We start from the raw sequence: 57,671 nt of genomic DNA, 5'->3' as shown, positions 1-57,671 counted from the left end.
CGAGGAATTCGGGCTTGAGCTGGTCGCCCGCAAGGATGTCGACGGGCTCGAGCCGCCAGTCGAGCCCCATCTCGAGGAGCGCGATCGCGATCTTGCGCGCATTGGGAGTCGGGCCGCCATAGAGGGCGATCATACCGCGCCCTCCCGTCCGGCCTCCCGCCCCAGCCAGCGCGCCAGCACCTCTTCGGTATCCTGGCCGACGGCGAGCGGGGCGGGGCGGCGCACCGAGCCGGGGGTCGCCGACAGCTTGGGAAAGACGCCCTGCATCGTGACGTCGCCGAGTTCGGCGTCGGGCAGGGTGACGAGTGCTTCGCGCGCCGCGAAATGCGGGTCGGCGAGCATGTCCTCGGCGTCGAATACGCGGCCCGCGGGCACCCCCGCCTCGATCATCTTCGCCTCGAGTTCGGCGATCGTCATCGTCCGCGTCCATTCGCCGATCAGCGCGTCGAGTTCATCCTGTCGCGCGCCGCGGGCGCGGTGGGTGGCGTAGCGTTCGTCGCTCGCGAGGTCGGGGCGACCCATCGCGGCGGCAAGGCGCGCGAACACTCCGTCCTGATTGGCGCCGATCAGATATTCGCCGTCGCGGCACGGATAGACGTTCGACGGCGCGATGCCGGGCAGGGTCGAGCCGGTGCGCCGGCGCTTGGTACCGCTCGCCGAATAATCGGCGACCGTCGACTCCATCACCTGAAGCACCGCCTCATAGAGCGCCGAATCGACGATCTGGCCTTCGCCGGTCTTGCTGCGGTGATGGAGCGCGGCGAGCGCGCCCATGCAGCCATAGGTCGCCGCGAGGGTGTCGCCGATCGAAACCCCCATGCGAGCCGGCGGCCGGTCGGGATAGCCGACGATGCCGCGCCAGCCGCCCATCGCCTCGCCGATGCCCCCGAAGCCCGCGCGCTGCGAATAGGGGCCGGTCTGCCCATAGCCTGACACCCGCACGACGATCAGCCCCGGATTGGTCCTGCGCAGATCGGCGGGGTCGAGATTCCATTTTTCGAGCGTGCCGGGCCGGAAATTCTCGATCAATATATCGGCTTTCGCGATCAGGTCGCGAGCGAGGGCCTGTCCCTCCTCAGCGCGCAGGTCGACCGCGACCGAATATTTGTTGCGGGCGATCACGCGCCACCAGCTTGGACGGTCGCCCTGGCCCCAGTGGCGCATCTGGTCGCCGGTGCCCGGCGGCTCGAGCTTGACGATCTCGGCGCCCATGTCGCCCAGGAGCTGGCCGCAGAAGGGACCGGCGATCAGCTGCCCCAGTTCCACGACCTTGATTCCCTGCAGCGCGCCCGCGTTGCCGTCCCCGTTCGTCATATCGCTCCCTTCGGGCGTCCATCTCGCCTAATATCGTCTTTATGCGGTCAAAAGCGCCACAAGATATGGCCATGATATACTTAGAATGCTATGTAATTTGCAACCTGCTAAATTGGCAACCGGAGCGGAAAGCGAAATGGCGACGGAAAAGCGTGTGGAAATGGTCGAGGTCGGGCCGCGCGACGGGCTGCAGAACGAAAAGGACGTCGTCGCGACCGCCGACAAGCTCGGCCTGGTCGAGCGCGCGATCGCCTGGGGCGCCCGGCGGATCGAGGTGACGAGCTTCGTCAATCCCAGGCGCGTGCCGCAACTCGCCGATGCCGAGGACCTGGTCGCGATGCTGCCCGAGCGCGACGACGTCACCTATATCGGCCTGGTCCTGAATGGCCGCGGTGCCGAGCGCGCGCTTGCGACCGGCCGGATCGACGAACTGGGGGCGGTGTGCGTGACGAGCGACACGTTCGGGATTCGCAACCAGGGGCAGAGCGCCGCCGAATCCCTGGACGTCGCCAAAGCGATCGTCGGGCTTGCCACCGCAGCCGGGCGCAGCGCGCAGATCACGATCGCGACGGCCTTTGGTTGTCCATTCGAGGGCGAGATAGCGATCGGCCATGTCGTCGAAATGACGAAGCGCGCCGCCGACGCGTCGCCGCGCGAGGTCGCGCTTGCCGATACGATCGGCGTCGGGGTGCCGGCGCAGGTCGCCGAAACGGTCGGACGCGTCGCCGAGGCGATCGCGCCGCTGCCGGTGCGGGTGCATTTCCACAACACGCGCGGCACCGGGCTGGCGAACGTCTGGGCGGCGGTGGGCGAGGGCGCCGCGGTGGTCGACGCCTCGCTCGGCGGGCTTGGCGGCTGTCCCTTTGCGCCGGGTGCCGCGGGCAATGTCGCGACCGAGGATGTCGCCTATATGCTGGACCGCAGCGGGATCGCGACCGGACTTGCGCTGCCGGCGCTGGTCGACGCGGCAAACTGGTTCACCGGTGTCATGGGCCGGCCGCTGCCGGCGCTCGTCAGCCGCGCGCCCCGGTTCCCCTCTTCCGCCGGCTGAGCGCCGCCTTTTGCTGCACCCGACAGTGCAGCATTTTTGCATCACATCCGCCGCAATCGTATGCAGACGCACCCGTGGTTCGATTGACAAAGAGAACGTTATCATTTAGGTGAACGTTCACATTCAATGAAAGCCGCGCGAAGAAACGAGCGGCGTCTTACAGGGGAGGACCAAGGGGTGCAGGCATCCAACAAGCTTTGGCTCGCCAGATTGCTGGTCGGCACGTCGGCATTGTCGCTGATGGGCATGGCATCGACCGCGATGGCGCAGGACGCAACCGGCGGCGATGTCGCCGAGGGCGACGCGATCGTCGTGACCGGCATCCGCGCGAGCTTGCAGGCCTCGTCGGACATCAAGCGCGACGGGCAGGGCGTGGTCGATGCGATCTCTGCCGAGGATATCGGTAAATTCCCCGACACCAACCTGGCCGAATCGCTGCAACGCATCACGGGCGTTTCGATCGCGCGCGATCGCGGCGAAGGCTCGTTCGTGACCGTTCGCGGTTTCGGCCCGAACTTCAACCTGGTCACGTTGAACGGCCGCCAGATGCCGACCTCGTCGCTGGGCGACGGGGCGAGCCCGCCGTCCTCGCGTTCGTTCGACTTCGCCAACCTGGCATCCGAAGGCGTGGCGGCGGTCGAGGTCTACAAGACCGGTCGCGCGTCGATCCCGTCGGGCGGCATCGGGTCGGCGATCAACATCCGCACCCCGCGCCCGTTCGACAAGCCCGGCCTGAACGGCAGCTTCGCGGTCAAGGGCGTCTATGACAGCTCGCGCAATCAGGGCAATCCGATCACGCCCGAGATTTCGGGGATCATCAGCGACACCTTTGCCGACGACCGCATCGGCATCCTGATCGTCGGATCGTACCAGCGCCGCAAGGCGAGCGACAACAGCTTCAACAGCGACTGGCGCGACGGCTATCTGGGGAACGAGAATAACTGGGGCTCGCTGGCGCAGCCGGGCGATCCGCGATACGACAATATCACCAATCATCCGGACGACGGCGACGTCTATGAAGTGCCGCAGAACGGGTCGTACAACCTGAACGACATCGATCGCGAGCGCATCAATGGACAGGCGGTGCTGCAATTCCGTCCGATCGATTCGCTGACCGCGACGATCGATTATACCTTTTCGCAGAACACCGTCGAAGTGCGGAACAGCAACGTCGGTATCTGGTTCAACCACAACGACACGTCGAGCGCATGGACCGACGGCCCGGTCGCGGCGCCGCTCTTCTATTCGGAGCATTTCGGGGCCGGCGAACGCAAGGACCTGTCGTACAGCGGCGCGTTGACCGCGAACCGCAGCATCAACCGCTCGCTGGGTGCGAACCTGACGTGGGAGGCGCCGGGCGGCGTCACGATGGAACTCGACTATCACCATTCGTCGGCGACGTCGAAGCCGAGCAACAAATATGGGTCGAGCGTGTCGGTCGGCAATGCGATCTTCGGCGTGTCGGACCAGACGATCAATTTCGACAGCGAATTGCCGATCATCTCCTATGACATGTATCCGGGCATCGATCCGCTCGACGCTTCTCTGATCACGCCGACCGGCAACGCGTTCCGCAACGCCTATTTCCGCAACCAGATCGACCAGATCCAGCTGCGCGGCCATTATGGTCACGGCGGCAGCTTCCTCGACAGCATCGATTTCGGCGTGTCGTTCACCGACAATAATGTCCGGTCGGCCTATGGCTTCATCCAGAACGAGACGTGGAGCGGCGCCGGGCCGGCATCGGATATTCCCGACGATATCTTCACGCTCGTCACGCTGCCCGACAAGTTCAAGGGGCTGGGCGGGGCCGGCGATCCGGCGATGATCCAGAGCTTCTATACCTTCGATTTCGAACGGATGGTCGACCTGATCGACGGCCTGTACGGCACGTGCGACCGCGCCGCGAGCGCCGACAGCTGCCTGGCGGCCTTCACCACCGATCGCCGCCTGACCGAAAAGACGCTGGCGCCCTATATCCAGGTGAACAACGAGTTCGACCTCTTCGGCAACCCGGCGCACCTGACCGCGGGCCTGCGTTATGAAACGACGACGATCGATTCCTCGGCGCTGGTTCCGATCCCCGACGGCACCGCCTGGAGCGCGGCCAACGAATTCTATGTCCTCTTTTCCGACCAGAGCGATTTCACGCGCTTCAAGGGGCATTACGACAATTGGCTGCCGGCGATCGATTTCGACATCGAGCCGATCGAGAATGTGAAGCTGCGCGCATCGTACAGCCACACGATCACTCGTGCGACCTATGACAATCTGCAGGGCGGGCGCACGATCGATCCGGGCTTCCGCATCGGCGGCGGCACCGGCAACCAGGGCAATCCGGGGCTGCTTCCGTACAAGTCGAAGAACCTCGATTTCTCCGCCGAATGGTATTACGCGCCGGCGAGCTATGTGTCGGTCGGTTATTTCCGCAAGAATGTGTCGAACTTCATCGCGCAGACGCGGGTCGACTCCTATGCGTTCGGGCTGACGCATCCGGCGTTCGGCGCCCGGTACGACGCCGCGATCGCCGCCCTCGGCGCGGGAGCAAGCACGGCGGATATCCGGCAGTATATTTTTGACACTTTCCCCGAAACGACCAATCCGACGGGCACCGATCCCGCCGGTTACACCACCGGCGACATCTATGGCGTGGCCGGCGACGACTTGGTGAATTTCGAGATCACGACACCGATCAACAGCGACCAGACCGCGCTCCTGAAAGGCTGGGAGTTCGCGCTCCAGCACAGCTTCTGGGATACCGGGTTCGGCGTGATCCTGAACTATACGATCGTCGACGGCGATGCGGTGTTCGACAATACGCAGCCCGCGACGGTCGCGCAGTTCGCGCTGACCGGGCTGAGCGACAGCGCCAACGCCGTGGTCTATTACGACAAGGGGCCGATCCAGGCGCGCGTCGCATGGAACTGGCGCGACCAGTTCCTCGACGCGACCGGGCCGAACCCGGTCTATATCGAGGATTATTGGCAGATCGACGCCAGCGCGAGCTATGAGTTCATGCCCGGGCTGACCGGCTTCGTCGAAGCGATCAACCTGACCGGCGAGGGACGGCGCGGGCACAAGCGGTCCGACAACAACGTCACCTTCGCGTCGCCGGGCTTTGCGCGCTACGCGGCGGGCGTGCGGTTCAACTTCTGACCGACGGGCGGCTTCCTCCGCCGCCCTCCTGGCGAGAGAGCCGCACCGCTTGCCCGGTGCGGCTCTTTTGCGTGACGGGGCGCGGCGGCTCGCCTAGGATATCGTGATGACCCAATCGATCGGGAGCGTGGTGATCCTGGGCGGCGGCACCGCCGGCTGGCTGTCGGCATGCCGGATCGCGGCCGCGCGGCCCGACCTGTCCGTCACGCTGGTCGAGGCGCCCGATATTCCGACCGTCGGGGTGGGCGAGGGGACATGGCCGACGATGCGCGCGACGCTGGCTGCGATCGGTATCGACGAGGCCGAATTTCTTGCCGCGTGCGACGGGTCGTTCAAACAGGGATCGCGCTTCGACGGCTGGGTCGACGGCCGCGCCGACGATCGCTACCTGCATCCCTTTACCCCGCCGCCGCCCATGCCGGCGGACGCTCTGGTCGCCGCCTGGTCCGAGATGGGCGGCGGGGTCGATTTCGCGTCGGCGATGACGGCGCAGGCGGCGGCGTGCGCGCGCGACCTGGCGCCGCGGCAGCGGGCGATGCCGGGCTATCAGGGCGCCCTTAACTATGCCTATCACCTCGACGCCGGAAAATTCGCCGCGCTGCTGCGCCGCCATGCGGTGCAGCGTCTGGGTGTGCGGCACGTCGCCGACACGGTGACGGGGGTCCGCGCGGACGGGCAGGGCGACATAGCGGCGCTCGCGACGCGTGCGCATGGCGAGATCGCGGGGGACCTGTTCATCGATTGCAGCGGCCATGCGGCGATGCTGATCGGCGGCCATTGCGGCGCCGCGTGGATCGACCGCAGCGACGTGCTGCTCAACGATCGCGCGCTCGCGGTGCAGGTGCCGACCGCCGTGGGGGCGCCGATCGCATCGCAGACGATCGCGACCGCGCACCGGGCGGGCTGGATCTGGGACATCGCGCTGCCGAACCGCCGCGGTATCGGCTGCGTCTATGCCAGCCGCTTTCTGGCCGACGATGCGGCCGAGGCCGAGCTGCGCGCCTATATCGCGCGCGCGCTTCCCGATGCGCCCGATGCGCCGGTGCGGCGCCTGGCCTTTCCGACCGGGCATCGCGCGCGGTTCTGGCACGGCAATTGTGTCGCGATCGGGCTGTCGGCAGGGTTCATCGAACCGCTCGAAGCCTCTGCGATCGTGATGATCGAATTGTCGCTGACCGCCCTGATCGAGAATTTTCCAGCACGCCGCGACACGTTGCCCGTGCTCGCCGAGCGTTTCGACGCGCTGTTCCGCTATCGCTGGGACCGTATCGTCGACTTTCTGAAGCTGCATTACCTGCTCAGCCGCCGTGACGAACCCTATTGGCGCGCGCAGCGCGACCCGGCGCACGTCCCCGCACGGTTGGCCGGGCTGTTGACGCTGTGGCGCGACCAGGTGCCGTCGCGCTGGGACTTTCCGCAGGTCGACGAGATATTTTCGGCCGAAAGCCACCAATATATCCTTTACGGCATGGGCTATCCCGTACCCGAAGGATCGACCGCGACCGACCGTGCGCGCGGTGCGATCGCCGAAACCGCGCGCCGCGCCCGCGCGCTGGCGGCGGGACTGCCCGGCAATCGCGCCTATCTCGACGCCCTGCTCTCCGATGTCGGTGAAGCGGGCGCCCAAGTGGAAGGATTTTGATGAGCCAGCACGCGCCCCTCGACAAGAACAGCCACCGTGCCTTGCGGGTACGGACCGACGTCGGCGCCGAACTGGGCGACGCGGTAATGGCGACGCTGACCGTTCCGAACGAATTTCGCAGCGTCCAGGGCCATTTTCCGATCCTCTTTCGCCGCGAGCCGGGGCAGGAGGCGTTTATTGCCGTCGCGCTGTTCGGTTTTGAAAATGGCGAGAACCTGTTCCTCGACAGCGATCGCTGGGATGCGGGCTACCGCCCGCTGTCGCTCGCGATCCAACCCTTTCTCGTCGGGCGGCCGGCAAGCGGCGAGGGGACGGGCCATGTCCACATCGACCTCGACCATCCGCGCATCGCCCCGAGCGACGAAGGCGTGCGCCTGTTCGACGAGGACGGGATGGCCACGCCCTATCTGGACGCGGTGGCCGGGCGGCTCGGCGCGCTTGACGAGGGGTATCGCGCGAGCGGCGCCTTCTTCGCCGCGCTTGCCGACCATGACCTGCTCGAGCCTTTCACGCTCGAGGTGCCGCTGGAGGACGGGTCGAAGAACTCGCTTGTCGGTTTCCACATCGTCGACGAAGCCAGGTTGCGCGCGCTCGATGCCGCGGCGCTCGGGCGCCTGCACGCCGAGGGGCATCTGATGCCGATCTTCATGGCGCTGGCGTCGCTGTCGCAGATCGCGGAGCTGGTCGCACGCAAGAACCGCAGGATGCGCGATGGCTGATCGCGATCCCGCCATTTACGACCGCTTTGCCCGGGTGCGCGAGGTCGAGTGCGACGCGGGCGCGGGGCTCGACGCGCTGCTAACCGGCGCGCGCGAACCCTTTGTCGTGCGCGGGCTCGTCGCCGACTGGCCGCTCGTCGCGGCGGGACGCACGTCGGCGCGCGCGGCGCGCGCCTATCTGCTCGATCACGCGCGCGATCGACCGTTCACCGTATCGATCGCGCCGCCGGGACACGATGGCCGACTGTTCTACGATGCCGACATGGCGATGAACTTCCGCACCGGCACCGGCAGGCTGCCCGACATCTTTGCCGGGATCGATGCCGCCGAGGAGCAAGACGAGGCGCGGACCGTCTATCTCGCCTCGATCGACATCCCGGCGCATTTCGCCGGGCTCGATGCGGCCAATCCGGTCGACCTGGGCTGCCGCGAGCCGCTGAAGAGCATCTGGATCGGTACACGCACACGGATCGCGGCGCATAATGACTTCCCCGACAACCTGGCCTGCTGCGCGGCGGGCCGCCGGCGCTTTACGCTGTTCCCGCCCGATCAGTTCGGCAATCTTTATCTGGGACCGATCGACAATACGCCCGCCGGCCGCGCGGTGAGCATGGTCGACTTCGACGCGCCCGACCTTGCCGCGCATCCGCGCTTCGTCGAGGCGATGGCGCATGCGCAGGTCGCCGAGCTCGAACCCGGCGACGCGCTCTTCATCCCGTCGATGTGGTGGCACCATGTCGAGGGGCTCGACCCGTTCAACATCCTGGTCAACTATTGGTGGCGCGACACGCCCGCGTGGCTCGGCCAGCCGCAGGACGCGCTCAACCATGCGATGCTCGCGATCCGCGACCTGCCGGCCGAGGACAAGGCGATCTGGCGCCGGCTGTTCGACCATTATGTGTTCGACGCGGACGACGACGTCACCGCGCATATTCCCGAAAAGGCGCGCAGCGTCCTCGCGCCGCTGACCGCCGAAACCGCGGGGCGCCTGCGCGCCTTCCTGCTGAGGACATTGAGCCGATGAGCGACGACCGGAAACGCCAGCGTATCGTGATTGCCGGCGGCGGCACCGCCGGCTGGATGGCGGCTGCGGCGATCGCGCGGACGATGGGCGGGGCGGTCGACCTGACGCTCGTCGAGTCCGAGGCGATCGGCACTATCGGCGTCGGCGAGAGCACGATTCCGCCGCTGGTCAATTTCAACCGGCTGCTCGGGATCAACGAGGCCGATTTCATGCGCGCGACGCAGGCCACGTTCAAGCTCGGCATCCTGTTCGACGACTGGAAGGATGTCGGGTCGCGCTATTTCCACAGTTTCGGCCTGACCGGCAAGGATCACTGGTCGGCGGGGTTCCAGCATTTCTGGATGCACGGGCGCGCGAAGGGGCACGGGCAGCCCTATGACGATTATTGCCTCGAACTGGCGGCGGCGCTCGATGGCAAGTTCGCGCACCTGCCCGGCGACCGCATGAACTATGCTTACCAGCTCGATTCGGGCCTTTACGCCCGCTTCCTGCGCAAGATGGCGGAAGAAGACGGAACGAAGCGGGTCGAAGGCCGGATCGGCCGCGTCGAACTTAATACCGAGAGCGGCGATATCGCGGCGCTGGTGCTCGACGGCGACCGCCGGATCGAGGGCGATATCTTCCTCGACTGCACCGGCTTTCGCGCGCTGCTCATCGAAGGGGCGCTGCATGCGGGCTTCGACGACTGGACGCACTGGTTGCCGTGCGACAGCGCGATCGCGCTGCAGACGCCGAATGTCCGGCCGCCGGTGCCCTATACGCGCGCGATGGCGCACGACGCCGGCTGGCAATGGCGCATCCCCCTCCAGCATCGCAGCGGCAACGGTCTCGTCTATTGCAGCCGCTATCTCGATCGCGATGCCGCGCTCGACCGCTTGCTCGGCAATATCGAGGGCGAGCCGCTGACCGAGCCCAACTTCCTGCGCTTCACCAGCGGGGTGCGGCGGCGCCAATGGCATCGAAACTGCGTCGCGATCGGGCTTTCGGGCGGCTTCATGGAACCGCTCGAATCGACGAGCATCCACCTGATCCAGCGCGCGGTGCTGCGCTTCGTCCGCATGGTTCCCGCCGGCCGCCCGAGCATGCGCGACATCGCCGAATTCAACGACCAGCAGGGGCAGGACATGGACCAGATCCGCGACTTCCTGGTCCTGCATTACAAGGTCACGAACCGCCGCGACAGCGCCTTCTGGCGCTATTGCGCCGACATGCCGATCCCCGACAGCCTGGCGCAGAAGATCGAATTGTTCCGCGAGACTGGGCGCGTCTTTCGCCGCAACGAGGAATTGTTCGCGGAGAACAGCTGGGTGCAGGTGATGATGGGGCAGGGGGTCGAACCGCAAAGCTATCATCCGATCGCCACCAAGCTGCGCGACGACGAGCTGGAAAAGCTGCTCGCGACGATCCGCGCCCAGGTCGCCGATACGGTCGCGAAACTGCCCGAGCACCACGCTTATGTCGCGCGCTATTGCGGCGCCGAGGCGGCCGAAGCGGCATGATCGCGGCCCTCGGCCTGATGCTCGCCGCGGCGGTGATCGCCCCGGCGCCTGCCGACGACGCCGGCGATTGGCGGCTCGTCTGGTCGGACGAGTTCGATGGTCCGGCGATCGACCGCGCAAAATGGGATTTCGACGTCGATTGCTGGGGCGGCGGCAACGACGAACGCCAATGCTATACCGACGATCGGCGCAACGCCGCGGTCGAGGACGGCAGGCTGGTGATCACCGCGCGCAGGGAGCGGAGGACCGGTCCCGCCTATCCGGCGGCGCAGCGCGGCGACCCCGAAAAGGCGAAGGCGACCGCGACGAAGGACTTTACCTCGGCGCGTCTGGTGACGCGGGGCAAGGCGGCGTGGACCTATGGCAAGATCGAGGTGCGCGCCAAGCTGCCGCAAGGGCAGGGAACCTGGCCCGCGATCTGGATGCTGCCCGAAGAAGCGCATTACGGCGCGTGGGCAGCGTCGGGCGAGATCGACATTTTGGAGGCGGTGAATCTGGGCGTCGCGTGCAAGGACTGCGCGGGCGGGACCGAAAACCGTATTCTGGGTACGCTGCATTTCGGCGGCACCGCGCCGGCCAATCAGCACAAGGGCGCCGAAACCACGCTGCCCGCGCCGCTCGACGGCTGGCATGTTTTCGGCCTCGTCTGGCGCGAGGGGCGGTTCGACTGGACGATCGACGGCCGCGTTTATGCAAGCCAGGTTGCAGGCGACTGGACCACGGGCGCAACCGACGATCCGGCCGCGCCGTTCGACCGTCCGTTCCACCTGATCCTGAACCTGGCTATCGGGGGTGGACTGGCGGAGAGCCGGACCGCGGGCGGGGTCGATGAAACGGGCTATCCGAAGCGGATGGAGGTCGATTGGGTTCGCGTCTGGCAAAGCGAACCAAAGGACGCTAGCAGCACAGCCGAAGCGGGGGGCGAAAAAGACTGATGGGGCGTCGACGGCAGTCGGTAACGATCAAGCATGTGGCCGCGGATGCAGGCGTATCGCTGCAGACGGTGAGCCGCGTCATCAACAATGAACCCAATGTCCGGCCCGAAATGCAGAAACGGGTGCAGGCGTCGATTGACAAGCTGGGCTATGTCCCGTCGATCGCGGCGCAGCGGATGAGCGGATCGCGATCCTATCTGATCCTGGCGATCAACGACCGCGAGCGCACGATCGCCGACTGGCGCGGGCGGCAGGGGATCGACTGGGTCGACCAGATGCTGCTGGGCGGGATGCTCAAATGCGCCGAGCTTGGTTATCGCATGATTTTCGAGCTGGTCGATACGCATACCGATCATGTCGAGCGGGAATTGCGCGCGACGATCGCCGCGCTGCAGCCCGATGGGGTGGTGCTGACCCCGCCGCATTCGGACAATCCGTTGATCGTTGCGCTGCTCGACAAGGCGAAGATCCCGTTCGCGCGGATCGGTTCGGTGGGCGGCGAGGCCGGGATCGCGCTGACGATGGACGACGAAGGCTCGGCGCGGCTCGCGACCCGGCACCTGATCGACCTGGGCCATCGCCGGATCGGCTTCATCGCGGGGTCGCCCGAATATAATCTGAGCGGCTGGCGCGTCGACGGCTGGCGCGAAGAAATGGACAGCGCGGGGCTGAGCCGCGACGGCCTGCTGATATGGGGCGATTTCAGCTATGCCTCTGGCGAGGTCGCCGCGCGGTCATTGCTCGACCGCGCCGATCCGCCGACCGCGATCATCGTCAGCAACGACCAGATGACGCTCGCGACGATCGAGGTTGCGCGGGCCCGCAGGCTCGATATCCCGCGCGACCTCTCGATCATCAGTTTCGACAACACGCCGATCGTGCGCTTTACCCAGCCACCGCTGACCGCCGTCGACCAGCCGATCGCCGAGACCGTATCGCGCGCGGTCGAGCTGATCATCGCGGCTCAGCGCGGCGAGCCGAAGCCGGCGATCCCGACGGTCGTTCACGGCAGCCTGGTCGAGCGCGGTTCGACCGCACCTCCGCAGCGTCCGGCGTGAGCGAGGGGGACGCCCCGCGGCGCCAGTCGCTCGGCTTCCTGCTGCTCTATGCGCTTGCCGCCGCGGGCGGCGCGATCGCTTATGTCCCGTTCCTGACCATCCTGCTGCCCGCGCGCATGACCACGCTGACCGGCGCCGACGATGTCCAGTATCTGGGCTATGTCACCTTTTGCGGCGCGGTGGCGGCCAGCGTCGCGGGCATTGTTTTTGGCTGGCTGAGCGACCGCAGCCGCAATCGTCGCGGCTGGATCGCGACCGGGCTGGTCCTGACCATCGGGCTGCTGCTGGCGATGCCGCTTGCGCGCGACGTCTGGACGCTGATCGGGGTCATTATCCTGTGGCAGCTGGGGCTGAACATGATGCTCGGGCCGCTGTCGGCGTGGGCGGGCGATTGCGTGCCCGACGCGCAGAAGGGCTTGCTGGGCGGACTGCTCGCCTTTTCGCCCGCGCTCGGCGCATGGTCGGGGGCAATAGCGACGCTGCCCGGGCTGGTTTCGGTCGATGGGCGATTGGGGGTCGTCGCGCTGCTGGTCGCGGCCGCGGTCGTGCCCGTCCTGCTGGTGGGGCGGCCGCGACCTTTCCCCGAACTGACCGCACGATCGGGACGCAGCGACGCGGAGCCCGTCGTGCGTTCGAAGGGGCCGGCGGTACGGATGTGGCTTGCGCGGCTGTTGGTGCAGATCGCCGAGGCGGCGTTGTTCGCCTATCTCTATTTCTGGTTTCGTTCGATCGATCCGGCGATGCAGGATAACGAAAAGGCCAGGATTTTCAGCCTTGCGTTGACCCTCGCCGTGCCGATCGCGCTCGTCGCCGGGCGCTGGGCCGATCGCCACGACCGCCCCTTTCTGCCGCTGGTGGTCGCGGCGAGCGGATCGGCCGCCGGCCTGGTCGGCATGGCGCTGGCCGCCGATCCGGACAGCGCGAAACTGAGCTATCTGCTGTTCGGTATCGCGACTACCGTGTTTCTGGCGCTTCACTCGGGCCAGACGCTGCGCATCCTGCCACGTCCCGACCGCCGCGGCCGCGACCTGGGGGTCTTCAACCTGACCAACACGGTGCCGTCGCTGATCATGCCCTGGCTCACCATCTCGCTCGTCCCCGGTTTCGGGTTCGAGATGCTGTTCCTGTTGCTCGCCGCGCTGGCCGTCGCGGCGGTCGTGCTGCTCGCGACAATGCCGCGCCCGTCGGAAAATCCGGACGGCACCTCGTAGGGGCCTGAGCCTAGCTCTTGATTTCGTCGATGCGGTATGCGAAACGATTTTGATAACGTTCACATAGCGACCGGCAAGGGGATGGGAGAGACATGAGGCGATCGGCTTTTGCGATGGCGACGACGCTGTTGCTAGCGGGGACGGCGGTATCGGCGGCGGCTCCCGAGGGCGCGGCGACCGACGCGGCAACGGTTCACCCAGACCTGTGGCCGCCGGCAAAAAGCCCCGCGGCGATCACCGATGCGGCGACCGAGGCGCGGATCGACGCGCTGCTCGCGCGGATGACGATCGAGCAAAAGGTCGGTCAGCTGATTCAGGCCGACATCAGCACCATCACGCCCAAGGATCTCGAAACCTATCCGCTCGGCTCGATCCTCGCGGGGGGCAACAGCGGCCCCTATGGCAACGAAAGATCGAGCGCCGCCGACTGGGCGAAGCTGGTCGGCGAATTTCGCGCCGCGTCGCTGGAGCCGCAGGCGAACGGCGTCGCCATTCCGATCATTTTTGGCGTCGACGCGGTGCACGGACACAACAATGTCCCCGGTGCGACGCTGTTTCCGCACAATATCGGGCTGGGCGCGGCGCACGATCCGGAGCTGATCCAGCGCATCGGGGCGGTCACGGCCGCCGAGATCGCGGGAAGCGGCATCGAATGGACCTTTGCGCCGACGCTCGCGGTGCCGCAGGATCTGCGCTGGGGCCGCAGCTATGAAGGCTATTCGTCCGATCCGAAGCTCGTTGCCGCCTATGCGCGCGCGATGGTGCTGGGACTACAGGGTCCGCTCGCAGTCGCGCGCCCGGTCGGGGCGAACCATGTCGCGGCGACAGCGAAACATTATCTTGCCGACGGCGGCACGTTCGAGGGCAAGGACCAGGGCGATGCGAAGATCGGCGAGGACGAGCTGATCGCCAAGCATGCACAGGGCTATCCCGCCGCGATCGATGCCGGCGCGCTGACCGTGATGGCGAGTTTTTCGAGCTGGAACGGGGTCAAGAACCACGGCAACAAGGGACTGCTTACCGACGCGCTGAAAGGCAAGATGGGGTTCGAGGGTTTCGTCGTCGGCGACTGGAACGGACATGGACAGGTCGCGGGGTGCAGCGTGACCGACTGCGCGCAGGCGGTGAATGCGGGGCTGGACATGTATATGGCGCCCGACAGCTGGAAGGGGCTTTACGAAAGCACGGTGCGCGAGGCGAGGGACGGCACGATATCCGCCGAACGGCTCGACGATGCGGTGCGCCGTATCTTGCGGGTCAAATACAAGCTCGGCCTGTTCGACGTCGATCATGTCGACCGCGGCAATACCGCAGCAGTCGGCGCGGCCGAGCATCTCGACATCGCACGCGAAGCCGTTTCCAAATCGCTGGTATTACTGAAAAATGAAGGCAGTGCCCTTCCGATCAGGCCCGGCGCGAAATTGCTGGTCGCCGGGCCGGGGGCCGACAATATGGCGATGCAGTCGGGCGGCTGGACGATCAGCTGGCAAGGGACCGACGTGACCCACGCCGACTTCCCCAACGGCCAGACGATCTGGGAAGGTTTGAAGCAGGCCGTAGAGGCGGCGGGAGGCCGCGCGGCCCTGTCGGCCGACGGCAGCTTCACCGAACGGCCCGATGTGGCGATCGTCGTGTTCGGCGAAGAGCCCTATGCCGAGTTCCAGGGCGATGTGCCGACGCTCGATTACCAGCCGGCCGAGGCGAAGGACCTGGCAACGCTGAAAAAGCTGAAGGCCGCGGGCATTCCCGTCGTCGCCCTGTTCCTGTCGGGACGACCGATGTTCACCAGCCCTGAAATCAACGCCGCCGACGCGTTCGTCGCGGCGTGGCTGCCGGGGTCGCAGGGGGCGGGCGTCGCCGACGTGCTGGTCGCCCGAACCGATGGCCACAGCAAGCGCGGCTTCACCGGGACGCTCCCCTTCGCCTGGCCCGCCGACGCCCGTTCGCCGGTCGAAAAGCCGCTGTTCGAGGTCGGCTATGGCCTGACCTATGGGTCGGCGCGCCGCATCCCGAAATTGTCCGAGGACCCGGGCGTCGACGTCGCCGCGATGATGAATGTCGAGAATTTCTTCTCGGGCGGGCGAGCCCGTGCGCCCTGGACGCTGTCCATCGCCGACGCGGGCGGCTCGCGGCAGGTCGAATCGACGCCGCTCGACAGCAGCTACGGCCTGCTCCAGACGCGGTCGGTCGATGTCCAGGCGCAGGAAGATGGCAAGTCGTTCGTCTGGACGGGCCCTGCGACGGTCAACCTGTCGGGCCCGGTCGCCGACCTGACCCGCCAGCTCAACAACAGTTTCGCGCTGCGGCTGGACTGGCGGATCGATGCAAAGGGCGGCGCGCCGGTGACGCTGGCGTTCGGCGGCGTGGCGGTGAATATCGATGCGTTGCTGGCGTCGGCGCCCGAAGGGCAGGTCGGCACGATCAAGGTTCCGCTGCGCTGCTTTGCCGACGGCGGCGCCAATGTACAGCGCGTCGACTATCCGGTGTCGTTGACCGCCGACAAGGGGTTCGCCGCGACCCTGTTGGCCGCGAAGGTTGAGGCTGTCGGCGAGAATCTGTCCTGCCCGGCGAAGGTCGAATAGGCGAACGCAGCCCGCTCGCCGCGGTTCGGGGTTGCGCGCCGGGAGTGCGGGCGGCAAGACTTTCGGGATGAGACGAGAGATGCGCCGGTGATCGGCTCCGCAGAGGATCGCGAGCGCGCACGCGCGTTCGCCGGGGTCGAGTTGGGCGGTACGAAATGTATCTGCACGCTTGCCGCCGGCCCCGGCGATATCCGCGACCAGCGGACGATCGCCACGACTGCGCCGTCGGAGACGCTGCCCGCCATCCACGCGGTGCTTGAGGAATGGTCCGCAGGTCCGGGCTTCGGCGGCCTGGGCGTCGCGGCCTTCGGTCCATTGCAGATCGATCCGCGCGCCAGGGGCTATGGGCGTGTCGGCGCCACGAACAAGGCCGACTGGGAAGGCGCGGACCTGCTCGGCCCGATGCGCGCCTTTGGCGTACCGATCGGCTTCGATACCGACGTCAACGGCGCGGCGCTCGCGGAAATTCGCTGGGGCAGCGGGCGCGGGCTCGACGATTTCGCCTATGTCACCGTCGGCACCGGCGTCGGCGTCGGCCTGATCGTCCACGGACGCCCGACCCGCGGCTTGGGTCATAGCGAGATCGGCCATATACGCGTCCCGCGCCTGTCCGGCGATGACGCGGCGAGCGTGTGCCGCTTTCACGACGATTGCGTCGAGGGGCTGGCCTCGGGCACCGCGATCAAGGCGCGCATCGGCGCGCGCCAGTGGTCCGATGTGGCGGCCGACGATCCGGTTTGGGAACCGGTGGTCCACAGCCTGGCGGTCATGCTCCACGCGCTGGCGGTCACCGCCGGGCCGATGCGCGTTGCGATGGGCGGCGGAGTGCTCGCCGGGCAACCGCACCTGCTGCCGCGGATCAATTCGGCGCTCCGGGCGAGCCTGGCGGGTTACATGCCGTTGCCGAGCGATGGCGATTATGTCGTCTCGCCCGAACTCGGACCGCTTGCCGGGCCGCTGGGCGCAATCGCGTTGGCGATGGACGCGACAGCGGCGGCGACCGGACCCGGCTAGCGGGCGGCTTCGAGCGCGCGGAGCGGTCCCTTGGTTTCGCACATCGCCTGATACGCCTCCAGGATGTCCGCGACGAGCGACATGGCAAGTGTCGCGGGATCGCGAGTCGAGGGAATCAGCCCCACGGGTGCGCGCAGCGATGCAAGCGCCGCTGCGCCGACGCCCGCCGCGCGCAGCATGTCGAGCCGCGCTTCGTGCGACCGGCGGCTGCCCACCGCGCCGAGATAGAAGCAAGGCAGATCGAGCGCTGCGGGAAGCAACGCCTCTTCCCAGTCGCGATCATGGAACAGGAACACGAGGGCGGTCCACGCATCGGTCGGCAGGCGCGGCGGGGCCGAACGGGTCGCCAGGTGGCCGGCGTCGATTCCCCATCCGGCGAGCGCCTCGACATCGTGCGCGATCGGAGAAAAAGCGCGCGTTCCGGCGCCGAAGAACTGAGCCAGGCGCGCGGTTGCCATCAGGTCTTCGCCCTGGCCGACCAGCGTAATGCGCGGGCGGGGCGCGTAGGGGAGGCAGAAATCGTCCCCCCGCCATCCGGGGCCGCCGGGGATCGCAACGGCTTCCGCGCCCCGAGCGGTCAGCAGCAGCGCCGATTGCCGCCGCGCATCGAGCCGGGTCGCAACCTCGCGAACCGCCGAGACATCGCCAAGCGGCGTGAAGAGCAGGTCGATGCCGCCCCCGCACGGCAGGCGGATGTCGAGGTAGGGTGATCCCCTGCCGAAGCGGACGAGTCTTGCCGTGCCCTCTGCCAACGCCTTTCGCGCCTCGGCGACGACCGCGGCTTCGATACATCCGCCCGAGAAGGAACCGAGATAGCGTCCGTCGGCGGCAACCGCCATCTGGGCCCCGATGGCGCGCGGCGACGACCCTTCGATTCCGGTCAGCGTGACCAGGGCGACGGCGACCCCTTCGTCCGCCCGCGCTGTAGCGAAGGCCAGAATGTCGCCGGGAAAACTTGCCAAGGGCGCTATCATGCGGCCACTCTGCCGATCGCCGATCGCGGCATGGGGAAAGGACGAGCCATGATCGACGCCGACGAAATCGCGGTTATCCTGCTCGCGGCGGGCCGGTCGCAGCGGTTCGGCGAAATCGACAAGCTCTCGGTGCCGCTCGGCGGACGCCCGCTTGCCCTCCATGCGGCCGAGCGCGCGGTGGAGCTTGGCGCCGGCCGGCGGATCGCGGTGTGCAGCGGACAAGGGCCGGTTGCCGTGGACCTGGCGCGCCGCGGGTTCGACGTCGCGATCAATCCGCACCCGGAGCGCGGTCTCGCAAGCTCGTTGGCTATCGGTATCGGGCGGGCGGCGGAAAGCGACGCGCGGGCCGTGCTCGTCCTGCTGGCCGACATGCCTTTCGTCGGGACGGCGCATTTGCGCGCGTTGCTGGACCGCTTCGATGCGAAGCGGGCGCCTGTGGTCGCATCGTCGCGTGCGGGTGTCCCGATGCCGCCCGCCCTGTTCGGCCGCGCGCATTTCGCCGCGTTGCTGGCGAGCGGCGACGAGGGGGGCCGCGCGCTGATCCGGTCCGCGGCGCTTATTGCCGCCGAGCCCGATGAACTGGCCGATATCGACAGGCCCGCGGACCTGCCCTGAATACGGGTCACCGTCATGCAATCTCGGGCAAGTCGCCGAGCAGCTTGTCCAGCGTGACCGGATAGTCGCGCACACGCACCCCGGTCGCATTGTAGACCGCGTTGGCGACCGCCGCCGCAACCCCGCAGATGCCGAGTTCGCCAACGCCCTTCGCCTTCATCGGCGACGTCGTCGGATCGGTTTCGTCGAGGAAGATCACCTCCTGATGCGGAATGTCGGCGTGGACCGGCACTTCATACCCCGCAAGATCGTGGTTGACGAAGAAACCGAACCTTTTGTCGACCGCGAGCTCCTCCATCAGCGCCGCGCCCGCGCCCATCGTCATCGCGCCGATAACCTGGCTGCGCGCCGATTTGGGATTCAGGATGCGCCCGGCGGCGCAGACGGCGAGCATACGGCGGATGCGGATCTCGCCGGTCGCGGCGTCGACCGCGACCTCGCAGAAATGCGCGCCGAAGGTCGATTGCTGATATGTGTCGGCAAGGTCGCCATATTCCATCTTGTCCTCGGCGACGAGGCCGGCATCGCCCGCCGCTTCGCCGAGCGGTACGCGGCGGTCGCCGGAACGGATTTCGCCGTCGACGAACTCGGCGTCGGCCGCGTTGAGGCCGAGCTTTGCGGCCACGGCTTCGCGCAGCTTGGCACATGCGGCATAGACGCCCGCGGTCGAACTGTTCGCACCCCATTGGCCACCCGAGCCCGCCGAGACGGGGAAGCTGGAATCGCCGAGTTTGACGACGACCTTGTCCAGCGGCACTCCCATCATTTCGGCGGCGGTCTGCGCGATGATCGTGTAGCTGCCGGTGCCGATATCGGTCATGTCGGTTTCGACCGTCACCACGCCCGCCTTGTCGAGACGCACCCGCGCCGCCGAGGTTTCGTTGATGTTGTTGCGGAACGCCGCGGCGACACCCAGGCCGGTAAGCCAGCGCCCCTGGCGCGTCATGGCGGGCTGTGCACTGCGCTTCGCCCAGCCGAACTTGTCGGCCCCGGTCCTGAGGCATTCGTTGAGCTGGCGCTGCGAAAAGGGCCGGTCGGGCTTTTCGGGGTCGACCTGTGTGTCGTTGAGAATGCGAAAGTCGACCGGGTCCATGCCCAGCTTCTCGGCCATCTCGTCGATCGCGATCTCCAGCGCCATCAAACCCGGGGCCTCGCCCGGCGCGCGCATAGCATTGCCTTCGGGCAGGTCGAGCACCGCGAGCCGCATCCTGGTCATCCGGTTAGGGCCGGCATAAAGGAGGCGCGTCTGTCCCACCGCGGTTTCGGGGCCGCCGCCCGGCAGGTCGCCCGACCAGCTTTCGTGACCGATCGCGGTAATCCTGCCGTCCTTGGTCGCGCCGAGGCGAATGCGCTGAATGGTCGCGGGGCGGTGCGTCGTGTTGTTTGCGATGAAGGGGCGGGGCAGCGCGATCTTCACCGGTCGCCGCGCCGCTTTCGCGCCGAGCGCCGCCAGCACCGCATCGGCGCGGATGAACAGCTTGCCGCCGAAACCGCCGCCTATATAGGGCGAGACGAGGCGGATATTCTCTTTGGGAATGCCGAGCGTCTTCGCCATGTCGCCGACCGACCAGGCGACCATCTGGTTCGCGGTCCACAGGGTCAGCTTGTCGCCCTCCCACGCCGCGATCGAGGCGTGCGGCTCCATCATCGCGTGGCTGTGGTCGGGTGTCGAGTAGCGCGCATCGAGCGTCACCGGCGCCGAGGCGAAGGCCGTGTCGAAATCGCCGACCGCGGTATCCGGGACGGTCCCGAACGCAGGTTTGGGCGCGGTCGCCGCGTCCATCGCGGCAGCGAGGTCGAAGGCGCCCTTGCCGCGGGCATAGTCGGCGCGGACAAGCGCCGCGGCGGCGCGCGCCTGTTCGAACGTCTCGGCAACGACGAGCGCTATCGCCTGGTGATAATGTTCGATATCGGGTCCGCCGAGCAGCTTTGCGGTGTTGAAGTCGCCCTTTCCGAGCTGGCCGGCATTGGCCGCCGTGACGATGGCAAGGACACCGGGCGCCGCTTCGGCGTCGGCGATGTCGACCGACACGAGCCGCCCCTTGGCGATCGCCGATCCGACGATGAAGCCATAGGCCGCGTTGGCGGGAATATCCTGGTGCTCATAGGCATAGGGGGCGGTGCCCGTGGTCTTGAGCGGGCCGTCGATGCGGTTCGTCGGCTTGCCGATCACCCTGAGCTGGTCGATCGGATTGGTCGTTGCGGGCGTTTCGAACTTCATGGCTCACCCCTTCGCTTCGGCCAGCACCCCGGCGAGCGTTCGCTCGACCAGCGGCAGCTTGTAGGCGTTGTCGTGACTGGGCTTCGCGCCCGCGAGCAGGCCGCTTGCCACGGCTTTGGCACCGCGCGGCAGCTCGGCCTCTGCGGCTTCGACGCGCCAGGGCTTGTGAGCGACGCCGCCGAGCGCGACGCGTCCGCTTCCATCCTCTTGCACCACGGCCGCGACCGAGACGAGGGCGAAGGCATAGGAGGCGCGGTCGCGGACCTTGTGATAGATATGCGTTCCGCCGATCGGTTTCGGCAGCGTCACCGCGGTGATCAACTCGCCCGGCTGGAGCGCGGTTTCGATGTGCGGGGTGGTCCCGGGCGCAGGGTAGAAGTCGGCGATCGGGATCGCGCGTGACGTGCCGGCCGGGCCGACCGTTTCGACGCTGGCATCGAGCGCGCGCATCGCCACCGCCATGTCGCTGGGATGCGTCGCGATGCACGCATCGCTGGCGCCGAGCACGGCAAGCGTGCGGCTCACCCCGCCGATGGCCGCGCAGCCGCTTCCCGGTCGGCGTTTGTTGCACGGCTGGTTGGTGTCATAGAAATAGGGGCAGCGCGTGCGCTGGAGCAGGTTGCCGGCGGTGGTCGCCTTGTTGCGGAGCTGGCCCGACGCGCCGGCAACGAGCGCGCGGGTGAGCAGGCCGTAATCGCGGCGCACGCGCTGGTTGGCGGCCAGGTCGGTATTGCGCACCATTGCGCCGATGCGCAGGCCGCCGTCTTTCGTGGGCTCGATCGTGTCGAGCGCGAGGCGGCTGACGTCGATCAGGTGCGCGGGGGTTTCGATCTGCAGCTTCATCAGGTCGAGCAGGTTGGTCCCTCCCGCGATGAAGCGCGCGCCCGGGGCCTTGGCAAAGGCCGCGGTTGCGTCGGCGGGCGTCGCCGCGCGTTCGTAGGTAAAGGCCTTCATGCCTTCCTCCCCGCAACCTCGGTGATCGCCTCCAATATGTTCGAATAGGCGCCGCAGCGGCAGATATTGCCGCTCATCCGCTCGCGGATTTCCATGTTCGACGCCTCGGCAGGGGCCATCAGGTCGCCGGTCACATGGCTGGGAATCCCCGCTTCGATCTCGTCGAGCACCGCCACCGCCGAACAGATTTGTCCCGGGGTGCAATAGCCGCATTGATAGCCATCGTGGACGATGAAGGCCTGTTGCATCGGGTGAAGGTCGTCCGGGGTGCCGAGCCCCTCGATCGTCGTGATATCGTCGCCGTCGTGCATCACCGCGAGCGACAGGCAGCTGTTGATCCGCCGTCCATCCGCGATCACCGTGCAGGCGCCGCACTGGCCGTGATCGCAGCCCTTCTTGGTCCCCGTGAGCCCGAGATGATCGCGCAGCGCGTCGAGCAGGGTCGTGCGGGTATCGAGGTCGAGCTCGTGCGTGGTGCCGTTGACGGTCAGCGCGAAGCTGGCGTTCGACGGGGCGGGCTGCGTGGCGGCGACCTTTGCCCGCGCGGCAGGGATCGCGCCGACCGCGGCCGACGCGGCACCGGTTGCCAGCATACCGCGTCGCGACAATTCAAAATCTCCTGATGCCTGCATCGCCCGCTCCGATCATGATTGGCCTCGCCCGCACGGCGCGTGCGGTCTGGGCAGGGGTAGGACGCCCGTCTCGGTCGCCCCCGAAATATCCGGAATGCAGTCGGGACGATATCATTGGAACGGGCGCATCGCCAGCCCTTCGACATCCGGTCCGCGCGGTGCCGTCCGAAAGGTGGTTTCAGCCTAACAACCGCTGTCGGCGCGGCGGGTTCCGCAGAACGCGAACGCCGCGGGAAGGTACGGGCGAGGCGTCACCGGTCGGCGTCGTTCCAGCCGCCGCCCAGCGCGAGAAAAATCGATATCTGGTCGTCGACAAGCGTACCGTCCGCCGCCGCAAGCGCAGCTTCGGCTTCGGCGAGACCGGCTTGGGCATCGAGCAGGTCGAGGAAGTCGGAACGGCCGAACCGGAACAGCCGGGCCGCCTGCTCCGACGCGGTTGCGGCGCTGTCGCGAGCCTTTTCCAGCGCCAGGCTTCGCGCGCGATCGTGCGTGTAGGTGGTGAGCGCGGTTTCGGTTTCGCGCAGCGCTTGCAGCACCGTCGCATCGAAGGTCGCGGCGTCGGCTTCGGCCTGCGCGCCCGCTGCGGCGATCCTGGCTTTCACGACCGGACGATTGGGGAAGGACCAGCTGAGCAGCGGGCCGAGACCGAATGACAGGCTGTCGCCCGACCCGATCGATTTGAACGGCCCCGACAGTCCGAGCGATCCGCCGATGCTGACTTGCGGATAAAGGTCCGCGGTCTCCACGCCGATCAGGGCGGTATCCGATGCCAGCCTCCGTTCGGCGGCGCGGATGTCCGGACGTCGCCGGAGCAGCGCGGCGCCGTCGCCGGTCGGCAAAGGCACGGTCAGCGTCGGGATGTCGGTGCAGTCGGCGACATCGCGGGGATAGTCGGCCGGCGCGTCGCCCATCAGTGTTGCGATCAGGAACAGGTTGGCCTGCCGTCGTGCCTCGAACACGGGGAGCGAGGCATCGATCCGGTCGACCGCCGCCTGCGCGCGGGTCACGTCGAATGCGGTGCCGCGTCCGCCGCGCTGGAGCCGCCGGGTCGCGTCCAGCGTCTTGCGCTGTAGCGCCGCGACCGCACGGTTGGTCGCGAGGCCGTGATTGGCCGAGCACACCCCGGCGTAAGCGCGCGTGACCGCGGCGGCGACGGTGACGCGCAGGTCGTCGCGCGCCGCGCGCACCGCCTCCTCATTGGCGCGCGACGCCTCGATCGCGCGCGCGACCTTGCCCGACAGGTCGAGCGGCAGGCCCGCGCCGATCCCGACATCATAGCCGAGGATTCCGGGCAGGCTGTACCCCGTCGATGCCGGCCGGCTGAGGTCGGCGCCGCCGCTGACGCTGGTCGACAGCGTCCGTCCTGCGGCGGTTTGCGCGGTCAGCGCCGCGGCGCGGCGAAGGTTCGCGTCGGCCGCGCGCAGGTCGGCGTTGGCGGCCAGTGCCCGCTCGACCAGCCGGTCGAGCCTGGGATCGTCATAGAGGCGCCACCAGCGATCGGGGAGGGGGGCCTGCGAAATGGCGGTTCCCGTCGCGGCGCTGAACGGGCGTGCGGCGGCGGCCGACGTGGCGACCGCGGTTTCGGGCACGCGATAGTCGGGGCCTGCCACCGTACAGGCGGACAGCGCGAACGGCAGCGTCAGCAGGGCGGCGGGCCGCATCATCGTGCCTCGCCCGCCCGACGGGCCTGCGCCGGGGCGGCGGGCTGGTCGATGGTTACGGTCGCGGTCCGCCCGGCGATCAGTCGGATATCGCGTGGCGGATGGTCGAGCCGGACCCGCACCGGGATACGCTGCGCGAGACGCACCCAGCTGAAGGTCGCATCGACGCTGGGCAGCAAATTGCCCGAATTGCTGCGCGTCGTGTCGTTGATGCCCGCCGCGATGCTCTCGACATGCCCGTGAAGCGGCCGGCTCTCTCCCATCAAGCGGACCGTCACCGGCGCGCCGATGCGGATCTTCGGCAGCTTGGTTTCTTCGAAATATCCCTCGATGCGCAGGCTGTCGGTATCGAGCAGCGCCAGCGCCTGTTGCCCCGCCGCGACATAATCGCCGGGGTGGAGGTCGAGATTGGTGACGACGCCGTTGACCGAGGCACGGACGTCCGTCCGCCTGAGATTCAGCATCGCGCCCTCGCGTGCGGCGCGCGCTTGTTGCAGCGCGGCTTCGCCGGTCTGGACGCGGGCGAGATTCTGTTCGTGGGTTTCGCGCGCCACCAGGTCGCCCAGCGCGACGTCGCGTGCCGCTTCGCGCCGCGCCTGTGCCAGCGTCGCTCGGGCGCTCGCGATCGCGGCATCGGCCTGGTCGACCGCCAGCTTGTAGCGCGGCCGGTCGATCACGAACAAGAGGTCGCCCGCTTTCACCGCCTGGTTGTCGCGCACTTCCACCTCGGTGATCAGGCCGCCGATATCGGGGGTGACGCGCACGACATCGGCGCGCACGCGACCGTCGCGCGTCCACGGGCTGCGTTCATAATGGCGCCACATCGCGATGGCGACGACGAGGGCAAGCAGGACGATGACGATCGTCGCGGCGCTGCGCGACAGGGGGGCGAGCCATTGTTTCATGGATGAAATCCGAACCAGGTAGCGAGAAGGGACAGGGCGCCGAAAATCAGGACGAAGATTGCGAGATCGACGAGCGCCCGATAGGCGATGAAGCGATAAAAGCCGGCGAGCGCGAGCAGCCGTGTCGCGAGTCCGCTGAGCGCCAGCGCCGCGATGAACAGCAGCAGGAGCGTCGGCACGAACACGCCGCCGAGCGAAACTTCCCCGGTCATGCGGCGACTGCCTTATAGGGTGGGGCATCGGGAAACAGATTGCGCCTCAGGCTGACCAGCGCAAGCACGCCGGTGCGGCGCCCCATCGCCGATGGGGCGGTGACGAGCCGGGCGATCGCACCGTCGATCCGCGCCAGCATGGCGGGCTGAGGCATCGGGGGGGCGTCGGGGTTCATCGCGGCATAATAGGCGCCGATGTCCTGGAGCACCGGGGTGATGACCGTGCGCTCGCGCGGAAGATCGAGGCGCAACTGGCGCAACTCGCCGATCACGATGCCCGTGCGCAGGTCGCGCAGGGCATCGTAAAGCGGTTGTCCGGGATCGTCGCCGCGCGCGGCGAGCCTTGGCACCAGCAGGCCGATCCGGTCGAGCATGCGGCTGATCCATGCGCGCACATTGGGCGCGCTGTCGAGCGTTGCGCGGGTCGCAATGTCGGTCCAGCCGGCTTTCAACGTGCGGCGGATCGCGCCGTCGAGGCCCGCCGACTGGAGCAGGCGCGTCATCACGATCGCCAGCAGCACGCCCATCAGCATCGCAATATTCTCGTTCACGAAAGCGGTGAAATTGCCTTCATAGCTCGCCGAGAGCAGGATCGGGCTTGCCAGCCCGAGCATCGAGGCCAGCGCGATCGTCGCATAGCGCGGCGACGCCATCATCGCGCCGCCGAGCAGAAGCCCCGGCGCGAGTGCCGCGGCCAGCATCGGAAAGCCGTCGAGGCGCGGCAGGATAGCGAATCCGTATACCGTGCCCAGCCCGATCGCGATCACCGTGCCGATCAGGAAGAGGCGCAGCGGCGCAATGGGGTCGTCGGCCGACGAGAAGAGGGCGAGAAAGACCCCCGCGAGCATCACAGCGACAGCGCCATTCTGCCACCCGCTGCCAATCCACAGCGCGCAGCCGACGATCACCGTCAGCGCGGCGCCGAACGCGGAGCGCAGCGCGCCGCCGTGGTCGCGGTGCAGCGGCCGGTCCTGGCGCGCCGCGAGAAGTTCGGCAACGTGCGGCGAGACCGGGCGTATCGTCGGACTTTCCATCTGGTCGCGCAGGTCGCGGCAATCGCCATGCGCCGCGATCAACGCGGACAGGCGAGCGAGCAGGCTGAGCCGAAGCGCGTTGGTCCAGCCCATGCCTTCGACCGCGTCGGGTTCGAGCGCCGCCGCGCGGGCGCGCAGATATTCCAGCCGGTCGCGGCGATCGGCGCGGTCCGCGCCGGGGTCGGCCAGCCAGTCGCGGCAATCTGCGATCAGCGCCGCCACATCGGACGGAAGACCGCCGCTCTGGCGCTGCAATTCCGCGATGCGATCCTCGACCGCGACGGTGAGCGGGAGGATCAGCGAAAGCTGGTCCTGCAGGGCGCGAACCGTGCGCACGCGAGGAGCCACGCGCGCAGTCTCGAACGGCAGGTGAATCGAAAGCTGGTGCATTTCGGTGATATCGAGGACGAGACGCCGCCGCTCGGCATCGAGGCCGGGCACCGGCTGGCCCGAGATCGAATCGCGCGACCAGCGCTCGGCATCGCCCAGCGTCGCATCGACCCGGCGCAGCAGCATGTCGGTGACCGACCCGGGAAACAGGACGCCGTGAACCAGGCTACCGCACATGATGCCCAGCGTGATTTCCTGAACCCGGGCTATCGCCTGGTCGAAGATCGCGCCGGGAACCCCGACGCTCGGCAGGCCGATGATGCACGCGCTGTACCCCGCGAGCACGAACATATAGGCGCGGGGGGTGCGGTCGAGGAGCGAGATATAGACGCACAGCGCCAGCCAGAGCGCGATAGCGAGCGACAGAAGTTCGGGCGCATTGACCAGATTGGGGACCAGGATCAGCGCCGCCGCCGCGCCCAGGATCGTCCCGATCACCCGGAAGACCGCCTTGGACAGCACCGCTCCGGCGATCGGCTGCGCAATGATGAAGGAGGTCGTGACCGCCCAATAGGGACGCGGCAGGCCGATCGAGAGCGCAACGTAGAGCGCCAGCATCGCGGCAATATAGCATTTGACCGCGAACAGCGCCGCCGGGCCGCCAAAGCGTTCCATCGCCGTCACAGGATTCGCTCGCGCAGCCGGGCGTCGATCAGGTCGAACACGCGCACCATCGTTTCGAGTTCGGCATCGTCGACATCTTGCAGGACCTGTTCGCGCAGTCCGGCGAGCACCGACTCGATTTCGGCGACGAGGCCATGTCCTTGCGGCGTGATACGCATGATATTGGCGCGGGCATCGTTCGGATTGGGCGAGCGTTCGATCAGCCCGCCGCGTTCGAGTTGTGCAAGGGTGCGGACCAGCGTCGCTTCGCGAATGCCGATCGCGCGGGCCAGGTCCGACTGGCGCGCGTCTTCGCCAAGGCGGTCGAGGTAGACGAGACACCATCCAGTCGAATTGGAGACGCCGAGCCGCGCCAGCGCCTGATCGCCCAGCGTTTGCCAACGCCGCGAGAGCCCGACCAGTTTCTGGGCGAGGCTGCGTTCCCATTCGTTTCGACTCATATTTGTTAGTTAGCACGCTAACAAAAAAATGCAAGGGTCTGCCGACAGGCGATTCCCGGCTTTCGCCGGGGATCGCCTTGCTCCCTGGCATTGGCGGCGCAAGCACCGAACGGATGTCGAGTCAGGATAGCGCGATCATGCGCTGCAGGTCGGTTTGTCGGCGTACCCCGGTCTTGTCGAAGATCCGCTGGAGGTGCGTGCGTGCAGTTGTCCGCGCGACGCCGAGACGGCACGCGGCGTCCTTGAGTTCGAGCCCTTCGACCAGACAATCGAGCAACCGGTTCTCGGCCGGGGTCAGGCCGAAGCATCGCGCCGCGCGTTCGGTCCGCTCGCCCGTTGCGGATGCGCGCGCGAGGATGAGGAAGTTCGGCGCGGGCAGGCCGTCGCCCATGCGGATTACGTCGGCTTCGAACGCCCCGTCCGCGAGCGAGAGCGGCGCCATCCCGGCCCGCCGGGCTGCGGCGATCGCGCGTTCGATCCGTATGACGTCGCGCTGGCACGCCGCCGCGAGACGGCCGAAGCTGCGCTCGATAGCCGCCGAGGCGTCGAGCGCCGCATTCGCCGCGCGGTTGGCGTCGAGCAGACGGCGCGCGCCATCGACCAGAATGATCACCGGTTCGGCCGCGCTGTCGTCGTCATCGGGTCGTGCCGGTGCGGCGCCGGCGATCATTGAGCGAAAATGGGTCATGACTTTCTCCCCTTTGCGGTTGGCAAGGGGCAAGACAGGAAGCGCGCGAGAATCCGGCCAGCGGCGGGGTAATATTTTTCGCTCTCCTGCAAAGCTATGACGCGCGCCGCCGCAGAACGCGCCAACGGGCCGATCAGGTGCGCGGTTGCAGGAGACGATGCCATGGAGCGAAATCGGTGCGACAGTGGCGCGGCAGGCGAGAATCGCGCGCTATGGCAAACTCGTGGCAGATGATAGAGTTGGCTCGATGCGGCAACCCAGTTCATCCGAATGGTCAGCAATCTGGAACCTCTTCGACCGACTGGTGTCGTTGCCGGCGGATGAGCAGGAGCCCGCGCTCGCACGCGCAGCGGCCGAGCCGTTCATCGCCGATCAGGTGCGCAGCCTGCTGAACGCCGCCGAGAGCGCCGGGCCGCTCGACGGGCAGGCGGTCGGCCCCGAACGGGCGACAGCGGAATATTCTTCGCTGGCGCCCGGGACGACGGTCGGCGTTTTTCGCGTCCTGCACCTGATCGGGCGTGGCGGGATGGGCGAGGTGTACCTTGCCGAACGGACAGGGGCAGGGTTCGATCAGCGCGTCGCGCTGAAGATGCTGCGGCCCGAGGCGGCCGCGCGCGCTTCGCTGTTCGAATCCGAACGCCAATTGCTCGCGACGCTCGAGCATCCGGGGATAGCGCGACTGATCGATGGCGGCATCGCCGACGACGGCCGCGCCTATATGGCGATGGAATATGTCGAAGGCGAGGATATCGGGCGCTGGTGTGCGCGAACGAAGGCGGATCTGGACGAGCGTCTGCGCCTGTTTCTCGAGCTGTGCGACGCGGTATCCTATGCGCATGCGCGGCTGGTCGTGCACCGGGACATCAAGGTCGCCAACATCCTGATCGACACCGATGGGCGGCCGCGATTGCTGGATTTCGGCATCGCGCGGATTGTCGACCAGGCGGCCGGCGACCACACGATGACGCTGGCAATGCTGACCCCCGATTATGCGGCGCCCGAGCAGCTGGAAAATGCACCCGTCACCGTCGCTACCGACGTGTATGCGCTCGGGGCCGTGCTCTATGAACTGTTGACAGGAACGGGGCCGTGGCGCGCCGGCGCGGGATCGGTGTCCTCGATCATTCGCCGCGCGCTGCACGACGACCCGGCGCCGCCGAGCAAGCTGGCGCGCGAACGCGAAGAGAGCCCCGTGCCCGTGTCGCGGATCGCGGGCGACCTCGATGCGATCGTGATGAAGGCGATGCGCCATGCGCAGGTCGACCGCTATGCGAGCGTGGCCGATCTCGCCGACGACATCCGCCGCCACCAGCGGCTGCGCCCCGTGCAGGCGCACGAGGGATCGGCCGCCTATCGCGTGCGGCGCTTTGTCCAGCGCAACAGGCTGGGCGTGGCCTCAGGGGTCGCGCTGCTGCTGGCGCTGCTCGCCGGTGCGGGCGGCATCGCCTGGCAGGCGCGGCAAGCGGCGATCGAGCGCGACATCGCGCGCGCCGAACTTCGCCGGTCCGAAGCCGCATTCAATGCGATCAGCTATTTGTTCCGCAACGCCAGCGAGACCGGCCAGATCGGGTCGGTAACGGCCCGCGACATGTTGAACGTGAGCGCCAGGCGGTTGATCGCGACGAGCGACCCCGACGATCCCGACACGGCGGATGCCGTCATCACGCTTGCCGATCTGTATACGCTGACCGAGGATGTCGCAGGCGCCGAAACCTTTCTGCGGCAGGCGATGGAAGCGGGAGTGGGGCGCAAGGACGCTGCGGCGACCGCGCGCATCCAGCACCGGCTGGGGCAGGCCTATGCCGCGATCGGCAAGCCCGACGAGGCGCGCGCGCTCCTCGACCGTGCCGACCGGGTCTTCAGCGCCGATCCCGAACGCTTCCGCACCGAAATGGCGGATTCGACAGGCGCGCGCGCCTATATGCTGCGCGTTGCAGGCAAACGCGACGAAGCGATCAAGCTGCTCGAAGATGGGATGCCGGCGGCCGAAGTGGCCTATGCCGACAATCCCCGCGAAATGCTGACGCGTTACGCGAACCTTGGCGCGCACTATATCGAATCGGGCCGCATCGACGATGCCGAACGGATTTTGGGCCGGGGCACGGCGCTGGCCCGGCGTCAGCGGATGGAGGCAAGTGCCCCGGGGCTGATGGTCCTGACGCATCGCGCGACGACGCGGGTGTTCCGCGGCGATCTGAAGGGCGGGCTTGCGGGGTACGAGCGCGTCGCGTCCTTGCGACGGGAACTCTATGGGGCGTCGGCGGGCCTTGGTTTCGCGCTGATGCAGGCGGGCGGGATTCAGCTGGCGCTGGGACAGGATGAAAAGGCCCTGGCGACGTTCGACGAAGCCTGGCCGATGATCGATAAATTTCTGGGCGTGGCGTCGCCCCCCGGGCTTGCGCTGCAAACCACGCGAGTCGAGGCGCTTGCCAGTCTGGGACGCGGCGCCGAGGCCCGGCGCAGCCTCGACAGGGCTGAAGCCGATTTTACGAAGCTCGGCATGAATCCGGCCCAGAACCCGGCCTTTCTTCGTGCGCGCGCCGCGGTACGGATTGCGGAGGGTCACTATGACGCGGCGCGCGCCGATCTCGATGCCACCGAGAAGATATTGACCGCGCTGGGGCCGGCGGCCGGCCCCTCGCTGTTGATCGTCGAGCGGCATCGCAACCGCCTGCGCTGAGGCACGCGTCGACCGGGCGAGCGACATGCGCGGCGAGCCGCTTAATTTCTCCTTCGAACCTATGACCCGCGCCGCAGCGCGTAGGTGCAGTCTCCGGTCCTGCTGTCGCGGGCGCCGGTCCTGAAACAGCGTCCCCTCATCCGCACGTTTCCCACCGGCACCAGGGGAAGCCTGCCGAAGACGGAGACAGGAAAATGCCAAAATTGGTGAAGAAGGCGGCAGGCCAGATCCTGACCGACGTATCGTTCAGCCGGGTGGCGGGGAAGGCCGTCGTGCTTGGCGCTCGCGAGGCGTTGCAAAAGAAATATGAAGCACTGGGCGGGGCGAAGACCTTCGGCAAGGCGCCGCCGCCGATAAGTGCGGGGCGCCGCTGGGACTTCGGCGATCAATGCCTCGTCTATAACCACCATGCAAAGGCGGCCTTCCACATCAAGGGCGCCATTTATGCGAAATGGAAGGCGTTTGGCGGGGAATGGCTGCCCGAGACCGACGAGACGGCGACGCCCGACGGGGTGGGGCGCTATAATCATTTCGACGGCGGCATATCGATCTATTGGTCCCCGCCGACCGGCGCCTGCGCGATCTGGGGCGATATCCGCAAACGCTGGGCCGAGCTGGGCTGGGAACGCGGCTACCTCGGCTATCCGACCAGCGATGAAGGCGACATCGACGAAGGCGGCCGCGCCAACAGCTTTCAGCATGGCTGGATCTATTGGTGGAAGGATATGGGCGCGATCGACCTGCGCGATATCGTCGTTACCTATGTCGGAATGCATGCCTATTCGGAATCCGACCAGGATCAGTCCTCGGGGTCGGACGAGCCGTATATGCTGCTGTCGGTCATCGCTCCAAAGAAGGACATCGCGACCTTTCGGTCCAGAACCTACGAAGGGGTCGATGATCGCACCGTGCGCGCCGATCGGGTCGAACTCTACCGCGGCCCCGCATACGGCCTGACGATCGGGGTTGTGGGAATGGAGCATGATTTCGGCAGCCCCGAAGGCAATCGCAAGGCGATCGAGCAGGTCGTGATGACGAACCATGAGGTCGGCAAGTTCCTGCTCCAGTTCATCCCGCTCGTCGGGCCGATCATCTCCAAGATCGCCGGTCCGGCGCTCGACAAGGTGATGCCCGGAGTCGCTTCGGGCATTGCCGCATTGCTCGATCTCCAGGACGATCTGATCGGGACCGATACGATCGCTTTGTCGACAAAGCGGCTGGTCACGCTGGCGACGCGCGGCAGCGTCTACAAGGCGGAGCAGATTCTGCCCTACAAGTTTGAAAGCGCGATGATGGCCGCAGGCGGGGCGCGCTACAAGGCGCTGTTCACGGTCGATCCGGGCTGATTGCGGCGCGCGGTCATTCGCCCGCCATTTCGCGATGGACCCAGGCGCGCGCCTGGGTCCATCGGCGCCGGACGGTGCGTTCGCTGATACCCATGACCACGGCGGTCTCGGCTTCACTGAGGCCGGCGAAGAAACGGCAGTCGATCAGCTTGGCGAGTTCGGCGTCGAGTGCCGCCAGCTCCTCCAGCGCCTCGCCGAGCGCGATCAGTTCGCGATCGTCTTCGGTAAAGACGATATCGCGCGCTTCGTCGATCGGCATCGCCCGTATCCCGTCGCCGCGCTTTGCCGCCTTACGCGCGAGCGCGGCGTTGACGAGGACGTGACGGATCGCCGTCGCCGCGGTCCCCAGAAAATGCTCGCGGCTTTCCCAATCCTCGCGCTTGTAGAGCTTGATATAGGCTTCGTGCAGCACGGCGGTCGTCTGCAATGTCATCGGCTGTCCGGCACGGAATCGTTCGCGCCGCGCGATGTCGCGCAAATCCTCGTACAGCGTTTCCATGATGGCATTGGTGCGTATCATCGCGCGCGTCACTCCGACGTTCGGGTCCCTCCTTACCGCAAATGCCGATAAGCGACCAGCATCATGGTGAAATTCGGGGCAGGCTCCTTCGATCCTATGATTTTCGGCGAGCCCGGCTGCCCTAGCCATTGCTCCTCTTCAGCGCGCCGCCCCCGGCGCATCGTTTCAGGAGAAGGACAATGGGTAACAAGAGCAAATTCCTCGTCGCGGCGGCGCCGCTTGCGCTTGCCGCGCTTGGCCTGGTGCCAACCGCTGCATCGGCGGCGCCGCAGCCGTGCGAATATGTCGCCGGCAGTTCCGGACCCGACAACTCTCCGGGCAACGATGACGATACGCCCCCGTCTATCGTGTGCGGCGAATCCTCATTCGGCGGAACCGGTTCGACCGTCGTCGGTCGCGGGGAAGTCAGCAATGGCAGCGTCGGGATCGGGCAATTCGTTATCGTCGAGCCCGACACCGATTTCAGCGACACCAACATCTCCAACGGCGCCGTGTTTCCCGACGCCAGCGTCGGGATCGGGTATCGCACGCGCGTCGACGGCGATCGGAACGTCGCGGTCGGCGCCAATTCCCGGATCGGCGGCGTTTTCGGACAGTTCAACAGCGTCAGCAGGGCGACCGCGATCGGATCGACTACCCTGGTGCTCGGCGCGGGCGGCGTCGCGGTTGGCGCGTCTTCACAGGCAATAGCCGACGGCTCGACGGTCGTTGGCACGCAATCGGCCGCCGCCGGCGAAGGAGCAACCGTGCTCGGCTATCAGTCGAGCACCGCCTCCGTCGGCGGTGTTGCCATTGGTCGGAACAGCCGTGTCAACGAGGCGCAGTTCGGCACGATCAGCACGGTCGAGGTTCCCGACCTGGTGGGCGGGGTTGCGGTTGGCGATCGCTCGCGCGTCTCCGGTAACAATGGCCTCGCGCTCGGGGCCTATTCCGTCGTTGGTATCCGTAACGCCTTCGAACCGGTGGCCAACGGCACTGCGGTCGGTGCGGCGTCGAATGTCGCGGCGGAAGGGGGCACGGCGCTCGGCGCGCGAACAAGTGTTACCGGCGCGAACGGCATCGCGATCGGCAACGGTGTCGGCGTAGCCAACAGCGGTGCGATCGCGATCGGCGCGAACAGCCAGGCAAGCACCGACAATGCCACCGCGCTTGGTACCGGTGCCGTCGCGAGCGGGGCGAATGCCGTCGCACTCGGCGCGAGGTCGGTCGCCGACCGCGACAACAGCGTTTCGGTCGGGGCAGCGGGCTCGGAGCGTCAGATCACCAACGTCGCTGCCGGCACGGCGGCGACCGATGCCGTCAATCTGCGCCAGCTCAACGCCGCCGTTGCTGGCGCGAACGGGAATGCCGCCGCAGCGCAGACCACCGCGAATGACGCGCTTGCTGATGCGGCGGCGGCGCAGGCGACGGCGACCACCGCCCGTGCCGAAGCGGCGTCGGCGCAAGATACCGCCGACACGGCACTCGCAGATGCCGCCGCCGCACAAGGCACGGCCGACACCGCGATCGCGCGCGGCACCGCTTTGGGGCAGGGCACCGCGGCGGCGCTCGGCGGCGGGGCGGCCTATGACGGCGCGACCGGCATGGTCACGCCGCCGAGCTATAACGTCCAGGGGGCCAGCTATGCCGACGTCGGCTCGGCGCTCGGCGCGCTCGACAATGGACTGTCGCAGCTCAATGGCCGCGTCGACTTGCTCGAACTCGCTAACGACCGAGGCTTTCGGCGCGCCAATGGCGGCATCGCGGCGGCTATGGCATTGGGCGGCACGATGATCGTGCCCGACAGCGACGTATCGATGTCGTTCAACCTGGCCACCTACCGCGGCGAACAGGGCTTTTCCGGCGCCGTCGTCGTCCGGGCGGCGCCGCGCGTCTATGTCAGCGGCGGCTTTGCGGGCTCGACCGTCAAGGGGTCGACCGGCGGGCGGGTCGGCTTAGCGTTCGGGTTCTGACGAGTTCGTTCCAATTTCTCTAACTTCCGTTGGGGGCGGGCATTCAGGTTAAAAGCTCGAATGCCCGCTCACCCAGTAATTTTGACATCGCGAATGTCGACCGCGCCGCCCCGCGCGATATCGTCTGAGCCAGCCGGCAAACACCGACGCCAACCCGGAACAGGCCATCAACGACTTGCCAATACGTCGTAGTGGCGCCCGATTCCGTGTCGGGTAAAATGCCTGAAGCCCGTCTCGCGCAGCCGCGCCTCGATGGCATCCGCATCGGTCCAGCGAGCATCGACCTCATAGAAAATCGCGGAGATACGGTGCCGATGTCCGGAGGCAAGCAGCGCCTCCACGACAGTCTCTTCATGGCCTTCGACATCGATTTTGACGATCATCGGCTCTTCGCCGTCCAGCAGCGTATCGACGCCCGCTATCCCGAGAATGCGGATATCCTCTCCCTCCGGCGCTTTGTCGCGCAGGCTCGCGATACCGCTATGCGCACTGTCGGTGGCGATACGCGCCGTCCCCGAATGACGCGATACAGCGGCATGTACTGGGCGGATCTTCGTATCTCCGCCGTTGAGTGCGATATTGTCCAGCAGCAGCGCGAACGTCGCCGCGACCGGCTCGAACGCGACCGCTCGTGCGCAATGCGGGTTGCGCGCAGCGAGCAGGCTGTAGAGGCCCTGGTTCGCTCCGATGTCGACAAAGGCGAACGGCCGGTCCTGCGCGGCGATATAATCCGACAACGCCCGGCCATAGGTTGCGTAGCAGCAATATTGGAAGGTCCGGTCGCTCCAGTTCGCGCGCATGCGCACCCCATAGCGCGAGGTGACGACGGGCTCTGATCGCGGCAGCGGCAGCGCGGCCAGCAGATGCACCCATGCCTTGTGCAGCGTCTTCCTGACGCCATAGTCGAAGAAGCTCATGAGTGGCGAGGGAGATATGGCGCTCATTGCCGGGCCATATAGTCGAGGATCGCCTCGGCGGCGCGTTCGGACGAGGGGCGGTCCTGCATGTCGAAACTGTAGCGGAACAAATCCTCCTGCCGCTTGCGCATCGCCGGCGACAGGCGCGGCACGTGTTGGAAGGCGGCCTCGAACTCGTTGAACCCGTCCAGTACCCGACCGCCCCGCCAATGCGCGAAATCGGGATTGCCCTGCCAGGCACGGCCGCGCGGATTGAGGAACAGGCACGGTCGCGGGCGGCGGATGAACTCGTAGACCTGGCTGCTCGCATCGCCGAGATAGATGTCGGCGGCATCGGTGTAGGTCATGTCGAGGCACGCCGGGCTGCCCGTATCGATCAGCATATGCTCCTGCTCGTAGTCGCCGGGTCGCGGGCGGCAACTCCAGCCGAGCGCGAAGGGCGTCAGCGAGGCTGTGATTCGCTTCCTGAACAGCATCACGTGCGGCGCGAAGATGAGGTTGTATCGCCCGTCCTTCGCGAACCAGTCGAGGATTTGCGGCCCCATGCGGTACCAGGACGACAGCGCGGGCGAAGGGTGCGGGTTGTAGAGTACCGTTGGCCGATCCTTCGCAAACAGCCGCGGATGCTTGGGGGGCGCGATGTCGAACTTCGGATAGCCGACGATTGCATGGCCGTCCTCCTTCAGCATCTCTGCCTGCGCCAGCCGGTCGCGGATCTTTTCGCCCGACAGCAGCACGAGATCGAATTTCCCGCTTGCCTTGTCGAAGCCGATCGCGCGGTCGCCAGCGCCATGACGGGTGTGGACGAGCTTTAGCGATTTGAGCCCGAACACCGATTTCAGCATCAGCGACGTCTTTTCGGGCACGACGAGCGCGTCGAGCGACCGGAAGCGGTCGAGGTTGCGGCGGAGGGTCGAGATGATGTCGGTGGGGATTGCGCGCCCGCTAACGCGGTTTGCGGCGCGCGCGAGTCCGGAAGGTGCGCGCAAACGCACGATGGCCGGAGCCGGGCCGGGTGTCGCGGCCGCCATTCTCCGGACCTCGCCTTCACAGCCATCGGACACGAAGATGCTGACCCTGGCGTTGGTCCCGCGGCGCAGCAGCGCCAGCGCGACGGGCAGCGCGTGCGCGACCTGATGGGCGCCATGATGGTTGAAGAGAAAGCCGATGTGCATCGCGCTCACCGCCGCCAGTCCAGCACTGTCCAGCTTCGCGTCGCCGCAATGCCGCGCAATTTTGCCGAAGGGTTCACCGCAATGGCCTCGTCGGCGAGCTCGAACATCGGCAGGTCGGACGCGTGGTCCGAATAGAAGCGGATATGCGCAGCCTCGCGCGTCAGGCCCGCCTGTGCCATGAATGCTTCGACCATCGCGCGCTTGTCGGTGCCGTAGCAATTGGCCGACGCGATTTCGGATGTGAGCTGCCCATCGCGCCAGCTCGACGCGGTCGCGACGACATCGGCGATACCGAGCCGCCGGGCCAGCGCAGCAGCATAGACATGCGGTGCTGCGGTTGCGAGAATGATCCGCCGACCCGCCTGCCGTTCGGACTCGATCAGCGCGACGCCTTCTGCATACAGACCGCGAGAGAGCAGATCTCGCGCGAACCGGTCGGCGAGCCGCGCGGCCTCCCGCTCCGGAAGGGTGCCGCCCAAAGCGACGCGGTGCATCGTCTGCTTCATCCGCCGGCGCGGGATCAGCTTGAGTGCATAGAGGATCGCGACGGGTAGCAGCAGCGGTAGCAGCAGCACGCGCCACGGCGCGCGGCTGCGCACGGCGAACCACAGGAAGGGCGTGTAGGTCGGCAGGACGGTGAGGGTGCGGTCGAGGTCGAAGATCGACAGCATCGTGCGTTGCCGTGCGGGTTCGTCGCGAGCCCCTTTCCATACCTGTCGCCGTGTCCGGGCCATTGTCCGCTCCTTGCGGAACCGGCAGTGGCAGGGCGGCCTGACGCAGCGATGGAGCCAGCATTTGATTTTAGACATGTTCGCCCGGCCGCTGGCGATCCGGCCTGTCAGCCGGTATTGAGGGCGTGATGCAAATCCTGGTGATCGAGGACGATGCCCGCGTCGCGGAGCATATCGGCAAGGGCCTGAGAGCTGCCGGGCATCTTTTCAGGCTTGAAAGCGACGGGCGCGAGGGGCTGTTGCGTGCGGCGTCCGAATCCTACGACCTGATCGTAGTCGACCGCATGCTGCCGAACGTCGACGGTTTGACGATCGTCCAGACGATCCGCGCGACCGGCGATACGACGCCGGTGCTGTTCCTGAGCGCGCTCGGAGAGGTCGACGAGCGCGTCATGGGCTTGCGCGCGGGCGGCGACGATTATCTGACCAAGCCGTTCGCGATGTCGGAACTGATCGCGCGCATCGACGTCCTGGGGCGCCGGGGACCCGCCATTGTTGCTGAAACGAGGCTGAAGGTCGGCGATCTCGAGGTCGACCTGCTCGGCCAGCAGGTACGGCGGCAAGGCCATGCGATCGACCTTACCGCGCGCGAGTTTCGTGTCCTCGCCTATCTCGCGCGTAACGAGGGCCGCGTTGTTACGCGCTCGATGCTGCTTGAACATGTCTGGGATTATCATTTCGACCCGCAGACCAACATCATCGACCAGCACGTCAGCCGCCTGCGTCAGAAGATCGATCGGGGGTACGAAGCGCCGTTGATCCACACCGTGCGCGGAACGGGCTATGTTATGCGGTCCGCCGCGTGACTGGCCGTCCCGGCGGAAAAATTTGGCATAGCCTGACCCTGCGGCTCGGGTTGATCTATGTCGCACTGTTCCTGACCTCGACCGCCATTTTGTTCGGCGCGGCCTATTGGATCGGCGTATATCAGCCGCTGTTGAAAGAGGCGGCGCTCGTGCGGCGCGAAGCGGGCGATCTGACCGCCATCGACCGTGCCGGCGGGCGCGATGCACTATTGCGCGCGCTCGAGGTGCGCCGCAGCACCGGTCCTCGCCGTGCCTTCGACGCACTGGTTGCGTCAAATGGCCGCACGGTGACCGCAACGCTGCCGAGTTGGCCCGCTACGCCGATCGGCGATTGGACGACACTGGAAGCCGATGTTTATCTGGCGGGGCAGGAACAGGATTATGAAGCGCTCGTCGTCGAACGCCGTCTGGGCGATGGCGCGCGCTTGCTCGTCGGACGCGATGTCGAGGATATCGACGATCGGGACGAGCTTTTCACCATCGGTTCGGCATGGCTGATCCTGATTGCGGCAGCGCTCGCCCTCACCGGAAGCTTCGCAATGAGCCGCGCGGTCGCGCGCCGGATCGAGGCCGTGACCCGCGCCGCGCGCCGGGTAATGGCGGGGAGCCTCGACGAGCGTATTCCGCTCCGCGGCACCGGTGACGACTTCGACGAGCTTGCCGGAACGCTCAACCAGATGCTGGGGCGGATCGAGGAGGCGGTCGAGGCGGTCCGCCGCGTGTCGGACAATGTCGCGCACGAACTGCGCACGCCGCTCGCGCGGCTGCATGCCGATCTCGACGATTTGCGTGTCGCGTCTGACGAGCGCGAGCGCCAGCAGCTCACCGAACAGGCGGTGGCCGAAGCGGAGCGGCTCCAGTCGATCTTCGATGCGCTGCTGCGCATCGCGCGTATCGAGAGCGGACGACATCTCGCCGGCTTCCGAACCGTCGACCTGTCGGCCCTGCTCGCCGACGCGATCGAATATCATATGCCCGGCGCCGAAGCGCGCGGCCAGCGCATTGCGAGCGAGATAGCTTCGGGCCTGACGCTCGAGGCGGATCCCAACCTGCTGTTCCAGGCCGTGTCGAACCTGCTCGACAATGCGGTAAAATATGGCGGCGAGGGCGGCACGGTGACGGTCCGTGCCGACAGAAGAGGACCGGAAATCACGGTGGAGATATCCGATACCGGCCCCGGCATCCCGCCCACTTACCGCGAAAAGGTGATCGAACGATTCTTCAGATTGTCCGACACCGCCTCCGAGCCGGGAAATGGTCTCGGCCTGTCGCTCGTCGACGCGATCGTTTCGCTGCACCGGGGAAAGCTCCGCATCATGGACGCGGCATCGGGCGCCAAAATTCAATTGATATTCGGCGCCCCGGCTCGCGAGAGCTGATTGCCGCTTGCCATGTCTTGTGACCTCAGGACGGCCGGTTCGATAGCGACCAGACGCTGTCGCGCGGCCCCGATCGGATTCGCCGTCTCGCCGGCCCGATCATACTCGCCAGACCGAAGGCGATGGCGATCGCGACGCCGTCGATCAGCGGCAGGACCGGCGGGTGCGACCCGAACGTCAACAGCGTCGCGGCGGGGATGCAGAGCATCGCGGCGATGCAGCCCGCGGTCAGTTCGATGCTAGCGCGCGGCGCGCCGCGGATCAGCGCCCAGGCGGTGAAGGCCAGGAAGACCAGATAATAGATCAGGCTGTGCATGCCTTCGCTCGCTCCGAGCCCTAGCGGCTTCGCGGCGGCGACCGTGACCGAAATCCCCGCCATGCAGCCGAGCGGCACCCCGACGGTCAGCGCGGCGAGGATGCGCGTCGCCTTCGTCTGTTCGGGCAGTCCCTGCTTGCGCTCACGCTTGCGCCGCGATTCGACCCACAGCAAATTGCCGGTGTAGAAAAGAAAGGCGCCGGCAAGGCCGAGCAGGAAATAGGACCAGCGGATCGGCTCGCCACCGAAATTGCCGAAATGCAGCGCGAAAAAGCTGGTGATCGTCGCCGACCAGCCGTCCTGCCGCCCCGGCATATAGTCGGTTTCCTTGAAATCGCCGCTGTGCGGGTCGAGTTCGGCAAGGCCGTAGGTCGGGCCGCGATGGCCATAGCGCGCGTCGCGCCCGGCGATCCGCAGCACTGGAGCGCCGTCGCGGCCCTGCGCATAGGCGATCTGAAGCAATGTGAAGCCCGGCGCCTGGTCGGCGACGCGCTTCACGACGTCGGCGGGGGCGAGGACGGGCGCGTGATTGGCGGGCGGCGGCGGCGCGCTGACCGGCGGGCGGCGCTCGCCGCCGCCGAAGGCCAGCGCCTGCGAATCATAGAATTGGTCGTGAAAGGCAAAGACGATCGCGGTCAGCGCCATGACCAGGTGAAAGGGGATGCTGAACAGCCCGAGGACATTGTGGACGTCGAGCCACATGCGCTTGACGTTCCGGCCGACGCGCAGCGCGAACAGGTCGCTGACCAGGCTCGGCAACAGCACGATCAGGCCAGAGACGATGGCAATCGTATAGAGGAGTGCGATCGCGCCCATGATCGGCATCGCGACCTCATGCTCAAAGGGCAGGCCGACCTGCTGGTGCAGCACGTCGACGAACTGCGCGACGGGCGAAGGCCCCTCGCGCTCGATTTGCAGGCTGCCGTTGGGGGCGAGCGAGGCATAGACGGTTTCGCGCGGCGCATGCTCGTCGGCGCCCGGCGCTTCGACCTCCCACGACATGCGCGCGGGGCGGTCGGGTCCGATGGCGACGTGGATTTCATAATCCTTGGCCGCCTCGGGATGCGCGGCGAGCGCCTTTGCGACGAGTGCGGGCGTGCGCTCCAGCGAGGGCGGCGGCGCGAGCGCCGTCGGCGCCGAGGCCCAGCGCTGGAGCGGTTCCTCGAACATGGTGATCGCGCCGGCGTAGAAGGCGATGAACAGCGCGAGGCCGGAGACGATCCCGACCCAGCCGTGAATCTCCTTGTACATCTTCACGATGTCGGTGCGGATCTTCATGGCGTCAGTCCTCCAAGCGCCCAGAGCGCCCCCCATAGCAGCATATTGGCGACCGCGAGCCAGCCCCAGGCGCGCGCCGGCGAACCGAACAGGAAGCAGAAGCTGAGGATCAGAGCCCAGACGGGGGCGATCATCCACATCGAGAATTGCCCCTTGGTCGAGAAGAAGGTTTCGCCAAGACCCGAGGTCAACTTGAACAGGCCCGAACAGCCGAGCGCAAGCAGGAAGCCGAGGATCAGTCCGGCGCTCGATTTTCCGAACCAGTCGCGGCTCGTCAGCGGCTTCGTCATGCCTTCCCTCCCGGTGCCCCGCGCCGCCACGCGATGCCGAGCGGCACCACCGACCAGACGAACATCGCGAGCGTCAGCGCGATGAAAACCGTCGTCGCCGGTCCCGCCCAGCGGCCGATCAACAACGCGCCGAGGACGAACAGCCCGCCGCCGCCCCACGCCAGCGCCCGCCGCGGCGGTATGGCGGTCAGCAGCTTCTGGTTGGGCGATGCGGCATAGAGCATCGTCGAGGCGAGCACGACGAGCGCGCCGCCGATCCAGGCGATCATTCGCTGTTCCCCCGTGCAAAGGCGAGTTCGACGATGGCGCCCATCGCGGCGAGCATCGTGCTGCCGTGCGACTGGCCCGCCAGCCGGTCATAGCGTGCGTCGGCGCCTGCGGCGCGCAGCGTTTCGGCCGCCGTCTCGCCGCCGGGGCCGGAAGCGGGGCCGCCTTCCCGCGACCCGCTGGCGATCAGGACGCGGATGCCGCGCCGGGCCGCTGGTTCGATTGCGGGCAGCGCCGCGCCGCCGCCATACCAGAGCGACGGGCTGATCGCCGCATAGGCGTCGAAATGCGCAAAGCGGTGCAGGTCGTACAGCGCCGCGAGCCCGCCGAAACTGTGTCCGGCGAGCGTTTCGCGGCGCGAATCGACGCGCCAGTGCGCCGCGACGGCTGGCCGCACCCGCGTCGCCACGAAAGTCAGAAAGGCATCGGCGCCACCGGTCGCGAAGCCGTGCGCCGGGGCGCCCGCGGGAATCGGATCGGCGCCCGCGTCGGGCGTATAGTCGCGCACCCGGCGCGCGAGCGGTCCGGCGGCGATGCCGGGGCTGACGCCGAAACCGCACACGACGATTTCGTCGGTGCGGCTGTCGATGCCATAGGATTCGACGTTGACGCCTGCGGTATAGGCAAGCGCGTCGCTGGCCGTGCCGACCGCGCGCACGTCCATTTCCTCGCGGCTGACGATCGAAATGGTCTGCGGGGCCTCGATGATCGGCGTTTCGGCCTTGGTAGCCGAATCGGCGGACGTCTGGCCGGTCGCGACGACGACGATGTCGGTCTTGCGCTGATCATCCCGCGGCAGCGCATCCTGCGCGAACGCCGGCGAGGCTGCGGTCGTTAAAAGGCCGATTAAGAGCGGGCGCGTGATGATCATGTCTTCCCCTTGTTCGTCTGATTCGCCTGGCTGCTAATGCAAATGAATCGTAATATTAACTGTGGCATTTTACGCGCATCTCCAGGCCGATCTCACCAAGACAGGGTCGGCCGCGAGGTATGGACAAGAATAAGGGCGGACCGCGATGGTCCGCCCAGTTCATAGCCGGCGATGTCAGGGTCGCGTTCGCCGACCAGCCCAGTCGAATTCTACTCGGCGGTTTCCCGCTGCCTGGCTGCACTCTTAAGCTGTCCTTTGGTCATGCCGGAGACGAGCACTTCCCCCGACCCGGCGAAGCTTGCCGCCGGAAGCGTCGCGACGCGGTCGCCGACCTCGACCGTCACCGCCTGCACGACCCCTTGGCCGGTCTGGCGCAGTTGCTGGACGTAACCGATCACCTTTCCGCGCGGATCGGTGACGGGCATGCCGGGAGCAACCGCGAACATGCCGTTACCGCTCGCGGCCCCGCTGCCCGCGGCGGCGAGCTGGCCGAGGCTGCCCTGGAAGCTGCCCGCGGCCGAGCCGGCGGTGCCGGCGCTGCCCGAGACGTCTGACAGCGTCGAACCGGCTCGGTCGCGGACAGTCCCGACCGCACCGCGTGTGGTGCCGGCGACGGTCGAAGCGGTACCCCGTGCAGTTCCCACCGTCCCGCGCGCGGTTTCGGCGATGAAATCGGTACCGACAGCCTGCGCATCGACGCTGCCGTTGCCGGAGGTGCCGCCCGATCCGTTGGCATCGCCGCCGATCGTGCGGCCGATCAGACTGCCATTGCCGCCGAGCGTGCCGTGGGCGTCGCCGCCGCCTGTGCCCTGGACGCGCCCCGAGCGGCGATCGATATTCGCTTCGCCGCGGCCCGATCCGGTCAGGCTGCCGTCTGTGCCGAGCGTGCTGCCGATCGGTCCGGCAGGATTGCCGAGGGTGCCGCCCAAGCTGCCGCCGAGGCTGCCACCCAGGCCGCCGCTGCCGCCAAGCAGTTGCGCCGAAGCCGGTGCCGAAAGGGCCATCGCCGCCGCGGCGAATGCGATAGCGGGAATGACGATAGGTTTTGCCATTGCTCTTCTCCTGGTCTTGCGGCCCGGGAGGGGGTGGGCCTGGGGAGAGAACGAGAGCGGTTTGGATTTTCTTCCCAAAAAAATTCGCGAAGAGGTTCAGCGGCCGCCGCACGTCCCGCAGATCAGGCCATGACCATAGATTTTGTCCCGGCCCTTCTTGCCGAGGTCGCGCGCCTCGATCACGAGCGCGGCGATGGCGGGAGCGATGCGATCGATTGCCGGGGCGGGATAAAGACGCGCCAGCCGGCCGGCGACGAGCGGCGCCGCGAACGACGTTCCGCGCAGGCGCTCGGCGCTATGGCTGCCCGTCGCGGCCAGCACCGCGTCGCCCGGCGCGGCAAAATCGACATGAAGCGCGCGGCCAGCCTCGGGCAAGCCGCGATTCCGGGTATCGACACCGGTGACGGCAAGCACGCCCCGGTAGGAGGCGGGGTAAGCGGGCGGCGCGGCGGGGCCATCGTTGCCCACCGCCGCGACGATCAGCATACCGCGCGCCTGCGCGCGCGATACGGCCATCGCAAGAAGCTTGTTGTCCGGTCCGACGAGGCTGACGGTCGTTACCGCGACGCGGTTTTGTACCAGCCAGCCTAGCGCACGCGCGATGGCGCTTGCGCTGCCGGCCGCAGGGTCGGTGCCATAGACGTCGGCGGCGAGCAGCCGTTGCCCAGGTGCCGCGCCGCGCACCGCCCCGGTCCCGATCAACAGCGACGCAACCGCGGTGCCGTGGCGGCTTGCCGCGGGCGCGCCGGCCGCAAATCCGCGCTGCTCGACGCGCCCCGCCACCGACGGATGCGCCGCGACCCCGCCATCGATCAGGCCGAGTGACGCCTTGCCGGGCGCGATCGACGTGGCGAGCGCCGTGCCCGGCAGCGGGCCGCCGGCACCGCTTGCAAAATAGATATTGTCGACGTCGACGGCGGCGCCGGGGAGCAGTTTGGCGAGCTGCTTTTGCGCGCGGGCGAGGCTGCGCCCGCCGGGAATGCGGAAGCGTATAACCTGGAGGTCGAGGCCCTCGATGCGATCGCGGTCGAGCAAGCGGAACCCCTTTTTTGCCGCCCGCTCGATCATCGCATCATCGACGCCGGTCGCGACGAGTATCCCGCGCACCGCCGGCTGCCCGGCGCGATCGAGCTCGACCCGGTCGCCGTGGTCGCGCAGCAAGCGCGTGATCCGGTCGAGGCGAAGCTGTTCCGGCAAATGTTCAACCGCGATCAGCGGTTCGATGCCGACGTCGGGCAGCGACGGAAGATTGCGCGTCGCGTCGGGCAGTCGAACCGACGGGACGCCGATCTGGGCCATGACGCCCGGGACGTCGCCGGCGACACAGGCGATCAGGATCAAGGCGGCAGCGTATCGCATCGCGTTTCCTCGTTCGGGTCGGGACGACACGGCCTGAGACCGTCATCTCGAATAATTTTAGCATGATGCGGAAGAAACGATAGAAGGCGGTCGTTTCTTCCTCGGACAAAGAGAAAAGGCGACGATGCGCTTTGAAGAGGAACTGATCGAGTTGCTGCCGCGGCTGCGCCGTTTCGCGCGGGGGCTGACCCGCGAGGTCAGCGATGCCGACGACCTGTGTCAGGCCGCGATCGAGCGCGCGCTCAAGTCGCGGGATCAATGGCAACGAGGAACAAGACTGGATAGCTGGATGTACCGTATCACCCGCAATCTCTGGATCGACAATCGCCGCGCCGCTCACCGGCGCGGCGCTCACACGCCGATCGACGATGCAATCCTTCAGGTCGCGGGCGAAGGCGCGGCAGAGGTCGAAGCCGGCGCGTTGCGCGACGATGTCGGCGGCGCGATGGCGCGCCTGCCGGACGAACAGCGCGAGGTCGTCATGCTCGTGCTCGTCGAAGGCTATGCCTATCGCGAGGCGGCGGACATATTGGGGGTACCGATCGGCACCGTTACCTCGCGCCTCGCGCGCGGACGCGACGCGCTGATGCACCTGCTGGGAGAGGCGGCATGAGCTTCGACCCGGCTATCATCGCGGCGTTCGTCGACGGCGAACTCGACGATCTGACGGAACGGCGGATCGAACGCGCGGCGGAAACCGATACGGCGCTCGCCGCCGAGATCGCACGGCATCGCGCGCTGAAGGCGCGGCTGACGGCGCATTTCGGGCCGATTGTCGCGGAGGCCGTTCCCGACCGACTAAAAGCATTGCTCTCCGCCGACGGCACCGTCGACACCAGTCTAGTCGACCGCCGTCAGGCGAGGCGCAGCCGGTTCAACCCGGCTCATTGGGCAGCTATCGCGGCGTCGCTGGTTCTCGGCATCACCCTCGGCTCGATGCCGTGGGCGCCCGCCGGACCGGTAGCGGTTGTCGATGGCGCACTGGTCGCGACAGGGCCGATTGCCAACGCGCTCGAAACCCGGCTCGCTTCGAACCAGCCGCGCGAGGCGGCGGTGCGGATCGGGATCAGCTTTCGCGACAAGGATGGCCGCTATTGCCGCAGCTTCGAAAGCGACGCGCTCGACGGCATCGGATGCCATGACGATGGTCGCTGGCTGCTTGAACGCACGGTTCGCGGACAGGCGCGCGGCGATTATCGGCAGGCGTCGTCCGGCGATCTGGCCGCCGCCGCCGCTGCGATGATGGCGGGCGATCCGCTCGACGCCGACGCAGAGCGCGCAGCGCGTGACGCGGGATGGAACCGTTGAGCGCATGGATTTGCTGGAAAGGCGATTCCGATCGTCAGGACTCGCTGATCAGAGCCAGAAGATGTCGGTCGCGACGAGGGTTCCGGCGGAGATGAAGATCCTCTCGTCCCTCCACCGCTTCCAACGATTGTAGAGCGTCTTTGCCGGACCATATTCCCGGCGTTTGGCCCTGTGCCTGGGCAGCAGCGAGAGGCGGCAGGGGCAGATGCCGTCCTGTAGTAGCCCATCCCAGCTGAGTGTGAACACACCCCACATTGCGCCGGACGGTCCGTGAGAGAATGGCGATCACGATAGCTTCGACGGATCGCTGTGCGACGACCTGCTTGACGGCGAAAATATTCCACGCGCTTGCCGAAAGCCGGTCGGGGCGAATTCATCGCCTCATCGCGGTGGCGGCGTGGGTGGCGGATGGAGATTGACAACAAAGTGGTAGGACAAAAATGAGGATAAAATCTTTGGAGTGTTGACAATATAGGTATGAAGATTATGCCTAGCCAAAATACCAAGCCAATTGGGGAGAGGCATAATGCGGGATTCGATCGGGCAGTGCCGCGAGGCGCGGGGGAATGGGCTGGCGATTGCGCTGGTTTCGGGGGTTGCGCTCTGCGCGCTGCTCACGCCTGCCGCCGCCTGGGCTGAGGCGCAGCAGGGCGAGGCAGTCGACGACAATGCGATCGTAGTGACCGGCATCCGCAGCTCGCTGCAGAGCGCACTGACCGAAAAGCGCAACGCCGACAATCTGATCGAAGTCATTCAGGCCGAAGACATCGGCAAATTGCCCGACCAGAATCTCGCCGAAGTGCTCGAAAATATCACCGGGGTACAGATCACGCGCGAAGCCGGGGTCGGCACCGGGGTCCAGATTCGCGGTACCAACGACAATCGCGTCGAAATCAACGGCGTTTCGACCGTCGGGTCGGGTTCGGGGCGGGGCGGCATCAGCTTCGAGGACGTCAGCGCCTCCATCATCGCGTCGGTCGAAGTGACCAAGGCGTCCGAAGCGAAGACGATCGAGGGATCGGTCGGCGGTACCATCAACCTGCGCACGATCCGCCCCCTCGACCTGAAGGACATGCTCCTCGCGGCGCGCATCCAGGGCGAGCATAGTGAGCTGTCGAAGAGCGTCCGGCCACGCATTTCCGCCACGTTCGGCGACAAATGGTCGACCGGCATCGGGGAGATCGGTCTGGTGGTGAGCGGTAGCTACACCCAGCAGGAGGCGACATCCTTCCGCCCGCGTGTCGACCGCGACGGCGGCCTCGTCGAAAATGTCAACGCAACCGTCGTCCGCAGCGGCGTCGCTGAAAATCAGCCGACGCGCCGCCCGGCCGCCCAGGACTTCGACTTCGTCGGCATCCAGTTCCTCAACCAGGAGCTCGAAAATTTCGAATATGAGACGAAGAATTTCGCCGGAACGCTCGAATGGGCGCCGAGTGATCATGTGAAATTCTATTTCGATACCATCTATAACGACCAGCAGCGGCGGCAGGACAGCTCGCGCGTTCAGGGGTCGGGGGTCAATGCGCTGCTCGACTACAGCGTTCCGACATCCTTCCAGACCGTCGATTTCGGTTCGCTCGACGGCGTGAAGCTCGGCAGTATCCGGGTCGCCGAGACGGGCACGATCGAGCCCAATATCGCGGTCGATCGCGACGACCCCAATCTGCGCTTCTCGAGCGACGTCGGGGCCCGCCTGACCAAGAGCGAAATCTACCGGCTCGGCACCGAGTTCGACGCCGGGCGGCTGACCGGACGTGTCGAGGCATCGCGTTCGATTTCGAATACACGAAATCCCGATCTCAGCACGACGCTGAATTTCCTCAACCCCAATGCTCCGGTCTTCACCGGGAACGACAATGCGGTTCCCTTCATCTACGACCTGTCGGGCGGATCGCTTGCCTTCGGGATCAATTTTGACTCGCCCTTTGCGCCGACGGTCGAACAATTGCTCGACCCCGCCAATGTCGTGTTGCAGCAGGTGTCGATCGGCAATGACAGCACGCGCAACAAGGAAGACGCGGCGCGCATCGATCTGTCGCTCGATGTCGCCGACCTGACGCCCTTCTTCACCTCATTCGACGTCGGCTATCGCTTCAACCGGTCGTCCAGCACCTTCAACGATGTCGGCTCGACGCTCACGCTCAGCAGCCTCAACGACAGTCCGCGCGGCACCTTGTTTGCCGATCTGCTGGTTCGCGGTCCGAACAATTTCGGCGACGCCGACGGCCGGACGCTTTTCTTCAAGGACTTTCTGCTTATCGACCCCAACCGCGCCTTCAGCGATCGCGAGGGTACACTCGACATCCTGCGCGCCGCCTTGCTGGCGGCGCCCGGCCAGCGCGCACTCAACGACGCATCGGCCAATTCGGCGGGCTATTTCTCGATCAACGAGACGACCAACGCGGTCTATGGTCAGGCCAATTTCGAGATCGGCCCGGTCCGCGGCAATTTCGGTCTTCGCTGGCTCGACACCAGCCTCGATTCGATCGGCAATTCGATCACCGGCGCCAATGTGACACAGGTCGTCACCCGGGGCGGCTACAGCAAGCTGTTGCCGCGGCTCAACCTCGTCGCCGATGTTGCGGACAATATCCTGCTGCGCGCCAGCTGGGGCCGCGACATCAACCGCCCCGATTTCGACCTGTTGTCGACCTCGGTATCGTTCGTGACGAGCGAAAACGCGGCGGTCTCGATCGGCAATCCGAACCTGCGCCCCGAAACCGTCACCTCCTACGATGCATCGATCGACTGGTATTTCGCGCGGTCGTCGGTGCTCAGCGTCGGCGTGTTCCACAAGAAGCGTACCGACCTTTTCGTCACGCAGCTCGAAGACGCGCCGCTCGATGCCAATGGCTATCGCGACATCACCGCGCCGTGCGAGGGCGGCGGCATCTATAACCCGATCGCGTTTCGCAACCAGCTCTCGCCGATCGGTGGATCGGGCATGTGTGTCCCGATCCTGACGACGATCAACGACAGCGGCAGCACAACCCAGACGGGCGTCGAGGTCGCGCTGCAATATGACCTGTCGCAGTTCGAAGATGCATTGGGCTTTGCCTCGGGCTTCGGCATCGTCGCCAACTACACCTATCAGAAATTCGGTGGTGGCCAGGCAGTGAACACGTCGGCGACGCGCGGCACCGATATCTTCAACGCGATCAACGGCATCTACGATGATGCCGATTTCGTGCCGGTGACCGCGAAGCAGGGTCTGCTCGACTTTTCCAAACACGCCTATAATCTGACGCTCTATTACGAGAAATACGGATTGTCGGCCCGCGCCCGCTACACATGGCGGAGCGCCTTCCGGACGCGGGACACGGTCGGCGGCGCGACGCTTGCGAGCACTTTCGGCTTTCCCGTCGTGACCGCGGCGCGGGGGCAGCTCAATGCGAGCATCTCCTACGACGTCAACGACTTCCTCAACATCGGGGTCGAGGGGGTCAATCTCTCCAAGTCGAAAATCTCGCAATATTGCGTCAACGACGGCGCGTTGCTGTGCTTCGAGGGGCTGCCCGATCGCCGGATTACCTTTGGCGCGTCGGTTCGTTTTTAGGGCGGCCGCGATGTCGGCGCAGGGCAAGATAAGAGGATGAGGCAGTGAAAATCGGTTCGGTTCTGATCCTCGCGCTTCTCGCTTCGGTCGCTGCGCCGGCGAACGCACGCGACCTGCTCGTGTCCGATCCCGCGCAGTTCCGTGCGGCGGTCAAGGCGGCGAAGCCAGGCGACGCCATCTTGCTCGCCGACGGTGAATGGCGCGACTTCCAGGCGCTGTTCGTCGGCACCGGCACCGCGGCGAAGCCGATCACCCTCGCGGCGCAGACCAAGGGCAAGGTCATTCTGACCGGTCAATCGAACCTGCGGCTGGCGGGGCGCCATCTCGTCGTGTCGGGGCTCGTCTTCAAGGACGGCGCCAGCCCGACCGCTGAGGTCATCTCCTTTCGGCGCAATTCGGCCGATCTGGCGCGCGATTCGCGCGTCACCGAGGTGGTGATCGATGGCTTCAGCAAGGCCGACCGCCGCGCGGAAGATATATGGGTTGCGCTCTATGGCACGGAAAACCGCGTCGATCATTCGCATTTCGAGGGCAAGACGAACAGCGGAGTGACGCTGGCGGTCATCCGCAAGGCGGGCGATCCGCTCGATAACCGGCACCGCATCGACCATAATTATTTCGGACCGCGCCCGCCGCTCGGATCGAATGGCGGCGAGACGATCCGCATCGGAACGAGCGAGGAATCGCTGTCGGACAGTCACACAGTCGTCGAGCGCAATATGTTCGATCGCTGTAGCGGCGAGGTCGAGATCGTCTCGGTCAAATCGGGCGGCAATATCATTCGCGAGAATCTTGTGCTCGCCTCGCAGGGCGCTTTCGTGCTCCGACACGGCAACGGCAATATCGTCGAACGCAACATCTTCTTCGGCCAGAGGGTTCCCGATACGGGCGGCGTGCGTGTGATCAATCGCGATCAGATCGTACGCGACAATTATCTGGAGGGGCTTGCCGGCACCTCGTTCAAGAGCGCGATCAGCGTGATGAACGGCGTCCCCAATTCGGTGATCAATCGCTATCACCAGGTCGTCAATGCGCGGATCGAGGGCAATAGCATCATCGACGCCGCGCGCATCACCTTCGCGGCCGGTGCCGATGCCGAACGCTCGGCCCCGCCCGTCGACAGCCGGTTCGATCGCAACCTGATCGTCGGGGCGAAGGGGACTGATCCCTTTCGGGCGGGAGGCGCAATCGGCGGCATTGCATTGGTCGACAATGTCGAGGCCACAGTAGCACGGCCGCTGCTTGGCGCAGGAGTCGAGCAGCGCGAGATCGCGCTCGAACGCGGCGCGAACGGTCTGCTGTATCCGACCGACCCGGCGCTCGCCGCCATTGGCGCACCGCGCGATCTTCGTCCGGTGACGCGCGACGAAGTGGGTGCCAGCTGGTATCGAAGCACAGCGCCCGAAGCTGCGTTCGGCGCCGGTGTCGCGCGCCCGGTTGCCGCGGGCGCCTCGCTCGCAGCCGCGGTTGCCGACGCACAGGCGGGCGACACGCTGACACTTGCGACAGGCACGTACGACGTTCCGGCTCCGCTTGCGGTGCGGCACCGGCTGACCATCGCCGGCGCGAAGGATGCAAAACCCGTGCTCCATATCGCCTCGCAGCTTGCGCGGGTAATCGGGGGAGGCGGTTTGCGGCTCGAAAATCTGGCGGTCGACGCGCATGCAGCGAAAGGCGGTGGGCCGTTGATAGCGGTCGAATCCGGCGTCGCTCCCAATTATGCGATCGCTTTCGATGGCGTGTCGGTGCGCGGACCGGGCAAGGGGCGCCTGGCCGGAGTCGCGATGGCGCCGGGCACCTTCGCCGACGATATCATGATCGCGAGAAGTACCTTCGCCGACATGGGCGTCGTGATCGACGGCACCGGTGAACAGGAGCCGAAAGGCTGGTATCCGATGGAGCGGCTGACGATCGAGGGCAGCAGCTTTGCCGCCGTCGCGATGATTGCCGACCTGCTGCGCAAAGGGAAGGACGAAAGCACCTTCGGCCCGTGGTTCGCAATGACCGGATCGAATGTGGCCGACAGCGGCGCCGACGGCATCTCGCTGCGCATCTCGGGCGCGCAGCATGTTCGCATCGCGGCCAATAATTTTGCGGGATCTGGCGCGGTCGCCGTTATCCATTCGGTCGGCACCCCCGACACGCGGATCAGCGGCAATGCCTTTGCCGAAACTCCCGCGCCGAGGGTCGAAGAACTGGTCTACGAAGGGCCGCTGCGCGCAGATTTGTCGAACAATGTCATGGAGGCACGGCCATGACGCGATCCTTCGCCCTGCTGCTCGCTGCTGCCATGCCCGCCGCGGCCGCCACTGCTGTTCCGCCGCTTCCTGCTGTGGACGCCGCCGCCTATCCGCCGCTGTTCGCCGCTGAAGTCGACGCAGCGAAACGCGATGTCGAGGCGTCGATCCGGGCGGGAGTCGACGTGCCCGTGCCGAAAGATCCGGGCGGCGGCTTCACGCACGAACAGCATAAACGCAATTACCGGATCATCTTCGAGGGCGGTCAGCTTTACCGGCTCACCGGCGACGTCCGCTACCGCGACCATGTCCGCGATATCCTGCTCGCCTATGCCAAACTTTACCCGACGCTTGGGCCCCACCCGGCGGCGGCGAATCAGGCGGCCGGACGACTGTTCTGGCAGAGCCTCAACGACAGCGTCTTCCTCGTCAATGCGGTGCAGGGCTATGCGCAGATCCGCGACGCGCTGACCCCCGCAGAGCGAGCGCGCATCGACGATGGCGCGATCCGTCCGATGGCGAAATTCCTGTCCGACGGGTCGCCCGAGGTGATTGGCCGCATCCATAATCATGCGACCTGGGCCTGTGCGGGAGTCGGGCTCGCGGGCTATTTGTTGGGCGACCGCGATCTGGTCGAGAAGGCTTTGCTGGGGCTCGACAAGAGCGGCAAGACCGGCTTCCTTCGCCAGCTCGATCTGCTCTTCTCGCCGGACGGCTATTACGCCGAAGGCCCCTATTATCAGCGCTATGCCTTGATGCCCTTCGTCGTTTTCGCCGCGGCGATCGACGCCAATGAACCGCAGCGCAAGATCTTCGACTATCGCGGCGGCATCGTCCTGAAAGCCGTGCGAACTGCCATCGACCTCACCCATGACGGCTACTTCCTTCCGATCAACGATGCGATGCCCGACAAGAGCTTGCGCACCGATGAGCTCTATCATGCGGTTGCAATCGCCTATGCCGCGACGCGCGATCCCGCCTTTCTGTCGATCGCTCAGTGGCAGGGGCGTACGGTGCTGACGCCCGCGGGAGAGGCACTGGCGGCGGACGTAGCGGCAGGCAAGGCCAGACCGTGGCCTTTTGCTTCGCGGCTACTTTCTGACGGGCCCGACGGCAAGGGCGGGGCGCTCGTTCTGTTGCGCGATCGCCCGACGGCGACCGGTCCGCTGCTCGTCGTCAAAAATACCGTCCAGGGCATGGGGCATGGACATTTCGACCGGCTGAACTGGCTCTATTATGACGAGACGGGCGCGGTCGTCACCGATTATGGCGCGGCGCGTTTTCTGAATGTCGAGGCGAAGCGCGGCGGGCGTTACCTCCCTGAAAACGACAGCTGGGCAAGTGCGACGGTGGCGCACAATACGCTCGTCGTAGATGAACAAAGCCATTTTGCGGGCGACTGGAAAGCGGGAGAGAAAGTTCCGACGCACCAGCTCGCAAGCGGCCTCGTCGGTCCGACGCGCTATTCGATCGCGGAGGTCGACGGCGCTTACAAGGCTGTCGCGATCCGCCGCGCGCTGTTGATGCTCGATATCGACGGCCTTGGTAACCCATTGATCCTCGATATCCTCCACGGAACTGGCGGCGGCAGGCATCGCTATGACCTGCCGCTGCACTTTTCCGGGCAGATTATCGACAGCGATATTGTCTTTGACCGCAAATTTATTGAGCGGCCGGTGCTGGGCACCGCAAACGGCTATCAGCATCTGTGGGTCGATGGCGTGGGCAGCGCGCCCGGCGAGGCAGCGCGGCTAACCTTCATGCAGGGCAACCGCTTCTACAGCTACCATATGGCGCCGCCCGCGGGCGCCCGCTTCATCCTCGCGGAAAGCGGCGCGAACGATCCCGAGTTCAACCTGCGCCGCGAGCCCGTTCTGATCCAGCGCATCGACGGTGTCGGCAGCGCGACCTTCGTCGGCCTGCTCGAACCGCATGGTTCCTATGACGCCTCGGCCGAGACGGTCGTTGGCAGCCGGGCGCGCGTCGTCGGGCTCGACCACCGCCGGCTGAGCGATGCCGACCTGGTTGTCATCGCGCTTGCCGGCGGCGACCGCCTGGCGGTCGCCGTCTCCGACAATGTCGCGGCGGATGCCCGGCACGGCGTCACGATCGACGGTGCGGCGTATTCGTGGACCGGCCCCGTCGGCCGGTTCGATCTTGCCAAGGGAGGCGCAAAATGAAGGGCGGCCTGCGCTGGTGCGTGATCGGCCTGATCGGCCTCGCCACCGTCATCAACTATATCGACCGCAACGCGCTCGCGGTGATGTGGCCCGAAGTGTCGAAAGACATCGGCGCCACCAAGGAAGATTATGCGCTGCTCGTGACGATCTTCATGATCGCCTATGCCTTCGGTCAGTCGCTGTTCGGGCGCGTGTTCGACGCGATCGGGACAAGGATGGGCTTCACCATTTCGATCCTCTTCTGGTCGCTGTCGATCGCGGCGCACGCGCTTGTCCGATCGATGCCGCTGCTCGGTGTACTGCGCGCGACTTTGGGGGTCAGCGAGGCGGGGAACTGGCCGGGCGCGGCCAAGGCCAATGCGCTCTGGTTTCCTTCGCGCGAACGCGCGCTCGCGCAGGGTATATTCAACGCCGGAGCATCGCTGGGAGGGATCGTCTCGGCCCCTCTCGTCGCATTGCTTTTCGTCCAGTTCGGCTGGCACGGCACCTTTTTTATCGTCGGTATACTGGGCTTTGTCTGGCTGGTTCCGTGGCTATGGTTCTACAAGGGCGACCCTGAAAAGCATCCGTGGCTCAGTGACGCGGAGCGTCAGCATATTCTGACCGGCCGTGCCCAAACCGGGCCGGGCGACGATCGCCGCGTGCCGCTCGGCGAACTTCTCCGCCATCGGCAGAGCTGGGGCGTGATCCTGTCGCGCTTCTTCCTCGATCCGGTGTGGTGGCTGTTCGTATCGTGGCTGCCGATCTACCTTGCGGAGACCTTTGGCTTCGACGTGAAACAGATCGGACTGTTCGCCTGGGTGCCCTTCGTCGGCGCGATGCTGGGCAGCTTGTTCGGTGGGTGGCTGGCGGGGCGGATCATCGCCGCCGGCGGGAGCGTCCACAAAGCGCGCACGCTGACGATCGGCATTGGCTGCGCGATCATGCTCCCCGCGCTGCTCGCGACGATCGGCGCCGACGATCCGCTCAGCGCCGTTCTGCTGATCGCGGGTATCCTGTTCGGTTTCCAGATGGCAATCGGCAATATCCAGACACTGCCGAGCGACTATTTCGGTGGCGGCGCGGTCGGCAGTCTTGCCGGGATCAGCGGCACCGCCGCGGTCGCCGGGACGCTGATCACCACCTGGCTCGTGCCGGTGCTCACGAAGAATGGCTATGCGCCGATCTTTGCGCTTTCGGCGGCGATCGTTCCGCTCTCCTTCCTCGCATTCCGACTGATCGGCGGCCGCGTCGAACCCGTCGCGACTGCGCCCCGCAACACCCAAGAATAAGGAAAAGAATTCGATGAATCTCCAAGGAAAAACTGCGCTCGTCACCGGCGGTGGCCGGGACATCGGCCGATCGGTATCGATCGCGCTCGCACGCGCCGGCGCGCGCGTCGCGATCAACTACAACAGCGGTCGCGAAGCGGCGGAAGCGACATTGCAGGCGATCCGCGATGCGGGCGGCGAAGCCTTTCTGGTGCAGGCCGATGTGACCGACGGCAGCGCTGTGCGCGCGATGCTCGACGAGGTCGGCGTCGCCTTCAGCGGCCGGCTCGACATTCTGGTCAACCTTGCCGGTGGAATGGTCGCCCGCAAGACGCTCGGCGAGATGGACGAAGCCTTCTTCGACCATGTCATGACACTCAACATCAAATCGGCCTTCCTCGTCCTCCAGGCGGCCCTACCTTTCCTTGGCGAGGGGGCGGCGGTCGTCAACGTCTCGAGCCAGGCGGGACGCGACGGGGGCGGCCCCGGAGCGTCGGTTTACGCCACTGCAAAGGGCGCATTGATGACCTACACGCGGTCGATGGCGAAAGAGCTCGGGCCGCAGGGAATCCGCGTCAATGCGGTCTGCCCCGGGCTGATCGGAACCAGTTTCCACGACATTTTCTCGAAACCGGAGGGCCGCGCGGCTACCGCCGGAAACACTCCGCTCCGCCGTGAAGGCCATCCCGACGAGGTCGCCGATACTATCGCCTATCTCGCATCCCCCGCGGCGAGCTTCCTCGCCGGCGTCTGTCTCGACGTGAACGGCGGACTCTATTTTTCGTGACGATGTAATCCATAAAAGAAGGGAACGGGACATGCGCTGGTTAGCCATTCCGCTGTTCGCCGCTGCTCTTGCCGGCGGCGCGCAGGCCAGGGAGCGCGAGCGGACCGATGCCGAACCGCTTTCGCCCTACAAGATCATCCTTGTCGGCGATTCGACGATGGCGCCGCACAGCGGCTGGGGCGGCGCTTTCTGTGCCGGCCACGTCAAATCGTCGGTGGCGTGCGTCAATGCCGGGCGCGGCGGTCGCAGTACGCGCAGCTACCGCCAAGAGGGGAGCTGGGACATCGCGCTCGGCGAAGCGAAAGTGCCGGGCTATCGCGCGACCTATGTGCTCATTCAGTTCGCGCACAACGACCAGTCCAGCAAAGCCGAGCGCTGGACCGAAGAGACGACCGAGTTTCCGGCCAATTTACGGCGCTTCGTCGAGGAGGTGCGCGCGGCGGGGGCGGTCCCGGTGCTCGTGACGCCGCTGACGCGGCGCGATTTTCGCGACGGTCAGCTTCGCAATACGCTTGCGAGTTGGTCGGACCGGGTGCGCAGCGTCGCCAAGGCGATGGATGTGCCGCTCGTCGACCTCAATGCGCTGAGCGCGGCGCAGGTGCAGGAGATGGGCGCTGAGATGGCGATGCAGCTTGCGCAGGAGCCGCCGAGCGACGAGGAGCTTGCCGCGGCCAGAGCCGGGACCACGCTCGCCGCACGTCCCGCGCCGCCATCGCCGCCGCCGATCACCGGCAAGGGCGCGCGGGGACAGGTTACGCGCAAGTTCGATTATACCCATCTGGGCACTGTCGGCGCCGAGGTTACGGCGCGGCTCGTGACGCAGGCGCTTGCTGCCGCCGTGCCGGGTTTGGCGAGCCAG

At 66.6% G+C, this 57,671-nt stretch carries 48 protein-coding genes (2 of these 48 cut by a window edge); 25 read left to right on the top strand and 23 right to left on the bottom strand.

What is annotated here, in order from left to right; translation table 11 throughout:
• Both AC58D2_RS16735 and AC58D2_RS16730 read right to left on the bottom strand, forming a co-directional pair.
• Positions 1–133: the 5' portion of a glutathione S-transferase family protein gene (locus AC58D2_RS16735; protein ID WP_497392186.1), read on the bottom strand. 572 nt of this gene lie to the left of the window's left edge; the window shows 133 of its 705 coding nt (coding positions 1–133); the start codon lies at positions 131–133; the stop codon falls past the left edge of the window.
• Positions 130–1,314, bottom strand: coding sequence for a CaiB/BaiF CoA transferase family protein (locus tag AC58D2_RS16730; protein ID WP_497392184.1), 1,185 nt, complete (start codon positions 1,312–1,314; stop codon positions 130–132). Before AC58D2_RS16730 ends, AC58D2_RS16735 begins: the two co-directional genes overlap by 4 nt.
• Positions 1,315–1,450: 136 nt before the next feature.
• Between AC58D2_RS16730 and AC58D2_RS16725 the strand changes: the two genes are divergently transcribed.
• The 11 genes from AC58D2_RS16725 (at position 1,451) to AC58D2_RS16675 (ending at position 17,205) form a co-directional block, all read left to right on the top strand.
• Positions 1,451–2,365 carry a hydroxymethylglutaryl-CoA lyase gene (locus AC58D2_RS16725; protein ID WP_497392182.1) on the top strand — a complete coding sequence of 305 codons (915 nt, stop codon included), beginning with the start codon at positions 1,451–1,453 and terminating at the stop codon, positions 2,363–2,365.
• 177 nt (positions 2,366–2,542) lie between these two features.
• Complete coding sequence (locus AC58D2_RS16720; protein WP_497392180.1) at positions 2,543–5,521, top strand: TonB-dependent receptor; 2,979 nt, start codon at positions 2,543–2,545, stop codon at positions 5,519–5,521.
• Between the two features lie 106 nt (positions 5,522–5,627).
• Complete coding sequence (locus AC58D2_RS16715; RefSeq protein ID WP_497392178.1) at positions 5,628–7,163, top strand: tryptophan halogenase family protein; 1,536 nt, start codon at positions 5,628–5,630, stop codon at positions 7,161–7,163.
• Positions 7,163–7,882, top strand: coding sequence for a SapC family protein (locus AC58D2_RS16710; RefSeq protein WP_497392176.1), 720 nt, complete (start codon positions 7,163–7,165; stop codon positions 7,880–7,882). Before AC58D2_RS16715 ends, AC58D2_RS16710 begins: the two co-directional genes overlap by 1 nt.
• Positions 7,875–8,906 (top strand): cupin-like domain-containing protein, encoded by a 1,032-nt coding sequence (locus AC58D2_RS16705; protein ID WP_497392174.1) that lies wholly within the window; start codon positions 7,875–7,877, stop codon positions 8,904–8,906. Before AC58D2_RS16710 ends, AC58D2_RS16705 begins: the two co-directional genes overlap by 8 nt.
• Positions 8,903–10,405 (top strand): tryptophan halogenase family protein, encoded by a 1,503-nt coding sequence (locus AC58D2_RS16700; protein ID WP_497392172.1) that lies wholly within the window; start codon positions 8,903–8,905, stop codon positions 10,403–10,405. Before AC58D2_RS16705 ends, AC58D2_RS16700 begins: the two co-directional genes overlap by 4 nt.
• Positions 10,402–11,340 (top strand): glycoside hydrolase family 16 protein, encoded by a 939-nt coding sequence (locus AC58D2_RS16695; RefSeq protein ID WP_497392170.1) that lies wholly within the window; start codon positions 10,402–10,404, stop codon positions 11,338–11,340. The genes AC58D2_RS16700 and AC58D2_RS16695 overlap by 4 nt, the downstream gene beginning before the upstream one ends.
• Complete coding sequence (locus AC58D2_RS16690; protein WP_497392168.1) at positions 11,340–12,398, top strand: LacI family DNA-binding transcriptional regulator; 1,059 nt, start codon at positions 11,340–11,342, stop codon at positions 12,396–12,398. Before AC58D2_RS16695 ends, AC58D2_RS16690 begins: the two co-directional genes overlap by 1 nt.
• Complete coding sequence (locus tag AC58D2_RS16685) at positions 12,395–13,609, top strand: MFS transporter (RefSeq protein WP_497392167.1); 1,215 nt, start codon at positions 12,395–12,397, stop codon at positions 13,607–13,609. The genes AC58D2_RS16690 and AC58D2_RS16685 overlap by 4 nt, the downstream gene beginning before the upstream one ends.
• Positions 13,610–13,701: 92 nt before the next feature.
• On the top strand, positions 13,702–16,191 hold the full coding sequence (locus AC58D2_RS16680) for a glycoside hydrolase family 3 protein (RefSeq protein ID WP_497392165.1): 2,490 nt from the start codon (positions 13,702–13,704) through the stop codon (positions 16,189–16,191).
• 87 nt (positions 16,192–16,278) lie between these two features.
• On the top strand, positions 16,279–17,205 hold the full coding sequence (locus tag AC58D2_RS16675) for an ROK family protein (RefSeq protein ID WP_497392164.1): 927 nt from the start codon (positions 16,279–16,281) through the stop codon (positions 17,203–17,205).
• Here AC58D2_RS16675 and AC58D2_RS16670 read toward each other — a convergent pair.
• Positions 17,202–18,167, bottom strand: a complete 966-nt coding sequence (locus AC58D2_RS16670) for an XdhC family protein (protein WP_497392163.1) — start codon at positions 18,165–18,167, stop codon at positions 17,202–17,204. The two genes, AC58D2_RS16675 and AC58D2_RS16670, sit on opposite strands and share 4 nt — an antisense overlap.
• Before the next feature lie 60 nt (positions 18,168–18,227).
• Between AC58D2_RS16670 and AC58D2_RS16665 the strand changes: the two genes are divergently transcribed.
• Entirely contained in the window at positions 18,228–18,794 is a 567-nt protein-coding gene (locus tag AC58D2_RS16665; protein WP_497392161.1) for a nucleotidyltransferase family protein, read from the top strand.
• A 13-nt stretch (positions 18,795–18,807) separates the two neighbouring features.
• On the opposite strand, the gene paoC is transcribed toward AC58D2_RS16665, so the two are convergent.
• The 9 genes from paoC to AC58D2_RS16620 form a co-directional block, all read right to left on the bottom strand.
• Positions 18,808–21,015, bottom strand: coding sequence for an aldehyde oxidoreductase molybdenum-binding subunit PaoC (gene paoC / locus AC58D2_RS16660; RefSeq protein ID WP_497392159.1), 2,208 nt, complete (start codon positions 21,013–21,015; stop codon positions 18,808–18,810).
• 3 nt (positions 21,016–21,018) lie between these two features.
• A complete protein-coding gene (locus AC58D2_RS16655; protein WP_497392157.1) occupies positions 21,019–21,969 on the bottom strand; it encodes an FAD binding domain-containing protein in 951 nt (316 codons plus the stop codon).
• Positions 21,966–22,601 (bottom strand): aldehyde dehydrogenase iron-sulfur subunit PaoA, encoded by a 636-nt coding sequence (paoA, locus tag AC58D2_RS16650; protein ID WP_497392155.1) that lies wholly within the window; start codon positions 22,599–22,601, stop codon positions 21,966–21,968. Before paoA ends, AC58D2_RS16655 begins: the two co-directional genes overlap by 4 nt.
• 251 nt (positions 22,602–22,852) lie before the next feature.
• Positions 22,853–24,265 (bottom strand): TolC family protein, encoded by a 1,413-nt coding sequence (locus AC58D2_RS16645; protein WP_497392153.1) that lies wholly within the window; start codon positions 24,263–24,265, stop codon positions 22,853–22,855.
• Positions 24,262–25,167, bottom strand: a complete 906-nt coding sequence (locus AC58D2_RS16640) for an efflux RND transporter periplasmic adaptor subunit (protein ID WP_497392151.1) — start codon at positions 25,165–25,167, stop codon at positions 24,262–24,264. The genes AC58D2_RS16645 and AC58D2_RS16640 overlap by 4 nt, the downstream gene beginning before the upstream one ends.
• Complete coding sequence (locus AC58D2_RS16635; RefSeq protein ID WP_497392149.1) at positions 25,164–25,379, bottom strand: DUF1656 domain-containing protein; 216 nt, start codon at positions 25,377–25,379, stop codon at positions 25,164–25,166. Before AC58D2_RS16635 ends, AC58D2_RS16640 begins: the two co-directional genes overlap by 4 nt.
• Complete coding sequence (locus AC58D2_RS16630; RefSeq protein WP_497392242.1) at positions 25,376–27,418, bottom strand: FUSC family protein; 2,043 nt, start codon at positions 27,416–27,418, stop codon at positions 25,376–25,378. Before AC58D2_RS16630 ends, AC58D2_RS16635 begins: the two co-directional genes overlap by 4 nt.
• A gap of 5 nt (positions 27,419–27,423) precedes the next feature.
• Complete coding sequence (locus AC58D2_RS16625; RefSeq protein WP_497392147.1) at positions 27,424–27,867, bottom strand: MarR family winged helix-turn-helix transcriptional regulator; 444 nt, start codon at positions 27,865–27,867, stop codon at positions 27,424–27,426.
• A gap of 121 nt (positions 27,868–27,988) precedes the next feature.
• Positions 27,989–28,555 (bottom strand): helix-turn-helix transcriptional regulator, encoded by a 567-nt coding sequence (locus tag AC58D2_RS16620; RefSeq protein ID WP_497392146.1) that lies wholly within the window; start codon positions 28,553–28,555, stop codon positions 27,989–27,991.
• 247 nt (positions 28,556–28,802) lie between these two features.
• On the opposite strand from AC58D2_RS16620, the gene AC58D2_RS16615 reads away from it, so the two are divergent.
• Both AC58D2_RS16615 and AC58D2_RS16610 read left to right on the top strand, forming a co-directional pair.
• A complete protein-coding gene (locus AC58D2_RS16615) occupies positions 28,803–31,235 on the top strand; it encodes a protein kinase domain-containing protein (protein ID WP_497392144.1) in 2,433 nt (810 codons plus the stop codon).
• Between the two features lie 194 nt (positions 31,236–31,429).
• A complete protein-coding gene (locus tag AC58D2_RS16610) occupies positions 31,430–32,581 on the top strand; it encodes an LGFP repeat-containing protein (protein WP_497392143.1) in 1,152 nt (383 codons plus the stop codon).
• Positions 32,582–32,594: 13 nt separating this feature from the next.
• On the opposite strand, the gene AC58D2_RS16605 is transcribed toward AC58D2_RS16610, so the two are convergent.
• On the bottom strand, positions 32,595–33,101 hold the full coding sequence (locus tag AC58D2_RS16605) for an ECF-type sigma factor (protein ID WP_497392142.1): 507 nt from the start codon (positions 33,099–33,101) through the stop codon (positions 32,595–32,597).
• A 179-nt stretch (positions 33,102–33,280) separates the two neighbouring features.
• Here AC58D2_RS16605 and AC58D2_RS16600 point away from each other — a divergent pair, with 179 nt between their 5' ends.
• Positions 33,281–35,053 (top strand): YadA family autotransporter adhesin, encoded by a 1,773-nt coding sequence (locus tag AC58D2_RS16600; RefSeq protein WP_497392140.1) that lies wholly within the window; start codon positions 33,281–33,283, stop codon positions 35,051–35,053.
• A 167-nt stretch (positions 35,054–35,220) separates the two neighbouring features.
• On the opposite strand, the gene AC58D2_RS16595 is transcribed toward AC58D2_RS16600, so the two are convergent.
• Genes AC58D2_RS16595 through AC58D2_RS16585 form a run of 3 tightly spaced genes read right to left on the bottom strand, consistent with a single transcriptional unit; the run spans position 35,221 to position 37,879 of the window.
• Positions 35,221–35,997: an FkbM family methyltransferase gene (locus tag AC58D2_RS16595; protein WP_497392138.1), complete on the bottom strand. Its 777-nt coding sequence runs from the start codon at positions 35,995–35,997 to the stop codon at positions 35,221–35,223.
• Positions 35,994–37,145, bottom strand: a complete 1,152-nt coding sequence (locus AC58D2_RS16590; RefSeq protein WP_497392240.1) for a CDP-glycerol glycerophosphotransferase family protein — start codon at positions 37,143–37,145, stop codon at positions 35,994–35,996. Before AC58D2_RS16590 ends, AC58D2_RS16595 begins: the two co-directional genes overlap by 4 nt.
• A 5-nt stretch (positions 37,146–37,150) precedes the next feature.
• Positions 37,151–37,879 carry an HAD family hydrolase gene (locus AC58D2_RS16585; protein WP_497392136.1) on the bottom strand — a complete coding sequence of 243 codons (729 nt, stop codon included), beginning with the start codon at positions 37,877–37,879 and terminating at the stop codon, positions 37,151–37,153.
• Between the two features lie 125 nt (positions 37,880–38,004).
• On the opposite strand from AC58D2_RS16585, the gene AC58D2_RS16580 reads away from it, so the two are divergent.
• Both AC58D2_RS16580 and AC58D2_RS16575 read left to right on the top strand, forming a co-directional pair.
• A complete protein-coding gene (locus AC58D2_RS16580; protein WP_497392134.1) occupies positions 38,005–38,682 on the top strand; it encodes a response regulator transcription factor in 678 nt (225 codons plus the stop codon).
• Positions 38,679–40,061: a sensor histidine kinase gene (locus tag AC58D2_RS16575; protein ID WP_497392132.1), complete on the top strand. Its 1,383-nt coding sequence runs from the start codon at positions 38,679–38,681 to the stop codon at positions 40,059–40,061. Before AC58D2_RS16580 ends, AC58D2_RS16575 begins: the two co-directional genes overlap by 4 nt.
• A gap of 25 nt (positions 40,062–40,086) precedes the next feature.
• On the opposite strand, the gene AC58D2_RS16570 is transcribed toward AC58D2_RS16575, so the two are convergent.
• From AC58D2_RS16570 to AC58D2_RS16545, 6 genes are all read right to left on the bottom strand, one after another.
• Entirely contained in the window at positions 40,087–41,655 is a 1,569-nt protein-coding gene (locus AC58D2_RS16570; RefSeq protein ID WP_497392130.1) for a PepSY-associated TM helix domain-containing protein, read from the bottom strand.
• On the bottom strand, positions 41,652–41,945 hold the full coding sequence (locus AC58D2_RS16565) for a hypothetical protein (protein WP_497392129.1): 294 nt from the start codon (positions 41,943–41,945) through the stop codon (positions 41,652–41,654). The genes AC58D2_RS16570 and AC58D2_RS16565 overlap by 4 nt, the downstream gene beginning before the upstream one ends.
• Positions 41,942–42,214 carry a hypothetical protein gene (locus AC58D2_RS16560; protein ID WP_497392127.1) on the bottom strand — a complete coding sequence of 91 codons (273 nt, stop codon included), beginning with the start codon at positions 42,212–42,214 and terminating at the stop codon, positions 41,942–41,944. Before AC58D2_RS16560 ends, AC58D2_RS16565 begins: the two co-directional genes overlap by 4 nt.
• The gene (locus tag AC58D2_RS16555) at positions 42,211–43,083 is read right to left on the bottom strand and encodes an alpha/beta hydrolase (protein WP_497392125.1); all 873 of its coding nucleotides are present in this window, start codon (positions 43,081–43,083) and stop codon (positions 42,211–42,213) included. The genes AC58D2_RS16560 and AC58D2_RS16555 overlap by 4 nt, the downstream gene beginning before the upstream one ends.
• A 209-nt stretch (positions 43,084–43,292) precedes the next feature.
• Positions 43,293–44,135: a hypothetical protein gene (locus AC58D2_RS16550; RefSeq protein ID WP_497392123.1), complete on the bottom strand. Its 843-nt coding sequence runs from the start codon at positions 44,133–44,135 to the stop codon at positions 43,293–43,295.
• Between the two features lie 96 nt (positions 44,136–44,231).
• Positions 44,232–45,494, bottom strand: a complete 1,263-nt coding sequence (locus AC58D2_RS16545) for a S8 family serine peptidase (protein ID WP_497392122.1) — start codon at positions 45,492–45,494, stop codon at positions 44,232–44,234.
• Between the two features lie 124 nt (positions 45,495–45,618).
• Here AC58D2_RS16545 and AC58D2_RS16540 point away from each other — a divergent pair, with 124 nt between their 5' ends.
• Both AC58D2_RS16540 and AC58D2_RS16535 read left to right on the top strand, forming a co-directional pair.
• On the top strand, positions 45,619–46,107 hold the full coding sequence (locus AC58D2_RS16540; protein WP_497392120.1) for an RNA polymerase sigma factor: 489 nt from the start codon (positions 45,619–45,621) through the stop codon (positions 46,105–46,107).
• Positions 46,104–46,802 (top strand): anti-sigma factor family protein, encoded by a 699-nt coding sequence (locus tag AC58D2_RS16535; RefSeq protein WP_497392118.1) that lies wholly within the window; start codon positions 46,104–46,106, stop codon positions 46,800–46,802. Before AC58D2_RS16540 ends, AC58D2_RS16535 begins: the two co-directional genes overlap by 4 nt.
• A gap of 48 nt (positions 46,803–46,850) precedes the next feature.
• Here the strand turns inward: AC58D2_RS16535 and AC58D2_RS16530 are convergent, their stop codons facing one another.
• Positions 46,851–47,057: a hypothetical protein gene (locus AC58D2_RS16530; RefSeq protein ID WP_497392117.1), complete on the bottom strand. Its 207-nt coding sequence runs from the start codon at positions 47,055–47,057 to the stop codon at positions 46,851–46,853.
• Positions 47,058–47,328: 271 nt separating this feature from the next.
• On the opposite strand from AC58D2_RS16530, the gene AC58D2_RS16525 reads away from it, so the two are divergent.
• The 6 genes in view from AC58D2_RS16525 to AC58D2_RS16500 are tightly spaced (at most 44 nt apart) and all read left to right on the top strand, a layout consistent with a single transcriptional unit that may run on beyond the window.
• Entirely contained in the window at positions 47,329–50,358 is a 3,030-nt protein-coding gene (locus tag AC58D2_RS16525) for a TonB-dependent receptor (protein WP_497392116.1), read from the top strand.
• 44 nt (positions 50,359–50,402) lie between these two features.
• A complete protein-coding gene (locus AC58D2_RS16520; RefSeq protein WP_497392114.1) occupies positions 50,403–52,616 on the top strand; it encodes a polysaccharide lyase 6 family protein in 2,214 nt (737 codons plus the stop codon).
• Entirely contained in the window at positions 52,613–54,775 is a 2,163-nt protein-coding gene (locus AC58D2_RS16515; RefSeq protein ID WP_497392112.1) for a heparinase II/III domain-containing protein, read from the top strand. The genes AC58D2_RS16520 and AC58D2_RS16515 overlap by 4 nt, the downstream gene beginning before the upstream one ends.
• Positions 54,772–56,046 carry an MFS transporter gene (locus AC58D2_RS16510; RefSeq protein WP_497392111.1) on the top strand — a complete coding sequence of 425 codons (1,275 nt, stop codon included), beginning with the start codon at positions 54,772–54,774 and terminating at the stop codon, positions 56,044–56,046. The genes AC58D2_RS16515 and AC58D2_RS16510 overlap by 4 nt, the downstream gene beginning before the upstream one ends.
• A gap of 13 nt (positions 56,047–56,059) precedes the next feature.
• Complete coding sequence (locus AC58D2_RS16505) at positions 56,060–56,812, top strand: SDR family NAD(P)-dependent oxidoreductase (RefSeq protein ID WP_497392110.1); 753 nt, start codon at positions 56,060–56,062, stop codon at positions 56,810–56,812.
• A 31-nt stretch (positions 56,813–56,843) separates the two neighbouring features.
• A protein-coding gene (locus AC58D2_RS16500) for a rhamnogalacturonan acetylesterase (protein WP_497392108.1) crosses the window boundary here: on the top strand, positions 56,844–57,671 show its 5' portion. Its footprint extends 12 nt past the window's final position; the window shows 828 of its 840 coding nt (coding positions 1–828); its start codon is at positions 56,844–56,846; its stop codon lies off the right edge, out of view.

The organism is Sphingopyxis sp. CR5, assembly GCF_059693785.1.
This window is presented reverse-complemented; position numbering and strand designations above follow the sequence as displayed.

Bases quoted from the DNA above. Each gene is read 5' to 3' on its own strand.
- AC58D2_RS16730 (WP_497392184.1), bottom strand. From the start codon at position 1,314: ATGACGAACGGGGACGGCAACGCGGGCGCGCTGCAGGGAATCAAGGTC.
- AC58D2_RS16725 (WP_497392182.1), top strand. From the start codon at position 1,451: ATGGCGACGGAAAAGCGTGTGGAAATGGTCGAGGTCGGGCCGCGCGAC.
- AC58D2_RS16715 (WP_497392178.1), top strand. From the start codon at position 5,628: ATGACCCAATCGATCGGGAGCGTGGTGATCCTGGGCGGCGGCACCGCC.
- AC58D2_RS16710 (WP_497392176.1), top strand. From the start codon at position 7,163: ATGAGCCAGCACGCGCCCCTCGACAAGAACAGCCACCGTGCCTTGCGG.
- AC58D2_RS16705 (WP_497392174.1), top strand. From the start codon at position 7,875: ATGGCTGATCGCGATCCCGCCATTTACGACCGCTTTGCCCGGGTGCGC.
- AC58D2_RS16700 (WP_497392172.1), top strand. From the start codon at position 8,903: ATGAGCGACGACCGGAAACGCCAGCGTATCGTGATTGCCGGCGGCGGC.
- AC58D2_RS16695 (WP_497392170.1), top strand. From the start codon at position 10,402: ATGATCGCGGCCCTCGGCCTGATGCTCGCCGCGGCGGTGATCGCCCCG.
- AC58D2_RS16690 (WP_497392168.1), top strand. From the start codon at position 11,340: ATGGGGCGTCGACGGCAGTCGGTAACGATCAAGCATGTGGCCGCGGAT.
- AC58D2_RS16680 (WP_497392165.1), top strand. From the start codon at position 13,702: ATGAGGCGATCGGCTTTTGCGATGGCGACGACGCTGTTGCTAGCGGGG.
- AC58D2_RS16665 (WP_497392161.1), top strand. From the start codon at position 18,228: ATGATCGACGCCGACGAAATCGCGGTTATCCTGCTCGCGGCGGGCCGG.
- paoC (WP_497392159.1), bottom strand. From the start codon at position 21,015: ATGAAGTTCGAAACGCCCGCAACGACCAATCCGATCGACCAGCTCAGG.
- AC58D2_RS16655 (WP_497392157.1), bottom strand. From the start codon at position 21,969: ATGAAGGCCTTTACCTACGAACGCGCGGCGACGCCCGCCGACGCAACC.
- paoA (WP_497392155.1), bottom strand. From the start codon at position 22,601: ATGCAGGCATCAGGAGATTTTGAATTGTCGCGACGCGGTATGCTGGCA.
- AC58D2_RS16645 (WP_497392153.1), bottom strand. From the start codon at position 24,265: ATGATGCGGCCCGCCGCCCTGCTGACGCTGCCGTTCGCGCTGTCCGCC.
- AC58D2_RS16640 (WP_497392151.1), bottom strand. From the start codon at position 25,167: ATGAAACAATGGCTCGCCCCCCTGTCGCGCAGCGCCGCGACGATCGTC.
- AC58D2_RS16635 (WP_497392149.1), bottom strand. From the start codon at position 25,379: ATGACCGGGGAAGTTTCGCTCGGCGGCGTGTTCGTGCCGACGCTCCTG.
- AC58D2_RS16630 (WP_497392242.1), bottom strand. From the start codon at position 27,418: ATGGAACGCTTTGGCGGCCCGGCGGCGCTGTTCGCGGTCAAATGCTAT.
- AC58D2_RS16625 (WP_497392147.1), bottom strand. From the start codon at position 27,867: ATGAGTCGAAACGAATGGGAACGCAGCCTCGCCCAGAAACTGGTCGGG.
- AC58D2_RS16620 (WP_497392146.1), bottom strand. From the start codon at position 28,555: ATGACCCATTTTCGCTCAATGATCGCCGGCGCCGCACCGGCACGACCC.
- AC58D2_RS16615 (WP_497392144.1), top strand. From the start codon at position 28,803: ATGCGGCAACCCAGTTCATCCGAATGGTCAGCAATCTGGAACCTCTTC.
- AC58D2_RS16610 (WP_497392143.1), top strand. From the start codon at position 31,430: ATGCCAAAATTGGTGAAGAAGGCGGCAGGCCAGATCCTGACCGACGTA.
- AC58D2_RS16605 (WP_497392142.1), bottom strand. From the start codon at position 33,101: ATGATACGCACCAATGCCATCATGGAAACGCTGTACGAGGATTTGCGC.
- AC58D2_RS16600 (WP_497392140.1), top strand. From the start codon at position 33,281: ATGGGTAACAAGAGCAAATTCCTCGTCGCGGCGGCGCCGCTTGCGCTT.
- AC58D2_RS16595 (WP_497392138.1), bottom strand. From the start codon at position 35,997: ATGAGCGCCATATCTCCCTCGCCACTCATGAGCTTCTTCGACTATGGC.
- AC58D2_RS16590 (WP_497392240.1), bottom strand. From the start codon at position 37,145: ATGCACATCGGCTTTCTCTTCAACCATCATGGCGCCCATCAGGTCGCG.
- AC58D2_RS16585 (WP_497392136.1), bottom strand. From the start codon at position 37,879: ATGGCCCGGACACGGCGACAGGTATGGAAAGGGGCTCGCGACGAACCC.
- AC58D2_RS16580 (WP_497392134.1), top strand. From the start codon at position 38,005: ATGCAAATCCTGGTGATCGAGGACGATGCCCGCGTCGCGGAGCATATC.
- AC58D2_RS16570 (WP_497392130.1), bottom strand. From the start codon at position 41,655: ATGAAGATCCGCACCGACATCGTGAAGATGTACAAGGAGATTCACGGC.
- AC58D2_RS16565 (WP_497392129.1), bottom strand. From the start codon at position 41,945: ATGACGAAGCCGCTGACGAGCCGCGACTGGTTCGGAAAATCGAGCGCC.
- AC58D2_RS16560 (WP_497392127.1), bottom strand. From the start codon at position 42,214: ATGATCGCCTGGATCGGCGGCGCGCTCGTCGTGCTCGCCTCGACGATG.
- AC58D2_RS16555 (WP_497392125.1), bottom strand. From the start codon at position 43,083: ATGATCATCACGCGCCCGCTCTTAATCGGCCTTTTAACGACCGCAGCC.
- AC58D2_RS16550 (WP_497392123.1), bottom strand. From the start codon at position 44,135: ATGGCAAAACCTATCGTCATTCCCGCTATCGCATTCGCCGCGGCGGCG.
- AC58D2_RS16545 (WP_497392122.1), bottom strand. From the start codon at position 45,494: ATGCGATACGCTGCCGCCTTGATCCTGATCGCCTGTGTCGCCGGCGAC.
- AC58D2_RS16540 (WP_497392120.1), top strand. From the start codon at position 45,619: ATGCGCTTTGAAGAGGAACTGATCGAGTTGCTGCCGCGGCTGCGCCGT.
- AC58D2_RS16535 (WP_497392118.1), top strand. From the start codon at position 46,104: ATGAGCTTCGACCCGGCTATCATCGCGGCGTTCGTCGACGGCGAACTC.
- AC58D2_RS16530 (WP_497392117.1), bottom strand. From the start codon at position 47,057: ATGTGGGGTGTGTTCACACTCAGCTGGGATGGGCTACTACAGGACGGC.
- AC58D2_RS16525 (WP_497392116.1), top strand. From the start codon at position 47,329: ATGCGGGATTCGATCGGGCAGTGCCGCGAGGCGCGGGGGAATGGGCTG.
- AC58D2_RS16515 (WP_497392112.1), top strand. From the start codon at position 52,613: ATGACGCGATCCTTCGCCCTGCTGCTCGCTGCTGCCATGCCCGCCGCG.
- AC58D2_RS16510 (WP_497392111.1), top strand. From the start codon at position 54,772: ATGAAGGGCGGCCTGCGCTGGTGCGTGATCGGCCTGATCGGCCTCGCC.
- AC58D2_RS16505 (WP_497392110.1), top strand. From the start codon at position 56,060: ATGAATCTCCAAGGAAAAACTGCGCTCGTCACCGGCGGTGGCCGGGAC.